General features: G+C 60.9%; 36 protein-coding genes and 10 pseudogenes. 36 read left to right on the plus strand and 10 right to left on the minus strand.

Annotation, left to right across the window (positions count from 1 at the left end; translation table 11 throughout):
- Positions 1–552: 552 nt before the first annotated feature.
- The 3 genes from NKJ94_RS28200 to NKJ94_RS28210 all read right to left on the minus strand — a co-directional run bounded on the left by NKJ94_RS28200 (position 553) and on the right by NKJ94_RS28210 (position 3,867).
- Positions 553–1,770, minus strand: a complete 1,218-nt coding sequence (locus tag NKJ94_RS28200) for an MFS transporter (RefSeq protein WP_352491455.1) — start codon at positions 1,768–1,770, stop codon at positions 553–555.
- Positions 1,771–1,827: 57 nt separating this feature from the next.
- A complete protein-coding gene (rpoN, locus tag NKJ94_RS28205; protein ID WP_352450769.1) occupies positions 1,828–3,264 on the minus strand; it encodes an RNA polymerase factor sigma-54 in 1,437 nt (478 codons plus the stop codon).
- 69 nt (positions 3,265–3,333) lie between these two features.
- Positions 3,334–3,867: a peroxiredoxin gene (locus NKJ94_RS28210; protein WP_352450770.1), complete on the minus strand. Its 534-nt coding sequence runs from the start codon at positions 3,865–3,867 to the stop codon at positions 3,334–3,336.
- A gap of 1,309 nt (positions 3,868–5,176) precedes the next feature.
- Between NKJ94_RS28210 and nifH (NKJ94_RS28215) the strand changes: the two are divergent.
- The 10 genes and pseudogenes from nifH (NKJ94_RS28215) to fni all read left to right on the plus strand — a co-directional run.
- Positions 5,177–5,370: pseudogene (nifH, locus tag NKJ94_RS28215) on the plus strand (nitrogenase reductase); the annotation flags it as partial.
- 152 nt (positions 5,371–5,522) lie between these two features.
- Complete coding sequence (locus tag NKJ94_RS28220; protein WP_352450772.1) at positions 5,523–6,725, plus strand: cytochrome P450; 1,203 nt, start codon at positions 5,523–5,525, stop codon at positions 6,723–6,725.
- 94 nt (positions 6,726–6,819) lie between these two features.
- On the plus strand, positions 6,820–8,109 hold the full coding sequence (locus NKJ94_RS28225) for a cytochrome P450 (protein WP_352529805.1): 1,290 nt from the start codon (positions 6,820–6,822) through the stop codon (positions 8,107–8,109).
- Between the two features lies 1 nt (position 8,110).
- A pseudogene (locus NKJ94_RS28230) lies at positions 8,111–8,236 on the plus strand (ferredoxin); the annotation flags it as partial.
- Positions 8,237–8,404: 168 nt separating this feature from the next.
- The gene (locus tag NKJ94_RS28235) at positions 8,405–9,247 is read left to right on the plus strand and encodes an SDR family oxidoreductase (RefSeq protein WP_352529852.1); all 843 of its coding nucleotides are present in this window, start codon (positions 8,405–8,407) and stop codon (positions 9,245–9,247) included.
- Positions 9,247–10,590, plus strand: a complete 1,344-nt coding sequence (locus NKJ94_RS28240) for a cytochrome P450 (RefSeq protein WP_352529807.1) — start codon at positions 9,247–9,249, stop codon at positions 10,588–10,590. The genes NKJ94_RS28235 and NKJ94_RS28240 overlap by 1 nt, the downstream gene beginning before the upstream one ends.
- A 149-nt stretch (positions 10,591–10,739) precedes the next feature.
- Positions 10,740–11,732: a polyprenyl synthetase family protein gene (locus NKJ94_RS28245; RefSeq protein WP_352529809.1), complete on the plus strand. Its 993-nt coding sequence runs from the start codon at positions 10,740–10,742 to the stop codon at positions 11,730–11,732.
- Positions 11,733–11,878: 146 nt separating this feature from the next.
- Positions 11,879–13,429: a hypothetical protein gene (locus NKJ94_RS28250; RefSeq protein WP_352529811.1), complete on the plus strand. Its 1,551-nt coding sequence runs from the start codon at positions 11,879–11,881 to the stop codon at positions 13,427–13,429.
- Entirely contained in the window at positions 13,426–14,328 is a 903-nt protein-coding gene (locus NKJ94_RS28255) for a terpene synthase family protein (protein WP_352529813.1), read from the plus strand. The genes NKJ94_RS28250 and NKJ94_RS28255 overlap by 4 nt, the downstream gene beginning before the upstream one ends.
- A 28-nt stretch (positions 14,329–14,356) precedes the next feature.
- Positions 14,357–15,463: a type 2 isopentenyl-diphosphate Delta-isomerase gene (gene fni / locus NKJ94_RS28260; RefSeq protein ID WP_502904221.1), complete on the plus strand. Its 1,107-nt coding sequence runs from the start codon at positions 14,357–14,359 to the stop codon at positions 15,461–15,463.
- A gap of 48 nt (positions 15,464–15,511) precedes the next feature.
- Here the strand turns inward: fni and NKJ94_RS28265 are convergent.
- Positions 15,512–16,458, minus strand: a protein-coding gene (locus NKJ94_RS28265) for an IS630 family transposase (RefSeq protein ID WP_352529815.1) whose coding sequence is annotated in 2 segments (ribosomal slippage) — positions 15,512–16,117 and positions 16,120–16,458 — 945 coding nt in all. Because the reading frame shifts where the segments join, the coding sequence is not laid out codon by codon here.
- A gap of 115 nt (positions 16,459–16,573) precedes the next feature.
- Here NKJ94_RS28265 and NKJ94_RS28270 point away from each other — a divergent pair.
- The 20 genes and pseudogenes from NKJ94_RS28270 to NKJ94_RS28365 all read left to right on the plus strand — a co-directional run.
- Positions 16,574–16,778, plus strand: a pseudogene (locus tag NKJ94_RS28270) (ISKra4-like element ISBte2 family transposase); the annotation flags it as partial.
- 198 nt (positions 16,779–16,976) lie between these two features.
- Positions 16,977–17,303 carry a helix-turn-helix domain-containing protein gene (locus tag NKJ94_RS28275; protein WP_352529856.1) on the plus strand — a complete coding sequence of 109 codons (327 nt, stop codon included), beginning with the start codon at positions 16,977–16,979 and terminating at the stop codon, positions 17,301–17,303.
- A pseudogene (locus tag NKJ94_RS28280) lies at positions 17,278–18,535 on the plus strand (type II toxin-antitoxin system HipA family toxin). The gene NKJ94_RS28275 and the pseudogene NKJ94_RS28280 overlap by 26 nt, the downstream one beginning before the upstream one ends.
- A gap of 487 nt (positions 18,536–19,022) precedes the next feature.
- The gene (nifH, locus tag NKJ94_RS28285) at positions 19,023–19,916 is read left to right on the plus strand and encodes a nitrogenase iron protein (RefSeq protein ID WP_023801970.1); all 894 of its coding nucleotides are present in this window, start codon (positions 19,023–19,025) and stop codon (positions 19,914–19,916) included.
- Positions 19,917–20,014: 98 nt separating this feature from the next.
- Positions 20,015–21,517, plus strand: coding sequence for a nitrogenase molybdenum-iron protein alpha chain (gene nifD, locus NKJ94_RS28290; RefSeq protein WP_352529817.1), 1,503 nt, complete (start codon positions 20,015–20,017; stop codon positions 21,515–21,517).
- 127 nt (positions 21,518–21,644) lie between these two features.
- The gene (gene nifK, locus NKJ94_RS28295; protein ID WP_352529818.1) at positions 21,645–23,186 is read left to right on the plus strand and encodes a nitrogenase molybdenum-iron protein subunit beta; all 1,542 of its coding nucleotides are present in this window, start codon (positions 21,645–21,647) and stop codon (positions 23,184–23,186) included.
- A gap of 56 nt (positions 23,187–23,242) precedes the next feature.
- Entirely contained in the window at positions 23,243–24,733 is a 1,491-nt protein-coding gene (gene nifE, locus NKJ94_RS28300) for a nitrogenase iron-molybdenum cofactor biosynthesis protein NifE (RefSeq protein WP_352529820.1), read from the plus strand.
- A gap of 9 nt (positions 24,734–24,742) precedes the next feature.
- Entirely contained in the window at positions 24,743–26,125 is a 1,383-nt protein-coding gene (nifN, locus tag NKJ94_RS28305; RefSeq protein ID WP_352529822.1) for a nitrogenase iron-molybdenum cofactor biosynthesis protein NifN, read from the plus strand.
- Positions 26,091–26,588, plus strand: a complete 498-nt coding sequence (gene nifX, locus NKJ94_RS28310) for a nitrogen fixation protein NifX (RefSeq protein ID WP_352529824.1) — start codon at positions 26,091–26,093, stop codon at positions 26,586–26,588. Before nifN ends, nifX begins: the two co-directional genes overlap by 35 nt.
- 17 nt (positions 26,589–26,605) lie before the next feature.
- On the plus strand, positions 26,606–27,085 hold the full coding sequence (locus NKJ94_RS28315; RefSeq protein WP_352529826.1) for a NifX-associated nitrogen fixation protein: 480 nt from the start codon (positions 26,606–26,608) through the stop codon (positions 27,083–27,085).
- A 27-nt stretch (positions 27,086–27,112) separates the two neighbouring features.
- Entirely contained in the window at positions 27,113–27,898 is a 786-nt protein-coding gene (locus NKJ94_RS28320; RefSeq protein WP_352529828.1) for a response regulator transcription factor, read from the plus strand.
- Between the two features lie 100 nt (positions 27,899–27,998).
- A complete protein-coding gene (locus tag NKJ94_RS28325; RefSeq protein ID WP_352529830.1) occupies positions 27,999–28,886 on the plus strand; it encodes a universal stress protein in 888 nt (295 codons plus the stop codon).
- A 1,128-nt stretch (positions 28,887–30,014) separates the two neighbouring features.
- Positions 30,015–31,184: a TlpA family protein disulfide reductase gene (locus NKJ94_RS28330; protein ID WP_352529832.1), complete on the plus strand. Its 1,170-nt coding sequence runs from the start codon at positions 30,015–30,017 to the stop codon at positions 31,182–31,184.
- Positions 31,185–31,501: 317 nt separating this feature from the next.
- A pseudogene (locus NKJ94_RS28335) lies at positions 31,502–31,979 on the plus strand (NifX-associated nitrogen fixation protein).
- 25 nt (positions 31,980–32,004) lie between these two features.
- Positions 32,005–32,208 (plus strand): CCE_0567 family metalloprotein, encoded by a 204-nt coding sequence (locus tag NKJ94_RS28340; RefSeq protein WP_352450788.1) that lies wholly within the window; start codon positions 32,005–32,007, stop codon positions 32,206–32,208.
- Positions 32,205–32,522 carry a ferredoxin III, nif-specific gene (gene fdxB / locus NKJ94_RS28345; RefSeq protein ID WP_352529834.1) on the plus strand — a complete coding sequence of 106 codons (318 nt, stop codon included), beginning with the start codon at positions 32,205–32,207 and terminating at the stop codon, positions 32,520–32,522. Before NKJ94_RS28340 ends, fdxB begins: the two co-directional genes overlap by 4 nt.
- 29 nt (positions 32,523–32,551) lie before the next feature.
- Complete coding sequence (locus NKJ94_RS28350; RefSeq protein WP_352529836.1) at positions 32,552–32,875, plus strand: exopolysaccharide production repressor protein; 324 nt, start codon at positions 32,552–32,554, stop codon at positions 32,873–32,875.
- Positions 32,876–33,212: 337 nt separating this feature from the next.
- Positions 33,213–34,213: pseudogene (locus NKJ94_RS28355) on the plus strand (1-aminocyclopropane-1-carboxylate deaminase).
- Between the two features lie 326 nt (positions 34,214–34,539).
- The gene (locus tag NKJ94_RS28360; protein ID WP_352529838.1) at positions 34,540–34,902 is read left to right on the plus strand and encodes a hypothetical protein; all 363 of its coding nucleotides are present in this window, start codon (positions 34,540–34,542) and stop codon (positions 34,900–34,902) included.
- Between the two features lie 313 nt (positions 34,903–35,215).
- On the plus strand, positions 35,216–35,407 hold the full coding sequence (locus tag NKJ94_RS28365) for a hypothetical protein (protein ID WP_352529858.1): 192 nt from the start codon (positions 35,216–35,218) through the stop codon (positions 35,405–35,407).
- A gap of 166 nt (positions 35,408–35,573) precedes the next feature.
- Here NKJ94_RS28365 and NKJ94_RS28370 read toward each other — a convergent pair whose 3' ends face one another.
- The gene (locus NKJ94_RS28370) at positions 35,574–35,693 is read right to left on the minus strand and encodes a tunnelling fold family protein (RefSeq protein ID WP_352529859.1); all 120 of its coding nucleotides are present in this window, start codon (positions 35,691–35,693) and stop codon (positions 35,574–35,576) included.
- A 358-nt stretch (positions 35,694–36,051) separates the two neighbouring features.
- On the opposite strand from NKJ94_RS28370, the gene NKJ94_RS28375 reads away from it, so the two are divergent.
- The 4 genes and pseudogenes from NKJ94_RS28375 to NKJ94_RS28390 all read left to right on the plus strand — a co-directional run.
- Positions 36,052–36,312 carry a hypothetical protein gene (locus NKJ94_RS28375; RefSeq protein ID WP_352529840.1) on the plus strand — a complete coding sequence of 87 codons (261 nt, stop codon included), beginning with the start codon at positions 36,052–36,054 and terminating at the stop codon, positions 36,310–36,312.
- Positions 36,309–37,568 (plus strand): diaminobutyrate--2-oxoglutarate transaminase, encoded by a 1,260-nt coding sequence (ectB, locus tag NKJ94_RS28380; RefSeq protein WP_352529842.1) that lies wholly within the window; start codon positions 36,309–36,311, stop codon positions 37,566–37,568. The genes NKJ94_RS28375 and ectB overlap by 4 nt, the downstream gene beginning before the upstream one ends.
- Entirely contained in the window at positions 37,558–38,400 is an 843-nt protein-coding gene (locus NKJ94_RS28385; RefSeq protein ID WP_352529844.1) for a 2OG-Fe(II)-dependent halogenase WelO5 family protein, read from the plus strand. The genes ectB and NKJ94_RS28385 overlap by 11 nt, the downstream gene beginning before the upstream one ends.
- Positions 38,401–38,778: 378 nt before the next feature.
- Positions 38,779–38,970: pseudogene (locus NKJ94_RS28390) on the plus strand (integrase core domain-containing protein); the annotation flags it as partial.
- Between the two features lie 266 nt (positions 38,971–39,236).
- Here the strand turns inward: NKJ94_RS28390 and NKJ94_RS28395 are convergent.
- The 4 genes and pseudogenes from NKJ94_RS28395 to NKJ94_RS28410 form a co-directional block, all read right to left on the minus strand.
- Positions 39,237–40,262: pseudogene (locus NKJ94_RS28395) on the minus strand (IS110 family RNA-guided transposase).
- A gap of 95 nt (positions 40,263–40,357) precedes the next feature.
- Positions 40,358–41,104: a helix-turn-helix transcriptional regulator gene (locus tag NKJ94_RS28400; RefSeq protein ID WP_352529846.1), complete on the minus strand. Its 747-nt coding sequence runs from the start codon at positions 41,102–41,104 to the stop codon at positions 40,358–40,360.
- 1,027 nt (positions 41,105–42,131) lie between these two features.
- A complete protein-coding gene (locus tag NKJ94_RS28405; protein WP_352529848.1) occupies positions 42,132–43,367 on the minus strand; it encodes an NAD(P)/FAD-dependent oxidoreductase in 1,236 nt (411 codons plus the stop codon).
- A 153-nt stretch (positions 43,368–43,520) separates the two neighbouring features.
- Positions 43,521–44,813, minus strand: coding sequence for an ATP-grasp domain-containing protein (locus tag NKJ94_RS28410; RefSeq protein WP_352529860.1), 1,293 nt, complete (start codon positions 44,811–44,813; stop codon positions 43,521–43,523).
- Between the two features lie 358 nt (positions 44,814–45,171).
- Here NKJ94_RS28410 and NKJ94_RS28415 point away from each other — a divergent pair, with 358 nt between their 5' ends.
- A complete protein-coding gene (locus tag NKJ94_RS28415) occupies positions 45,172–45,420 on the plus strand; it encodes a hypothetical protein (RefSeq protein ID WP_352529850.1) in 249 nt (82 codons plus the stop codon).
- Positions 45,421–45,677: 257 nt separating this feature from the next.
- Positions 45,678–45,941: pseudogene (locus tag NKJ94_RS28420) on the plus strand (transposase); the annotation flags it as partial.
- Positions 45,942–46,052: 111 nt separating this feature from the next.
- Here the strand turns inward: NKJ94_RS28420 and NKJ94_RS28425 are convergent.
- A pseudogene (locus tag NKJ94_RS28425) lies at positions 46,053–46,429 on the minus strand (transposase); the annotation flags it as partial.
- Between the last annotated feature and the right edge of the window lie 105 nt (positions 46,430–46,534).

Here is a 46,534-nt window from a genome sequence, read left to right on the forward strand (position 1 = left end):
TTTTGCCGTCTGCTCCCACGTAGGCCCTCCGTCTCTCGCGATCGGGAGGATTCTTCGCACATTCACCTCATGCCCCGCACGAGGGGAGCGGCGTGGCGCTTACCGTATATCACGCCGTAGATTCAATCAGTCTGCTGCGCAGTTCGATGAACACTGCATCGTCCGTCGATTCGGATAGTCTGGCATCCGACAGTATGTTCCTGACGTGGAGCTCAGTGACGCAGACCGCTGATATGGCACTTGTGTCAACGATCAACGCCAAACCGAGAGGCTTTCTTATCGTCTTGCATTTTGGGACATCTCTACCCTTGAGTGTCTCAGATGCGTATGCGCGAGCCTCTAAGGTCGCTGTACGTTGGCTTTAACGGTGCGGCAGATGCCGCGCACCGAGGTGCTTTGTCGACAACCGGTGTCGGTCGCGTGGCCCGGAGGTGAAGCCGGCGAGGCGCTTGCGCTGGTCCATGCGTAATCATGCGGAGGATCGCGCCGCGCCGTGCATGCGATTGCATCTCTCGTCCCGCTGCGCTGCTGAGGCCTCTTCTGTCAGGCGGTCTAGGTTTCCCGCTTCGGGCCGAGCAGGAACACTGTCAGGGCGGCGAGGAACGTGGCAACAGCACTGTAGGCAATGGCACTGGTAATCCCGGCATTGTCCACCAATAGTCCGCCGAAAATCGCGCCGGCTGCGATTGCCACTTGGAACGCTACGACCATCAGCACACCGGCGCTTTCGGCCTGCTCGGGAGCGGCGCGCCGCACCATCCACGTCTGCAATCCCACCGGCACCGCGCCGAAAGCAAAGCCCCACGCGGCAACCGCAATCGCCGAGGCCGAGGCCGATGCTCCCGCCGTCAGCAGCGAAACAGCGGCTATCGCTATGAGCAGCGGTGCAAGGGCAGCGACTGCCTTGAGACTGTACTCGGCCAGAAGCCCGCCGGCCAAATTGCCGAAGAATCCGCCGATGCCAAAAGCAAGCAACACAAGCGAGATCGTTTCGACATCCAGCGCGGGAATCTTCTCGAGGAAGGCGCGGATATAGGTGATTCCGGCGAAGTGGCCGGAAGCGACCAGCAGGATGACCAAAAGCGCAATTTTGACCATCGGAATCTTGGCCACATCCAGCAGGCTGCGGAAGCTAGCCACTCCAATCGGAGGCAGTCTCGGAATAGTTATGAGTTGCACGAGCAGTGTAGCGGCGCCGCCGGCTGCGGCGAGCACGAAGGCGCTTCGCCATCCCCAGATATCGCCGACATAAGCGCCGATTGGAGCTGCGCAGACGGTAGCTACGGAAACGCCGGTGAGGATGATCGACATGGCGCGCGGCAGGAAGTGGCTTGGAACGAGCCGCATCGCCAGTGCTGCCGACATCGACCAGAAGCCTCCGAGCGCTATGCCGAGCACGACGCGTGCAGTCAGGAGAGCCGCCAGCGACCACGCGCCGGCCGCCAGAACGTCCGACAGGATCAGCAGCAGCGTCATGGTCCACATGACGGTCCTGCGGTCCAGGCGCTTTGTGATGATGGCCACCGTCGGCGCCGAGATCGCCCCGACGATAGCTGTTGCCGTCATCGCCTGTCCAGCCGCTCCCTCGCTGATACCGAGATCATGCGCGAGGGGCGTGAGCAGGCTGACAGGCAGAAACTCTGCCGTGACCAGCCCGAAGGTGCCCAAGGAAAGCGAAATGACCGCACCCCATGCGGGACCAGACGGTGGGACGGGCTTTTCTGGGTCGTGCAGAACAGCGTCCATGACGCCTGCTGCGGATTGGGTCATGAACGAAGTCTCCACTTTGATGCAATGCAACGTGATGTTGGCTGCCTTGACCCAAATCTAAAAACACAAGCGCATTTCCCGGCGGCGTTGCACGGAGGAGGGGATGTTCATTGCTTCGCGATATTTTGTGACGGTGCGGCGCGCAACATCGATGCCGGTTTCCTTCAGCCGGACAGCGATGTCCTCATCGGAAAGCACGTCGCCGGGAGATTCTGCGGCAATGATCGCTTTGATCCGATGCCGGACAGCTTCGGCGGAGTGCGCATCGCCGCCTTGGCAGGACGCGATCGCGACGGTGAAAAAATACTTCAGTTCAAAGACTCCGCGCGGGGTAAGCATGTACTTGTTCGAGGTCACCCGGCTTACCGTCGACTCGTGCACGCCGATCGCGTCAGCGACGGTTCTGAGATTGAGAGGCCGCAGGTGGGCGACGCCATGTTCCAAAAAGGCATCCTGCTGACGCACGATTTCAGCCGCAACCTTAACAATGGTCTTGGCGCGCTGATCGAGGCTGCGGATCAGCCAGGTCGCGTTTTGCAAGCATTCGTCGAGAAATGCTTTATCTTTCGAATTTTGGGGAGTTTGACGCGACACTTCGGCATAGTAGCTTTGGTTGATCAGCAGCTTTGGCAGTGTGGCGGGATCAAGTTCGATCTGCCACCCGCCTTGCGGCGAGGGCGTGACCCAGACGTCGGGTATGATTGATTCAGACGCACCGGATTGGAATCGGTTCCCAGGCTTGGGATCGAGCGCCCGAATCTCATGCATCATGTCGAGAAGGTCTTCTTCATCGACGCCGCAATGCTGCTTCAGTGCCTCAAAATCGCGTCGCGCAAGCATTTCAAGATTGGCAACCAAAGCTGCCATTGCCGGGTCGAGCCGATTTCGCTGGCGCAACTGAATCTCGAGGCATTCTCTGAGACTTCGCGCAAAAACTCCCGGTGGATCAAATTGCTGCAAGGTTCCGAGAACCCGTTCCACAACAGCCTCATGGACATTCAGGCTCTCGGCCAGCTCCAAAAGGTTTGCCCGAAGATAGCCAGTGTCTTCCAGATCGGCGGCAAGCTGGCCAGCGATCAGCCGCTCCTGTGGTGTGAACGCAGTGAGGGCGATCTGACGAGCGACATGGTCGTGCAATGTTTCGGCGAGGGTGGCAAACTCGTCGAGGGAAGGGCCATTGCCCGGCGGGTTGTTGGTCGTGTTGCCGAGTGATTTCCATTGCCCGAGCCGTTCAGCCGACCCTGCCCCGGTCGGTCCTTCAACGGCGTTTGCGCCAGGGCCGACAGGCTGATCCGCTCCCGAAATCGAGACGTCGTCAAAAGGCCCGCCATCGCTTGATGCAGATTCCAAAAGCGGGTTCTTCTCGATTTCCCGCTCCACGAACTGATGCAGTTCAGTATGCGCCAGTTGCAGCAGGCGAATCGACTCAATGAGTTGAGGCGATGCGACCATGGATTGCTTCTGGCGCTGAAGCAGGCTTGCTGAGGATTGCATGGTGAGCGCGAAAATCCTGTCGAGGAGCCTCTTGGGGCCGGCAATGGCACCACTGAGACGTATTCTAGGTCATGCGGCGGCTTTCAGCGTTTCGAGAACGTTTTGCGGGGACGAGACGCCATAGGGGTCGGCCTCGCAGTTGTCGGAGAAACCTTCCTCCTCGAACCAATGCTCCACCACGCCATTGTTGATCAGGGCGGCGTAGCGCCAGGAGCGCATCCCGAAGCCGAGATTGTCCTTGGCGACCAGCATGCCCATTTTGCGTGTGAACTCGCCTGAGCCATCGGGGATGAGCTCGACCTGCTTCAGACCCAAGGACTTCCCCCACGCATTCATGACAAAGGCGTCGTTGACTGAGAGGCAGTAAATCGCGTCAATTCCCTCCTTCTCAAACTCATCATAGAGCTCTTCGAACTGGGGCAATTGGTAGGTCGAGCAGGTCGGCGTGAAGGCGCCAGGCAGCGAGAACAGGATGACCCGCTTGCCGGCAAAGTAGTCGTCAGATGTCTTTTCTTGCCAGCGATATGGATTTGTCCCCTGGACTGACTTATCGTGAACACGCGTGAGAAAGGTGACGAAGGGAACTTTCTTTTGAACTGTCATCAAGTTGCTCCTAAAGAAGAAAACTGGCGCTGAATTCTGGCAGAGGCTGGCGCAATACCGAGCAAAGGCTCGTATGCCCGGCACGGAATGAGGACCTCGCGGCTCGCAACCTCCTTTTTCCCTCCCGACGTATAGGAAGGTCTTGGCGGCTGGTCTTGGCCACCCGAACGCAATCGATCTGAGCGAGCTGGACACCGTCGAGCCGCTTGGTTCCCCCGGCTATGGCGCCGGAAGCGGGATCGGTCACTCGCGATCGTGCGTTTGGAAAAGGGATAGCGGCCGGAAGTAGCCAATATCGCAAGCATGTGGGGGCCTGAAATGTCACTTCACGCAGACTGGGGTCACTGGACTGGTTCAGCGTGTTGTCGATATGTGGCAGTGACCCGCCGGCCTTGGCTTGGGTGACCCTTTGACGGGGCTCTTGGGCACTCACATGCTGAACAGAACCGGTAAACGGCATTTGCGCGAGCGGCCCGTGTTGGCGTGCCGGCATCGGACCAGCCATGCGCAAAGCGGCCACCGAGAACGGCCTTCCGGAGGAGACGATGTCCCGATGTTCAGCGGGAACGGGCATCGTCTCCTCAGGCCACTGTCTAGAGCTTCGCGCGTCGGGCATGGTGCAAGTCGCTTTCATCGTGATTTGATGGTGCTCTAACCAGGAGCAGCAAGCGGCGTGCCATTTCAAATAGAGGTGCTGTTGGACCGCCCCCTTCTTCTCGGAGGCCGTGTCTTAGAAGATCGGGCGCGCGCTATACCGCCTCGTCACACAGGCAACAACGATGCTGTAGGGTGCGGATATTCGGCGCTTCAGCCCCGGCTGGGCAAAGAAGAACCGGAAGCGGAGCCGATGCACTACCTGAGGCTGGCGGGCACTCCAGTCATTGCGTAGCGTGTGCCGCTAGCGTTCATGGGTGCGCAGGCCCGGCTATCGCGAACACGCGCCTGTCGCAGCAACATGAGCGCGCGCTCTTGGGCAAGCGCCCTGGCGCCGTGAGGATCGAATTCCCAATCGTGTCTGTTTGCCGCCCTCTTATGTTCGAAACTGGACCAGAATGTCGCAAGCCCGACCTAAAGGTCGCCCGAGGCGTTCTGTCCGACACTGTTCCGTCGCCTTTGTTGGCCCGCGACACCGGCCTATTTCGCCTAGCTCTTCTCTGGCCTCAGGCTAGGCCGCTGAGAAGCTGCCACAATTTTTTTCTGCTGCGGCCAAATTGGCACGAGATTTGAAGCACCTTCGTTGCTGGCCGGGAGCCGCCGACCGACTTTCATTTCGTGGATGACACGAATGGAACGAAGAAAGAAAAGCAAAATGTCAAATCCGCATCAGATAGCATTCTATGGGAAGGGGGCCTCGGCGAAACCGCCCCCTACCAAACAGGCTCGCCGCCCTTGTCGACCCTTGCGCAGGAAATCTTGATGGCCGGCTGCGACTCAAAGGCCCGCCACACTCGCCTTATCCTGAACTCGAAGGCGCAGGATAACGTTCTGCATCTCGCCGCGCGGTATGCCTAGGCAGTTACACGTTGGCCGACCTTGATAATCGAATCGGCTACGCTGCGGAGGACGTCGTCTACATGCCTTCCTAAGCCATTCGCTGCCCGCAGCGCCTGCCGGTCACCTTCCGCCCTTCCATCGCTTAGAGATCAAGTGCCACCATGTCCGAACAACCCTTGCCGACGCTGCCGATGTGGCGCGTCGATCACATCGAGCCCTCGCCCGAGATGTTGGCGCAACGCGCCAACGGTCCGATCCACCGCGTGCGCTTCCCGTCCGGGCACGAAGGCTGGTGGGTGACAGGCTACGATGAAGCCAAGGCGGTGCTGTCCGACGCGGCGTTCCGGCCCTCGGGAATGCCGCCGGCGGCATTCACCCCGGATTCGGTGATTCTCGGATCACCGGGGTGGTTGGTCTCGCACGAGGGGGGCGAGCATGCCCGGTTACGCACGATCGTGGCGCCGGCCTTCAGCAACCGCAGGGTGAAGCTGCTCGAGCAGCAGGTCGAGGCGATCGCCGCGCAGTTGTTCGAGACACTGGCGGCCCAGCCCCAGCCCGCCGACCTGCGGCGCCACCTCTCCTTTCCACTTCCGGCCATGGTCATCAGCGCGCTGATGGGCGTGCTCTACGAGGATCACGCCTTTTTCGCCGGGCTGTCCGACGAGGTGATGACGCACCAGCATGAAAGCGGCCCGCGCAGCGCGTCGCGCTTGGCCTGGGAAGAACTGCGCGCCTACATTCGCGGCAAGATGCGGGACAAGCGCCAGGATCCTGGCGACAACCTGCTGACGGATCTGCTCGCGGCGGTCGACCAGGGCAAGGCGACCGAGGAAGAGGCGATCGGCTTGGCGGCGGGCATGCTGGTGGCGGGGCACGAGAGCACCGTCGCGCAGATCGAATTCGGCCTGCTGGCCATGTTCCGCCATCCGCAACAGCGCGAACGCCTGGTCGGCGATCCATCCCTGGTGGACAAGGCGGTGGAGGAAATCCTGCGCATGTACCCGCCGGGCGCGGGCTGGGACGGCATCATGCGCTATCCGAGTACCGACGTGACTATCGCGGGCGTGGAAATTCCTGCGGAGAGCAAGGTGCTTGTCGGCCTGCCGGCGACGTCGTTCGATGCGCGCCATTTCGACGACCCGGAAAACTTCGACATCGGACGCGACGAAAACCCGCACCTGGCGTTCTCCCATGGGCCGCACTACTGCATCGGCGCGGCGCTGGCCAGGCTGGAACTCAAGGTGGTGTTCGGTTCGATCTTCCAGCGCTTTCCCGCGCTGCGCCTGGCCGTGGCGCCCGAAGAACTGAAGTTGCGCAAGGAGATCATCACTGGCGGGTTCGAGGAGTTCCCGGTGCTCTGGTGATGGGCGGACGCCGCCGGGAATCGCGATCTTCTCCGCAATTTGCCGTCGCGCCTGGCGCGCGCCGGTCAGATCAGCCAGCCAACAGGTAACCAATATGGACTTGCAAGAAACCACGGCAGCATGCCGGGACGCCTTCGCCGAACTGGCGTCGCCAGCGTGCATCCACGACCCGTATCCGTTCATGCGGTGGTTGCGCGAGCACGATCCGGTGCATCGCGCGGCGTCGGGCCTCTTTCTGTTGAGCCGCCACGCCGACATCTACTGGGCGCTCAAGGCCACGGGCGATGCTTTTCGGGGGCCGGCGCCAGGCGAACTGGCGCGCTATTTCCCGCGTGCGGCGACCAGCCTGTCGCTAAGTTTGCTGGCGTCCACTTTAGCGATGAAGGAACCTCCGACGCATACGCGTCTGCGCCGGCTGATCTCGCGCGATTTCACCATCGGCCAGATCGACAACCTGAGGCCGACCATCGCTCGCATTGTCGCAGCGCGCCTGGACGGCATGGCGCCCGCACTGGAGCGCGGGGAGGCAGTGGACCTGCATCGGGAATTCGCGCTGGCCTTGCCCATGCTGGTTTTCGGCGAACTGTTCGGCATGCCCCGGGACGACATTCTCGGGCTCGTCGCCGGCATCAGCGCCATTCTGGAAGGCCTGAGCCCGCACGCCAGCGATCCCCAACTCGCTTCGGGGGACGCGGCCAGCGCCAGGGTGCAGGCCTACTTCGGCGACCTCATACAGCGCAAGCGCACCGATTCCCGCCACGACATCGTGTCAATGCTGGTCGGCGCACACGACGACGATGCCGAGATGCTGTCGGATGCGGAATTGATCAGCATGCTGTGGGGCATGCTGCTGGGCGGCTTCGCCACCACTGCCGCGGCCATCGGCCATGCGGTCCTGGCGATGCTGGCGCATCCCGAACAGCGGCACTGGCTGAGGGGAGATGCCGTGGGGGTGAAGGCATTCGTCGAAGAAGCCCTGCGCTACGACGCGCCCGCCATGTTCAGCTCCATTCCGCGTATCGCCCAGCGCGACATCGAACTGGGCGGCGTGGTGATCCCGAAGAACGCGGACGTGCGCGTGCTGATCGCGGCCGGCAATCGCGACCCGGACGCCTTCGCCGATCCCGACCGCTTCGATCCCGTGCGGTTCTACGGCACCAGTCCTGGCATGTCGATCGACGGGAAGATCATGCTGACCTTCGGCCACGGCATCCACTTCTGCCTTGGTGCGCAACTGGCCCGGGTGCAGTTAGCCGAGAGCCTGCCGCGGATCCAGGCGCGCTTCCCCACGCTGGCATTGGCCGAGCAGCCGACCCGGGAGCCCTCCGCGTTCCTTAGGACCTTCCGCGCGCTGCCGGTGCGGCTGCATGGGCAGGAGGGCTGAGATGCGCGTCCTGGTCGATCAGGATCTGTGCGGAACTACCGGGCAGTGCGTGCTGACGCTGCCGGGCACCTTTCGCCAGCGCGAACCGGACGGCGTGGCCGAAGTGTGCGTGGCGACGGTCCCGCAGGCGCTGCACGCCGCCGTGCGGCTTGCGGCCAACCAGTGCCCGGTCGCCGCCATTCGGGTCATCGAAAGCGACGCTGGCCATGACCAGCGCGCCAGCGCCGACCCTGCGCCTTCTCCGGCGCAGGCCCAGCGGCATGCTGCGAAAGACCAATGCAATCCAGGAGACACGATGGGACGGTTTGAAGGCAAGGTGGCCGTGGTGACCGGCGCCGGCGCCGGCATCGGCAAGGCATGCGCTCTCGCCATCGCGCGCGGGGGCGGCAGAGTGGTGGTGGCCGACATTGATGGCTCGGCGGCCATCGCCTGCACCGCGCAGATCGGGGCCGAAGCAGGCCACGCGCTGCCCCTAGCCATGGATATCGCCGATGCGCAGGCGGTGGCAGCGCTGTTCGAGACGGCGGAGCGGCACTTCGGTGGGGTCGACCTCCTAGTGAACAATGCGAGCGCCATGCATCTGACCTCACGCGACCGCGCGATCCTCGACCTGGACCTGGCGGTCTGGGATCAGACCATGGCGACCAATCTGCGCGGCACGCTGCTCTGCTGCCGGCAGGCCATCCCACGGATGATCGCCCGCGGCGGTGGCGCGATCGTCAACATGTCGTCGTGCCAGGGGCTCAGCGGTGACACGGCGCAGACGTCCTACGCCGCGTCGAAGGCGGCGATGAATATGCTCTCGGCTTCGCTCGCCACCCAATACGGTCATGCGCAGATCCGCTGCAACGCCGTTGCGCCGGGTCTCGTCATGACCGAGCGTCTCCTCGCCAAGCTGGACGAGTGCATGCAACGGCATCTGCGCCGGCACCAGCTCCTGCAGCGCGTCGGCCGCCCCGAGGACGTGGCCGCGCTCGTGGCGTTCCTGCTCTCCGACGATGCTGCGTTTATCACAGGCCAGGTCGTGTGCATCGATGGCGGCATGCTGGCGCATGTGCCGACATACGCCGACGGTGGCAACAGCTGCGCCGCGCGCCCTGCCGGCGACACCGAATCGGCGGCGGCGGCGCGCTGCTGATGGACATGCTGCTCAACCCACTCAACCGTCGGCACCGGCTGCGATGCGACATCCCGGTCATGCCTGGCGCTTTCCCCCTGGTCGGGCATCTTCCCGCCATTGTCTGCGACCTGCCGCGCCTGCTGCAGCGCGCAGAACGGACGCTGGGCAGCCACTTCTGGCTGGATTTCGGCCCTGCCGGACACCTGATGACCTGCGTGGATCCGGAAGCGTTCGCACTGCTCCGGCACAAGGACGTGTCCTCGGCGCTGATCGAAGAGATCGCGCCCGAATTGCTTGGCGGAACGTTGGTTGCCCAGGACGGCGGCGCGCACCGGCAGGCGCGCGATGCGATCAAGGCGGCGTTCCTGCCCAAGGGGCTGACCCAGGCCGGCATCGGCGACCTGTTCGCGCCCGTCATCCGGGCGCGGGTGCAGGCGTGGCGCGACCGCGGCGAGGCAACCATCCTGCGCGAAACCGGCGACCTGATGCTCAAGCTCATCTTCAGCCTCATGGGAACCCCCGCGCAGGACCTGCCGGGATGGCATCGCAAGTACCGGCAACTGCTGCAGCTGATCGTCGCGCCCCCGGTCGACCTGCCCGGACTGCCCTTGCGGCGCGGCCGCGCCGCCCGCGACTGGATCGACGCGCAGTTGCGCCAGTTCGTTCGCGACGCGCGCGCGCATGCTGCGCGCACCGGGTTGATCAACGACATGGTGAGCGTCTTCGACCGCAGCGACGATAGGCTCTCCGATGACGTCCTGGTCGCCAATATCCGCTTGCTGCTGCTTGCCGGTCACGACACCACTGCCTCGACGATGGCCTGGATGGTGATCGAGCTGGCGCGGCAGCCTGTGCTGTGGGACGCCCTCGTCGAGGAGGCTCAACGCGTGGGCGCGGTGCCGACCCGGCACGCGGATCTGGCGCAGTGTCCGGTCGCCGAGGCGCTGTTCCGCGAGACACTGCGTCTGCATCCGGCGACCACGCTCCTGCCGCGTCGCGCGCTGCAGGAATTGCAACTCGGCCAACGGCGCATTCCCGCGGGCACCCATCTGTGCATCCCGCTGCTGCATTTCTCGACCTCGGCGCTGCTGCACGAGGCGCCTGATCAGTTCCGTCTGGCGCGGTGGCTGCAACGCGCGGAGCCGATCCGGCCGGTGGACATGCTGCAGTTCGGTACCGGCCCACACGTCTGCATCGGCTACCACCTGGTATGGCTGGAAATGGTGCAGTTCTGCATCGCCTTGGCGCTGACCATGCACCAGGCCGGGGTGCGGCCGCGGTTGCTGAGCGGCGTCGAAAAAGGCCGGCGCTATTACCCGACCGCACATCCGTCCATGAAAATCCGAATCGGATTCTCATGAGCTGGCATCGTATGCCCCGTGTGGCGAGGCAGCGGCGCCGGCGACGCGCGGCATTGCTGCACTCGGCGCGCGCGCTCGGTGCGACGCCGGCAACACCGCGGCGGCTCGGCGCTCGCCGTGGCCATGTCAGGTACAAGGACATAAACAACATGCAGACCGGTTCCACGCTACACGACGACCGAACTGGCGTTCCCGCGCTCGGCGGATTGGGCGCGCAGGCGCGCGCCGCATCCGGCAGGCTGCTGCCGGAGATCTGGATGCAGGACGGCGCAAAGCGGGTCGAACAGGCGCTGGCGCGTCTTCTCTGCGCCGAAGACGACGGTGAGACCGAGCTGATGGCGGCGATGCGCTACGCCACCTTGCATGGCGGGAAGCGCACCCGCGCCTTGCTCTGTCTGGCGGCCGGCGCACTGGCCGACACGCCGGCGCACATGCTCGACGACGTCGGCGCCGCCATCGAGATGATGCACGCCTGTACCCTGGCCCACGACGACCTGCCCGCGATGGACGACGACGTGCTTCGCCGCGGCCTTCCGACCGTGCACGTAAAGTTCGGCGAAGCCACTGCGATCCTGGTCGGCGATGCGCTGCAGGCGCACGCCTTCCTGACCCTGGCGAGCCTGGATGCGCCGGGCGACAACCGAATCGCGCTCGTGCGCGAAATGGCGCAGGCGGTTTCCGCCGAGGGTGCCGCAGGCGGGCAGGCCATGGATCTGTCGCTGGTCGGAAAGCACGCCGAGCTGGACAGGATCGTGGCGATGCACCGGAAGAAGAGCGGAGCGCTAGTGCGCGCGTCCGTTCGCATGGGCGCGCTATGCGCCATCGCGGACGATGCCGCGCACGCTGCGCTGTACTGTGCGCTCGATCGCTATACCGCCTGTTTCGGCCTGGCGTTGCAGGTGATCGACGACATTCTCGACGCGACAGCGGATACCGCGACGCTGGGTAAGACCCCCGGCAAGGACGCGGCGGCGCAGAAGCCGACCTGCGCGTCGATCATGGGGCTGCAGGCAGCGCGCCAGTTCGCGCTGGATTTGTTGCGCGACGCCGGGGAGGCCATCGCCCCCCTGGGGCCGCGTGCGGAACGGTTGGCGCAGATGCTGCAGCGGGCCAACGTGTATCTGTCCGCGCCATACGCATGAGCGCCCGTCCGCATGGACTCGCCCCTGTGCCGGTGCGATCGGCCGGCGCCAGCGGTGCATGCTGCACTGTGCCCAAGTCCGCGGCGATGTGCGCGGCGTCTGCCGATCCTGGTTCTCGTCAACCGTCTGCAGAAGGAACATCCCGCGTGAACGCGCTGTCCGAACAGATCCTTTCCGAATTGCGCCACCTGCTGAGCGAGATGAGCGACGGCGGCAGCGTCGGTCCGTCCGTCTACGACACGGCGCGAGCTCTGCAGTTCCACGGCAACGTCACCGGTCGGCAGGACGCATACGAGTGGCTCATCGCGCAGCAACAGGCCGATGGCGGGTGGGGAAGCGCGGACTTCCCGCTGTTCCGCCATGCGTCCACGTGGGCGGCGTTGCTGGCATTGCGGCGTGCCGATCTTCTTCCCGGCACCGCCCACGCAGTCCAGGCTGCAACCCGGTTCCTCGAGCGCCAGCCCGATCCCTACGCGCATGCGGTGCCGGAAGACGCGCCGATCGGCGCGGAGCTGATCCTGCCGCAGTTGTGCGGCGAGGCCGCATCCTTGCTGGGCGACGTGGCGTTTCCGCGCCACCCGGCGCTGTTGCCGTTGCGGCAAGCGTGCCTGGTCAAGCTGGGGGCGGTGGCGACGTTGCCGAGCGGCCATCCGTTGCTGCACTCCTGGGAAGCCTGGGGAACGTCGCCGACCACCGCATGCCCGGATGACGACGGCAGCATCGGCATCAGTCCGGCGGCCACCGCCGCGTGGCGTGCGCACGCCGTGACACAGGGGAGCACGCCGCAGGTCGGGCGCGCCGACGCGTATCTGCAGGCGGCATCGCGGGCGACGCGCAGCGGCATCGAAGGTGTCTTTCCCAACGTCTGGCCGATCAATGTATTCGAGCCATGCTGGTCGCTGTACACCCTGCATCTGGCCGGTCTGTTCGCGCATCCCGCGCTCGCCGAGGCGGTGCAAGTGATCGTCGCGCAGCTCGACGCCCGCCTGGGCGTGCGCGGTCTGGGCCCGGCCTTGCACTTCGCGGCCGATGCGGACGATACCGCCGTTGCGATGTGCGTCCTGCGCCTTGCAGGCCGCGACCCGGCGGTCCATGCGTTGCGCCATTTCGAAATCGGCGAGCTGTTCGTCACCTTCCCCGGCGAGCGCAATGCCTCGGTGTCGACCAACATCCATGCCCTGCATGCGTTGCGGATGTTGGGAAAGCCCGCGGCCGGCACCAGCGCCTACGTCGAGGCCAATCGCAACCCGGACGGTCTATGGGACAACGAAAAATGGCACGTTTCCTGGCTGTATCCCACCGCGCATGCGGTCGCTGCGCTGGCGCAAGGCAAGCCTCAGTGGCGCGACGAGCGCGCGCTGGCGGCGCTCATGCAGGCGCAGCGCGACGACGGCGGCTGGGGCGCCGGTCGCGCGTCCACATTCGAGGAAACCGCCTACGCGCTGTTCGCGTTGCACGTGATGGACGGGAGCGAACAGCCGACAGGGCGCCGGCGCATCGCGCAGGCGGTGGCGCGTGCGCTGGAGTGGATGCTCGCCCGCCATGCGGCGCATGCATGGCCGCAGACGCCGCTGTGGATCGGCAAGGAACTGTATTGCCCCACCCGGGTGGTGCGCGTGGCCGAACTCGCCGGGTTGTGGCTGGCGCTTCGTTGGGGGCGGCGCGTCCTGGGCGAGGGAGCAGGAGCGGCGCCATGATCCAGACCGAACGCGCGCTGCAGCAGGTGCTGGAGTGGGGGCGTTCCCTGACCGGGTTCGTCGACGAGCATGCCGTGGAAGCAGTCAGGGGCGGCCAGTACATCCTGGAGCGCATTCACCCGAGCCTGCGCGACACCAGCGCCCGCACCGGCCGCGATCCGCAGGACGAAACGCTGATCGTGGCGTTCTATCGCGAACTGGCGCTGCTGTTCTGGCTCGACGATTGCAACGACCTTGGCCTGATCGCGCCGGAGCAGCTCGCCGCGGTGGAGCAGGCGCTGGGGCAGGGCGTGCCGTGCGCGCTCCCCGGATTCGAGGGCTGCGCTGTGCTGCGCGCTTCGCTGGCCGCGCTCGCCTACGATCGTCGCGACTATGCTCAGCTACTCGACGATACCCGATGCTACTGCGCGGCGCTGCGCGCCGGACACGCGCAGGCGGCAGGGGCGGAACGCTGGTCCTACGCCGAGTACCTGCACAACGGCATCGATTCGATCGCCTACACGAACGTGTTCTGTTGCCTGTCGTTGCTGTGGGGGCTGGACATGGCGACCTTGCGCGCGCGTCCGGCGTTTCGCCAAGTCCTGCGGCTCATCTCCGCGATAGGGCGCTTGCAGAACGATCTGCATGGACGCGAAAAGGATAGGTCGGCCGGCGAGGGAGACAACGCGGCGATCCTGCTGCTGCAGCGCTATCCGGCTATGCCTGTGGTGGAGTTCCTCAAGGACGAGCTGGCCGGCCATATGCGCATGCTGCACGGGGTGATGGCGCAACAACGCTTTCCCCCGCCGTGGGCACCGTTGATCGAGGCCATGGCGGCCATCCGCGCGCAGTACTACCAGACCTCGACCAGCCGCTACCGCAGCGACGCTGCGGGCGGAGGCCAGCGTGCGCCGGCCTGAACGCGCGGGAAACGGCGGCGTGCGCGCGCTGCCGTCGGTCCGATCCGACGCAACGCCGTCGCCCGATGCGGCGGATGGAGCGAGCATCAGCGACACCAACCTGAGCCGGCGCAAGGACGACCACCTGGACATCGTGCTGGATCGGCGAACAGCGCGGGCCAAGGCCTCCGCCGGCTGGGAGTACATTCGTTTCGAACACTGTGCATTGCCCGAGTTGGACCTGACGCAGATCGACCTGAGCGCCTCGCTGCTTGGCAAGACCATGCGCGCGCCCCTGCTGATCAGCTCCATGACCGGCGGCATGCCACGCGCCGAGGCCATCAACCGGCATCTGGGCGAGGCAGCGCAAGCCTTGGGGATAGCCATGTGCGTCGGTTCCCAGCGCGTGAGCCTGCAATCCCGCAACTCCCAAGGGCTGACGCGCGCGCTGCGCCGCCTGGCGCCAGACATTCCATTGCTTGCCAATATCGGCGCCGCGCAACTGCGCGAGGCCGACGGCCTGGACCTGGCGCGCCGGGCGGTGGATGCGCTGGAGGCCGATGGACTCATCGTCCATCTCAATCCGCTGCAGGAAGCGGTACAGCTGGAGGGCGACCGCGACTGGCGCGGCGTCCTGGCGCAGATCGCTCGCGCCGCGCGCAGCGTGGGCGTGCCGATCGTGGCCAAGGAAGTGGGGTCGGGCCTGTCGGCCTCGGTGGCCTGTGCGCTCGTCGAGGCGGGCGTGGCGGTGATCGATGTCGCCGGTGCCGGCGGCACCAGTTGGGCCGCGGTGGAGGGCGAGCGCGCCCGCGATGCCGCCGACCGTGCAGTGGCGATGGCGTTCGCCGATTGGGGGATTCCGACCCCGGCCAGCGTGCAGGCGGTACGTCGGGCGCTGCCAAGGGTGAAGCTGATCGCGTCGGGCGGGATCCGCGACGGCGTCGACGTGGCCAAGGCCATCCGCCTGGGCGCGGACATCGCCGGGCAGGCGGCCGGCGTGCTGCGCGCGGCTACGGTATCCACCGAGGCGGTTGTCGCGCATTTCGAGATCGTCATCCGCCAGTTGGCCGTCGCCTGCTTCTGCACCGGCTCGGCTGATCTGGCGGCGTTGCGTCAGGCGCGCTTGTTGCCCTCGGCGCATCTGCCCGTCGGTTGATGCCGGCGTCGCCCGCACGTGGCGGCGGGCGCCTAGAGCGGGATGAATTTAGGTTGGGGCATATCCGGCCTCAGTGAAGTAATTTCTGCATTCAGTTGAAGTGACGGTGCCGAGGATTTGGCCGATGGCGTCACAGACGGTCTCAACTGTTCGGCTTGCGGCCTTGCGCAGCCAATGCTTGAGCTTGGCGAAGAGCTTCTCGATGGGGTTCAGGTCGGGCGAGTATTTGGGCAGCAAGAACAGTCTGGCGCCGGCCGAGCGGATGGCGCGGCGCACGGCCTTGCCCTTGTGCGAGCCGAGATTGTCCATGATGACGATGTCGCCGGGCTTGAGGATTGGGACAAGAACCTCATCGACATAGAGCTGGAAGCGTTCGGCGTTGATCGGTCCGTCGATCAGCCATGGTGCTTCGACACGGTCGTGGCGCAGCGCTGCCAGGAAGGTCATGGTCTTCCAATGGCCATGCGGTACCTTGGCTTTGATCCTCTCGCCGCGTGGCGCCCATCCCCTGAGCGGGGCCATGTTGGTTTTGGTCCAGGTCTCGTCGATGAACACCAGACGAGAAGCATCGATGCGATCCTGATACTTTGCCCACTGTGCCCGCCGGCGTGCTACATCCGGGCGATCCTGCTCGGCCGCGATCAGCGTCTTTTTTTGTGGCTGAGCTTCTCGGCGTGGACGAACTCCCACACCGAACGGTAATCGACCTTCAGGCCGCGATCGCCAAGTTCGGCCACAAGACCGCGTAGCGTGAAGTCCGCAGCCCGGTAGCGCAGCAGCAGCCACTCCCGATGCTCTCCGGCAATCTTCTTCGGTCTGTGCCCACCCATCTTGCCGGGCGCAAGACTGCTCGTCTCGCGCAACCGGCTTACCCATCTGATGACGGTGCTGATCCCAACCTCAAAGCGTATTGCCGCCTGCCGCCGCGACAGGCCACCCTGCTCAACTGACGCAACAACCCGTTCGCGAAGATCCATCGAATAAGGCTTGCCCATCCATGCTGGCCTCCTGACCCAGCCAGCAGGTTGAATCAGATTTGCAAGCCTAAGGGAATCCCCGCCGATTCAGCCTCAATTCATTCCGCTCTAGTCTTAATGAGTCAGAAAGGATGGAAAGCGCTACCGGGCTGGGCTTCGCCGTCGCCACCACTCTCGCCGAGTCGGCGGTGAACTCAGTCGTCGGGAAACGTATGGTCAAGAAGCAGCAGATGCGCTGGTCACTTCACGGTGCGCATATGCTCGTGCAGCTCCGGGCGGCGGAGATCAAGGGCGAACTTCGCAACCGGCTTCGGGCGCCTTCCGACAGCCAGAACTGAACGGGCCGCCAATAGCCTACGCGCTTTACTGTCTATCTCAGCTGCGCTGTCGATTATGTCCGCAGCCAGGGCATCGATATTCCCGCCGAGTTGCTCTCCCAGGTCGCACCGGTTCCTTCGGCTCATATCGCACTCACCGGAGCAATGAGATACCTTTGCGTATCATCGCGCATTGGAATAGATCGTATAGGTATCATGATGGCATCTGAATTGGAAATTCTGCGCGAAATCGGTCGGCTTTTCAGGCAGGCGAGGCTGGCCGCTGCCATGACGCAGGAGCAGGTCGCTGATTTGGCGGGTATATCCCGTCCCCGCTATCGCGACATCGAAAAGGGAGCCGCAGCGGCGCGTGCGACGACGCTCATGAATATCGCTCGCGCACTCGGTCTGGAAATGATGATGGTTCCGCAAGTCATGGTGCCGGCTGTCCAGGCTCTATTGCGTCCGAATGATGATGACGATCGACCCGCTTTTGTTCCTCAACCTGACGATGACGATCATGGCTCCAGTTTTTCGCGCACCTAAGACGATCCCGTCGCTGGACGTGCTCTTGAACGCACTGAAGGTCGGCACAATCGTTAGGACGCCGGGCGATTTCAATGCCTTCAACTTCGATGAGGCCTACCGCGCGACGGGCGGCTTTCCGGTTTTCAGCCTGTCGTTCCGGGCAGCGACGGGAGGATTGCGGAAAGATCCGAAGCCTCTGGCGGGCGCCTTGCCCGCTTTCTTCGCGAACCTCCTGCCGGAGGAGAAATTGCGCGAGGCGATGGAAAAGCACCACGAAGGCAATGTGCGGCCAGGCAATGATTTCGATCTTTTAGCGGCGCTGGGCGCCGATCTGCCGGGAGCCGTACGGGCGTTGCCCAGTGACGGCGCAATAGCGGTTTCGCAGGATGCTTCAAAGGATAAGCCCAAGGCACGGTTCTCACTTGCCGGCGTGCAGATGACAGCTGTCGGTCATGAAGAACACTGGAAAAGACAGCGGCCTGACCTTGCCGAGGGACGACGAGCAGGGCCGGTACATCGCCAAGTTCCCTTCGACGGCGGTTCCGGGCGTTTCCGAGAACGAATTCGCCAATCTGGCGCTGGCTGCAGCAATCGGCATGGAGGTTCCTGAATGCGAACTGGTCGAGAAGTCCGATTTTGAGGGCGTTCCCGAAGAATTCAGCACACTGTCGGAGGGCAAGGTCCTTCTCGTCAAACGCTTCGATCGCGGCGCCGATGGCGAGAGGATACACATCGAGGATTTCGCTCAGGTCTTCGGTGTCTATCCCTCGCGCAAATATGAGGGCGCCGCTTATCACGACATAGCCTGGGCCCTTGGCGTGGCCGTCTCACCTACGGCGGCTCTCGAATTCGTCCGCCGCCTGGCGCTGACGGTCATCACTGGCAATGGTGACATGCACCTGAAGAACTGGTCTTTGATTTATCCCGGTAACGGCGACAAGCCGGTGCTTGCACCAATCTACGACGTTCTGTCGACCGTGCCATATATTCCCGCCGACGCCATGGGGCTTTCGCTTGGAGGGGAGCGCTCGTTCAAGGCGCTAGCAGCACCACGATGGAAAGCATTTGCGAACCGTGCAAGGCTTCCGGAGCCGGCAGTCCTGAAGGCAGTGGTCGAGACCGTCGAACTCGTCAACGAGCACTGGTGGCATCTGCCTGAGCGCGACGTTGTAGCAGCGAAAGTGCTCGAGCGGATCGATGAACATGTGAAGGCGATGACGCCGATACTGAACTCCTGCGCCGATAAGTGAGCCGAGTCCCCTTGGGTCGGTGATATGGCGGAATTATCCGCCCGTGGCCCCAGATGGATGGCCGTGGATCGATGGTATGGCAGCGTGGCGCGCAAGACTCCGCGCAGTGTCGACGAGGACACGCGTGAGCAAGCACGTCAGCTCGCCGGAACAGAAGACTTCGCAGCATCCCGCAATTAACGCAAGAGGGTCGAGATGTTGTTCGCCCACCTCAACACAACGATGCGGTTCGAACGAATGCGGTGACTGAGGATCGCTATCCGACGCTTTGTGTCGCGATTGTCGGGTCCGCTACACGGTTTGTTCCGACGATCCTTTCTTTGGCCTCAAGCTAAATCCCTGAAAAGCAACCATGAAATTATTCTTCGGTTGGATCAGCCAAATTGGCACGAGTCTTGAGATCCTTGGGTGCGAGGCGGCGACAGCTGCCCGACCGGCATTCATGTCGCGGCAGCCGCGATGAATGGAACGAAGGAAGGAAAGCTACATGTCAGGTTTGCGTCAGATCGCCTTTTACGGCAAGGGCGGCATCGGCAAGTCCACCACCTCCCAAAATACGCTCGCCGCCCTTGTCGACCTCGGGCAGAGAATCCTCATCGTCGGCTGCGACCCCAAAGCCGACTCCACCCGCCTGATCCTGAACGCGAAGGCGCAGGATACGGTCCTGCACCTCGCGGCAGAGGAAGGTTCGGTGGAAGACCTGGAACTCGCGGACGTGCTCAAGGTCGGCTACAAAGGCATCAAATGCGTGGAGTCGGGCGGCCCTGAGCCGGGTGTCGGCTGCGCCGGCCGCGGCGTGATCACCTCGATCAACTTCCTCGAGGAGAACGGTGCCTACGACGATGTCGACTATGTCTCCTACGACGTGCTCGGGGATGTGGTGTGCGGCGGTTTCGCGATGCCGATCCGCGAGAACAAGGCCCAGGAAATCTATATCGTCATGTCCGGCGAGATGATGGCGCTCTATGCCGCCAACAACATCGCCAAGGGGATCCTGAAATACGCCCATTCGGGCGGCGTTCGACTCGGCGGCCTGATCTGCAACGAGCGCCAAACCGACCGCGAGCTCGACCTCGCCGAAGCGCTGGCTTCCAGGCTCAATTCCAAGCTCATCCACTTCGTGCCGCGCGACAACATCGTCCAGCACGCCGAACTCAGGAAGATGTCTGTCATCCAGTATGCGCCGGACTCCAAGCAGGCCGGGGAATACCGGGCGCTGGCCGAGAAGATCCATGCCAATTCGGGCCAGGGCACCATCCCCACCCCGATCACCATGGAGGAGCTCGAGGACATGCTGCTCGACTTCGGCATCATGAAGACTGACGAGCAGATGCTTGCCGAGCTTCAGGTCAAGGAAGCGGCCAAGGCGGCCGCACAGTAACGACCGCTGCCGAACGAGGCGCGGCCTTGACCTGGCGCGCCTTTCAAAGAACGGCGCCTCGTTGGTGAGGCGTCACCCTGAACCTTGAAAGGGGTCCCATGAGCCTGGAATACGAGAATGACGGCGCCCTCCATGCGAAGCTTATCGAGGAGGTGCTGTCGCAATATCCTGACAAGGCGGCGAAGCGCCGCAAAAAGCACCTGAGCGTCGCAAAGAGCGGCGACGAGGCTGGCGAGGAAAGCGAGGTCCTTTCCGAATGCGAGGTCAAATCGAACATCAAGTCCATCCCCGGAGTGATGACGATTCGCGGCTGCGCCTATGCCGGCTCGAAAGGCGTGGTGTGGGGTCCAGTCAAGGATATGGTCCATATCTCGCACGGCCCGGTCGGCTGCGGGCAATATTCCTGGTCTCAACGCCGCAACTACTACGTCGGAACAACGGGCATCGACACGTTCGTCACGATGCAGTTCACGTCCGATTTCCAGGAGAAGGATATTGTTTTCGGCGGCGACAAGAAGCTGGAACGGATCATCGACGAGATCGAGGAACTGTTTCCGCTGAACAAGGGCATGACCGTGCAATCCGAATGTCCGATCGGCCTGATTGGCGACGACACCGAAGCGGTGTCCCGCAACAAGGCCAAGGAGCACGAAAAGACGATCGTGCCGGTGCGCTGCGAGGGCTTCCGCGGCGTCTCGCAATCACTCGGCCACCACATCGCCAACGACGCGATCCGCGACTGGGTGTTCGACAAGAAGGACGTCGAGTTCGAGGCCAGCCCGTACGATGTCAATGTGATCGGCGACTACAATATCGGCGGCGACGCCTGGGCTTCGCGCATCCTGCTCGAGGAGATGGGCCTGCGCGTGGTCGGCAACTGGTCGGGCGACGCTACGCTGGCCGAAATAGAGCGAGCGCCGAAGGCCAAGCTCAATCTCATCCATTGCTACAGATCGATGAACTACATCTGCCGGCACATGGAGGAAAAGTATGGCATCGACTGGATGGAGTATAATTTCTTCGGCCCCTCCCAGACCGAAGCCTCTCTGCGCAAGATAGCCAAGCATTTCGGGCCGGAAATCGAGGCCAAGGCCGAGGCGGTCATCGCCAAATACCGGCCGTTGGTCGATGCCGTCATCGCCAAGTACCGGCCGCGCCTCGAAGGCAGGACGGTGATGCTCTATGTCGGCGGGCTGCGCCCCCGTCACGTCGTCACGGCATATGAGGATCTAGGCATGGTGATCGTCGGCACTGGCTATGAATTTGGCCATAACGACGACTATCAGCGTACCGGCCATTACGTGAAGAAGGGCACGCTGATCTATGACGACGTGACTGGTTACGAGCTGGAGAAGTTCATCGAGGGGATCCGTCCTGATCTCGTTGGCTCCGGCATCAAAGAAAAGTACCCCGTCCAGAAGATGGGCATACCGTTCCGTCAAATGCATTCCTGGGATTATTCCGGCCCGTATCACGGCTACGACGGCTTCGCCATCTTCGCCCGCGACATGGATCTGGCCATCAACAACCCGGTCTGGAACCTCTACGACGCCCCCTGGAAGAAAAAAGCCGAGCCGTCGGCGGCGATCGCAGCCGAATGAAACCCGGCCTCCCGGAAGCCGGGAGGCCGTTGAACGCCTGTGGCCCTTTGTCCGCGGGAGACCTGAAACGTTTCGACGTCCCTGTGCCGCCGTATGGCGCGGCCAGATGGAGAAGAGGTAACCATCCATGCCGCAGTCGGCTGAAAAAGTTCTCGACCACGCGCCCCTGTTCCGCGAGCCGGAATACAGGCAGATGCTCGCCGAGAAGAGGCTGAATTTCGAATGTCCTCACCCGGACCAGGTCGTTACCGACCAACGCGAATTCACCAAGACGTGGGAATACCGCGAAAAGAACCTCGCTCGCGAAGCGCTTGTCGTGAACCCCGCCAAGGCCTGCCAGCCGCTCGGCGCGGTGTTCGCGGCTGCTGGCTTCGAGCGAACCATGTCCTTCGTTCATGGCAGCCAGGGCTGCGTAGCTTATTACCGATCGCACCTGTCGCGCCATTTCAAGGAGCCTGCTTCGGCAGTTTCCTCCTCGATGACCGAGGACGCGGCAGTGTTCGGTGGCCTGAAGAACATGGTCGACGGGCTCGCCAACACGTACCAACTCTACGACCCGAAAATGATCGCCGTCTCGACCACTTGTATGGCGGAGGTCATTGGCGACGACCTGCACAGCTTCATCGAGAACGCCAAGGACGAAGGCTCGGTCCCGCGCGACTTCGACGTGCCCTTCGCCCACACGCCGGCCTTCGTCGGCAGCCATGTCGACGGCTATGACGTTACGATCAAGGGCATTTTGGAGCACTTCTGGAAAAGCAAGGAGCGAACGGAAGCCGAGGGAACCATCAACATCATTCCGGGTTTCGACGGCTTTTGCGTGGGCAACAACCGGGAACTCAAGCGCCTGCTCGATCTGCTGGGCGTGTCCTATACCTTAATCCAAGACGCCTCTGACCAGTTCGACACGCCGTCGGACGGCGAATACCGCATGTACGACGGCGGCACCGAGATCGAAGACGTGAGGAAGGCACTCAACGCCGAGGCGACACTTTCACTACAACATTACAACACCCGAAAAACACTCGAGTATTGCGAGGGGGTAGGGCAGGCGACTGCCTCGTTCCATTACCCGCTCGGAGTCCAGGCGACCGACGACTTCCTGATGGAGGTCTCCGCGATTTCCGGCAAGCAAATCCCCGAGACAATCCGCCTGGAGCGCGGCCGACTTGTTGACGCCATGGCGGACAGCCAATCCTGGCTGCACGGTAAGAAATACGCCATCTACGGCGATCCGGACTTTGTCTACGCCATGGCCCGCTTCATCATGGAGACGGGCGGCGAGCCGACCCATTGCCTCGCCACCAATGGCACCTCGGCATGGGAAGCGGAGTTGAAGGAACTGCTTGCATCATCGCCCTTCGGCAAGGATGCTCAAGTCTGGGCGGGCAAGGACCTCTGGGCGATGCGCTCGCTGCTCTTCACCGAGCCGGTGGACCTGCTGATCGGCAACTCCTATGGCAAGTATCTGGAGCGCGACACCGGCACGCCGCTGATCCGGCTGGCGTTTCCGATCTTCGACCGCCACCATCACCATCGGTTTGCGCTCATGGGCTACCAAGGCGGGTTGCGCGTCCTGACGACGATCCTCGACAAGATCTTCGACAAGCTCGATCGCGACACAAGCGAGACGGGCGTGACGGACTATTCGTATGACCTCACCCGCTAAGCGTGACGGTCGGCTTTGGCCGGCCGTCTTCCCGAGGGACTTTGGAGACCAACGCAATGTCCTTGCTCAGAGCCAAAATCCAGGATGTCTTCAACGAGCCCGCCTGCGAGCAGAACCGCGGCAAGGATGCCAAGGCGCGCAAAAAGGGCTGTTCGAAGCCACTGACCCCCGGGGTGGCGGCCGGCGGCTGTGCCTTCGATGGCGCCAAGATCGTGCTGCAGCCGATCACCGACGTTGCGCATTTGATCCATGCGCCGCTCGCCTGCGAGGGCAATTCCTGGGACAACCGCGGTGCGGCTTCGTCCGGGCCAACGCTGTGGCGCACAAGCTTCACCACCGATCTCACCGAACTCGATGTTGTGATGGGGCAGGGCGAGCGGAAGCTCTTCAAAGCGATCCGCGAGATCAAGGAAGCGTATGGGCCGCCGGCTATCTTCGTCTATCCGACCTGCGTCACGGCGCTGATCGGCGACGACATCGAGGCAGTCTGCAAGCGCGCTGCGGAAAAGTTCGGCCTACCGGTGGTGCCGGTCAATGCGCCGGGCTTCGTCGGCTCCAAGAATCTCGGCAACAAGCTTGCCGGCGAGGCGTTGCTCAAGCATGTCATCGGCACGGTGGAGCCCGACGATGCCGGCCCTTACGACATCAACATTCTTGGCGAATTCAACCTCTCGGGCGAATTTTGGCTGGTGAAGCCGCTGCTGGATCGGCTCGGGATCCGGGTGCGCGCCTGCATTCCGGGTGACGCGCGTTACTTCGACATTGCCTGCGCGCACCGCGCCCGGGCGGCTATGATGGTGTGCTCGACCGCGCTCATCAATCTCGCGCGCAAGATGGAGCAGCGCTGGGACATCCCGTTTTTCGAGGGCTCCTTCTACGGCATCACCGACACCTCTGAAGCGCTCCGACAGATATCTCAGCTGCTCGTGAAGAAGGGTGCCGATCCGGAGATCCTCGGCCGCACCGAGGCATTGATTGCAGAGGAGGAGGCGATTGCGTGGAAGAAGCTCGCGGCCTACCGGCCGAGGCTCGAAGGCAAGCGCGTGCTGCTCAACACCGGCGGTGTGAAGTCCTGGTCGGTCGTCCATGCGCTGATGGAGATCGGCATCGAGATCGTCGGCACCTCTGTCAAGAAGTCGACCGTCGAAGACAAGGAGCGCATCAAGCAGATCCTCAAGGACGACAACCACATGTTCGAGCAGATGGCGCCGCGCGAGCTTTACGCCATGCTCTCAGAACACAAGGCCGATATCATGCTGTCGGGCGGGCGCACGCAATTAATCGCGCTGAAGGCCAAGACACCCTGGCTCGATATCAACCAGGAGCGCCAACATCCTTACGCCGGCTATGACGGCCTGGTGGAACTCGTACGCCAGATCGACCTCGCCATTCATAACCCGATCTGGCGCCAGGTGCGGGAGCCGGCACCATGGGATTGCCAGCCTGCGGTGAGGGAGGAACTGCCGCGCACGAAAAGCGAGACCGCGACCTTGCGTGCTGTCCAGGAATTCGCCGGCACGACGGCCGGTAATTTCGGCGAGTGTTGAGGAGAGCCGATGGTCCGCATCCTTCCCAAGACCAAAGCGGCGGCGGTCAATCCGCTGAAGTCATCGCAGCCATTGGGTGCCGCATTGGCCTTTCTTGGCGTCGACGGCGCGATGCCGTTGTTCCACGGCAGCCAAGGCTGCACCAGCTTCGCCCTCGTGCTCTTCGTGCGGCATTTCAAGGAAGCCATCCCCCTGCAGACAACGGCGATGGACGAGGTGGCGACGATCCTCGGCGGGGCAGAGCATCTGGAAGAGGCGATCCTCAACCTCAAGGCCCGCACAAAGCCAACGCTGATCGGGGTCTGCACGACGGCGCTGGTGGAAACCCGGGGCGAAGACTGCGCAGGAGATATCGCCGATATCAGGCTGAAGCGCACGGAAGAACTCGCGGGTACCGAGGTGGTGCTAGCCAACACACCGGATTTCGACGGCGCGATCGAAGAGGGCTGGGCCAAGGCTGTCACCGCGATGATCGAAAGGATTACACGGCCCGGCGAGCAGGCGCGGCAGTCGAAGAAGATCGTGATCCTGCCTGGCTGGAACCTCACTGTGGCTGATATCGAGCATTTGCGTGAGATGGTTGAAAGCTTTGGACTGAAGCCCGTGATTCTGCCGGACGTCTCCGGCTCGCTCGACGGTACGGTGCCCGACCGCTGGGTCACGACCACCTATGGCGGCACCAGTGTCGAGGATATCCGTGAGCTTGGCACGGCGGAGCAATGCATCGTCATCGGTGAGCATATGCGCCGCCCGGCCGAGCTGCTGCAGAGGTTGACGGGCGTGCCTTACGTGCTGTTCCGGTCGCTGACTGGACTGAAGGACGCCGACCGGTTCGTCTCGCTGCTGTCCACGGTTTCGGGCGCGGTGGCGGCGGCTGGGGTGCGTCGTCGCCGGGCGCAGTTGCAGGACGCGTTGCTCGACGGACATTTCCACTTTGGAGGCAAGAAAATTGCGATCGCTGCTGAACCAGACCAACTCTACCAACTCGCGAGCTTCTTCATCGGAATGGGCTCCGAAATCGCGGCGGCGGTCACCACGACCGACATGTCGAAAATTTTGGAGGAAGTACCGACGCAGTCGGTTCAGATCGGCGATCTCGGCGATTTGGAAGCTCTTGGCGCCGGCGCTGATCTTCTCGTCACCCATTCCCATGGCCGCCAGGCGGCGCAGCGCCTCGGCATTCCGCTCATGCGGGTCGGCTTCCCGATCTTCGACCGGCTCGGCAGCCAGCACAAGCTCACAATCCTCTACCAGGGGACCCGCGACCTGATCTTCGAGGTCGCCAACACTTTTGAAGCCAACCGGCACGCGCCGACGCCCGAGGCGCTTCATCCACTCCGTAAGCGAGAAATGCCAGATGAGCTCCGTTCGTCGCCTCTCGCTCGTCACTGACGAGGTTCACGCACCGACGCCGGAACGCCAAGCCGGCGCATTGCGCGTGGCGATCGCCACGCAGGACATGAAGAACCTCAACGCCCATTTCGGTTCAGCCAGGCGCTTTGCTGTCTACGACGTGACGCGCGAGGAGTGGAAGCTCGTCGAGGCCGTGGCCTTCGATGACGTTTCGGACGAGAGCGGCAAGCACCCAACTGAGGGCGATGACCGCATCACCCCGAAGGTGGAGGCGCTGAAGGGATGTCATCTCCTGTTTTGTCTGGCGATCGGCGGACCTTCGGCAGCCAAGGTTGTTTCTGCAAAGATCCATCCGATCAAAGTGCCGCAGCCCCAGACCATCCAAGAGGTGCTGTTGCGCACGCAGATGATGCTCAGGACGTGTCCTCCCCCTTGGCTGCGCAAGGTGCTGGCGCAGGCAGGTGTCGCCGAACACAAACCGTCCTTCGAGGACGAAGACTGAAGTGAGGAGTGGGCGAAATGTCTGACGCTGTGGTTAGCCCTGCTGTCGCCGAAGACGAGGCGGCCCTTGCCACCCCGTTCGTCAAATGCCTCGTGCGGCTGGTCCGGGCTCATGATTCGCACGGGTCTTGGGAAGGCAAATCGGACGCCGAGCTGCTGGGCGACTTCATCAACACCAGGGAACAGCGCCGTGCGATCCCGATCATCGGCGATCCCGATCCGGACGTGCTGTGGAGGCTTGAGATGTTTTACACCGCCGTCGGGCTTGCGATCCAGGAGCGCTCCGGCCTGATGGCATCGCCGATGATGGAGATGAGCCATGAGGGCTTCGGGCGCGTGCTTCTCACGGCCGGGCGGTTGGTCGTTCTGTCGAAGACCCTGCGCGACGTCCACCGGTTCGGCTTCGAGACGTTCTGGAAACTCGCTGCGGCCGGTACCAAACTGGCCAGCGATGCCACCGCAGCCATTGAGGCTCATCCCGAGGTGGCGCGGGCATGATGGAACCGATTTTCGATCAAGGGGATCATGTCAGGCCTTGAGGACATGCGATGGCCAGCCCTCTCAATCGAGGCGGTCGAGGCCGATGTGGTTCTTGGGGTAGCGCTGATGAAGCCACTGGTCCTGATCTGTTCGCAAGATGCTGAGTTGTATCTGTTCCTCAGCCACATTCTGGGGGTGGACGGCTTCACGAGTGAGCCGGCGGGTGGCGTGGACGAAGCTCTCGAATTGGCCGATGAACGGGAGATCCAGGCGGTCGTGCTGGACTGCGGGCCGGCAACCGCGACAGGCTCCACAATCTGCGCCCGGTTCAAGGGGGAGCCCCGGACCGGCGGCCTGCCTGTAATTGCGCTGATCGCGCCCGGCGCCGAGAACCAGCACCTCAATCTCTTGAAGGCTGGTATTGACGAGAGCTTTGTGCGGCCCTTCGCGCCGGCCAAGCTGCTTGACTGTCTACGGATGAAGCTGGCGCTGCCAAAGCCGGGTTCCAACGGGATTGAAAACGGCGGCTGGATCTCGTGTGGCGACCTTGAGATAAGGCTCGATGCCCACCGGGTTCGGGGTAATGGCCACGAAGTCCACCTTGGGCCGATCGAGTTCAACCTGCTGCGGCTTTTGCTTGAGACTCCCGGCAAGGTCTTCACCAGAGACGAGCTGATCAGCGCGGCCTGGCCGGCCAATATTCATGTCGGTGTACGCACCGTGGATGTCCATATCAGCCGGCTCAGAAGGGCGCTGAAGGCGGCCTCCCCCTCCAGCGTCATTCGTACCGTCAGGTCTGCCGGCTACTCGCTCGAGTGGCCGGACGGGTGAATAGATAACCGATGTGGTGCCACTTCCGCCCTGCTGAGGGCAAGTCTTGCGGCTTCGAAACGCGCCGGCAGGTACGACATATTCAGAAAGAAGCAGTCAAATGGCTTTCAGAAGCGTACTCAGTGTGACGGGAGCTGACCACTCCAATCAGGATGTCAGAACAGCTGCCAGCTTGTGTGCCGAAGTCGGCGCGTATCTTTCCGTACTGGTGATGTCGCCTCCGCCGCTCATTATGCCGTCTCCGCTGCTCGGCGATGGCATCCCCGAGTGGCCTGGACAACGCGCACAGGCCATCGCCAGACTGGACAAACGGTTTAGGCAGATCGAAAGATTTTCACACGACATGGTCAGACTGGAAACGACATTCAGGGAAATTCACAAGCTGCTGAGAGCCAGGTGGCGGTGCTATGATGTCGATATTGCCAACTGCGATCAGGCCAGCGTCGGTGACGCGGTGCGACAGCGGGCGCTCTGCAACGACCTGACAATCGTCGGCCCCGCACTTCTCAACGACATTAACCTCGGACCCCTTGTTATCAACGGCAGCCTGTTCGATACCGGGAAGCCGTTGCTTGTCGTGCCGGAGGGCGCTGAGGCGACTCTGTCGCCACAGCGCGTGCTGGTCGGCTGGGATTCGCGGGCCGAGGCGTCCCGCGCGGTTCGGGAAGCGCTGGATCTGCTATCCGCCGCTGAGGAAGTTCGTGTCGCCCTCGTCGATCCTGTGCCGACCTGGACCGGAAGCGGCGCCGAGCCGGGAGCCAACGTCGCTGCCTATCTCACTCGGCACGGTGCTCGGGTGTCGGTTGACCTGCTGCCGAGTGCCGGCAAACCGGTGGCCACGGTGCTCGCGCAGCACGCAATCGACACGTCTGCCGACATGATAGTCATGGGCGCTTACGGCAGCCGCCGGCTGCGCGAGTGGCTCTTCGGTGGCGTGACGAGATGGATAGTTGGGAAGCCGCCATTGCCGCTGTTTTTGGCTCGCTGACGGGTTCCGAAGCAGCACCGACGCTGTTCGAAGCTCTACTCACTGGGTCACTATCCTGAGGCCAAGTCGGAGAAAGATCGTGGCAAACCTGCAAGCTTCGCGAAGCTTCTCGGAGCCAATCTGCACCCGCCGCCCGAGAACATCCGCGCGCGCCTCTAGACTAACGCGCGCGCGGGATGGTTCTGCTCGCCCGAGGTTGGTCCGTGATGCTGAGACCAACGGCCGGGCAGAGGTATGGGCAGTCCTCACTGCAGCCACGATCACGGCGCAGGTCGGCGTCAGGTCAAAAGAGGGTCGTTCAGCGCGACCGAGTTCGGACCCGTAGCGGCATCCTATGCGCGCTATCGTGGCGACCGAGTGGTCTTTGGCCGGTCAATTCCGACAACGCTCACATTTACACCAGGCGGTCACTGTAGGGCTTGTGCACAGGGACACAGAACGACAAAAGCAGGTTCACCGGGCCGGCGCATGCCGGCACTCATCCTGGCCCTCTTCGTCACGATCCTCATCGTCAATCTGGTGATGACGGTACTCGCGACCCGCAGCCGGACATGACCGGCTTCGAAGAACTCCGGTGTCGCGAGCCAGGAATTCAATCGCAAAGCGGAAGAGGTAGGGCAGAGGCGATGCTCGGGTGGAGCGGCCCCTGCAATCGCAATGGCGTTCCGCTACCAGCTGAGCGACCGAAACGGCAAGAAGCTCAAGCAAGGCTTGAGGCGGACGATGATCACGAGCCTGACGGTAGCCAACGCAGTCATAATGTCCATCACGTCCCTCAGCCGAATACCCTGTTGAGTCGTCCGTGGCCACGCTTCTCGGGCGACGCGAAGCGCGTGGTGCGTGTTCAAGACCTGACAGTGGCAGAAAACATGTCGCGTCCAATACAACCGGCTATCTTGGGCACCCCGGAAGTTTTTTAAGGTGTAATCAAGCGTTTACTGCGCGCTGAGCGCGTTGGCACGCCCTTTGCGAATTGAGAGTCAGCAACACTGAGTGAAGGCTGACTGCACGCAGATGCGCAAGACGAGCGATGCTCTACCTTCCTTGAACCCTCGTTCCCCGTCTCAAAGGGGGAACAAGCCTGCGCATAAGGTCACGCAACCTTTGGCAACAGCTTTGGAGAGCAAAATGGTGTTGCGGATGGGGTCACCGGCTCCTTCGATCAAAGTGGAGGACTGGCTGCGTGGCGAGCCTCTTGCGAACTTCCAGCCCGGCAAAGTCTATATCGTCGAATTTTGGGCAACTTGGTGCCGACCAGGTGTGGCGGAGATGCTCCATTTGATGCGGCTGCAGGAGAAATACAGGGACAGCGGACTTGAGGTCGTCGCAGTCGCGGCTGATGAAGCCGCTCCAACGGCCGTTGAGGCTCGCACCAAGTTAAACGCTTGGTTGACCGAAAAGTGCTCGCATCTGAACTATCGGATCGCGTTCGACTACCCAGGCGAAATGAACAAGCTTTGGAGGGAACCCAGCTTTTCTGTTGGGATTCCGACCTCGTTCGTGGTCGACCGAGACGGTCACATCGCCTTTATCGGTCATCCTAGCCAACTCGATGAGGTTTTGCCAAAAGTGCTCAACGGCAGCTGGCGCATCAGCGATAAAGCTAAAGCCGCCGATACGGAGCGGATCGCCACAAGCGAACCCATGGCGCGCGAACAAGCGTTGAAGCAGCCGATCGATGACAGATTCTGGGCGGCGGTGAAGTTAGAAGACTGGAAGACGGCGCTCTGGGCGATCGAAGAGGGCATCGCCTTGATGCCCGACGACATCAATTTCCGCCTGGCTCATGCACACCTGTTGCTTCACAAAATACAAGACATGTGGACCGGCTTGCCCGTGATGCGCGAATTCGTGCGCGACGCGATCGACAAGAACTCCCAGGATTGGATGGTTTTGGCGCTAGACCAGCTTTTCCATCCGGCCAATGACCATTCGCGCCTTCCCCCCGCTGAGCGCTTCGCGATGGGCAAGGAGCTGTCCGAACACATTCTGGCACTGAATCCCCCGCAAGGCGACAGCCCTAAGTTCCGGTCTTATCCCGCGGTCGCCCGGTACTATTACGAGAACGGCAACAACGATCGCGCGATCGAGTTGGTCGAACTGGCACTGCAGTCGCTGGACGGTCCGGAGCCTGTCCCGGACGAATTGAAAGAGCACCTTCTACCGGATTTGCTGCAGGCCCTCGCCACCTACAGGGGTGTGAAGGTTTGTGACGGCGCTCTCTGTGCGGCTCCGCAAAACAATTTCCCGAACGTGCCAAAGCGCGGTCGGCCGAGGAGAAAAAACAAAAAGGGTTGATTGGTCGAAATGGATTACTGGCCAATTCGTCCATTTCCCTGGTGTGGCCGCAGCAAGGAGGGTCCATGCAGCACTTGGTCGATTGTTTGCAGCAGGATCGAGCCTCGAATCTTTATGACCTGTGGCCGCATTGCGGCGGAAATAATGTTCGACGCGAGTTCGCGTGGAAGACCTCGCAGTCGAGGAGGTGTTCAAGGTCGGCCACGGGGACATCAATTGCGTGGAATGGGCCGCCCCGAGCCGGGCGTCGGCTGCGCAAGGGTGCCCGAAGTAGGCGTCCCGAAAACAGGCAGCGTGCTTCGAGGAAGAGGACTGAAATTGAGGAGAAGGCGAAATGTCTGATACCGCGATCTGCCGAGAACGAGGCGGCGCTTGCCACGCCTTTTGTCAGATGCCTCGTGCGGCTGATCCGTGCTCAAGACACCTACGGCTCGTGGGAAGGCAAATCGGACGCCACGTTGCTGGCCGACTTCATCGTCACCAGAAAACAGCGTCCTGGGATGCCTGTCATCGATGATCCCGATCCTGACGTGCTGTGGAGGCTCGACATGTTCTAAACCGCCGTCGGGCTCGCGATCGAGGAGCGCTCCGGCCTGATGACATCGGCAATGATGGAGATGAAATTCACGAGGACTTGGGGCCGCATGCTTTCCACGGCCGGGCAGTTGGTCGTTCTGGCAAGACGTTCATCGGTTCGGCTTCGAGATGCTCCGGAAACTGGCTGAGGCCGGTGCGAAACTGATCGACGATGCGACCGCAGCCACTGAAGCCGGTCCCGGTGTGGCGCCGTCGTGATGAAACCGATTTCAAGGAAGGGTTTATGTCAAAGCTAGATGAAATGGGGAAGAAAGTCCGAAAGCTTCAGCTGCGCGCAGCAGTCGCCAAGATGAAATTGCGCGACCTTGCAGAGGATCTCCCGGGAAAATGGACGGAGATAGAGGACGTTGCCAAGGAAACGTCCGCCGTTTTTGCCGAGTTGGATGGTGCCAAGAGAGAGCTCGCTGCAATGAAGAATTTACGATGAGGAGCACATTCACCACCCGCGACGGCTCCGGATGGATGCCGGAATATCTCACCGCAATAGACGGCACGAGCTGCATCGGCTGCGGCCGCTGTTTCAAAGTCTGCTCGCGCGAGGTCATGCATCTTTACGGCGTCGATGACGCGGGTGAAACCCTCGGCGCCTGCGACGACGAGGATGACGATTTCGATGGCGAGCTCAATCGCATGATCATGGTCGTCGATCATGCCGGCCGCTGCATTGGCTGCGGAGCCTGCGCCCGCGTCTGCCCGAAGAACTGCCAGACCCATGTTGCGGCCGACCAGGTCGCAGCATGATCTGAGGAGACAAAACCAGGAGAACGGCGTTGCCCTTTAGAATCTTTTGTCGCGTCCTGGGGCTGGTGCTGTGCAGCACCGCACTGACTGTCTACTTCGCTTCTCATTCCATCGGCACAGTAGTCGTCACGACGCTGACTTGTTCGCTGCTCCTTCATCTCGCGTATTTCGCAAGCGTGCTCTTTCTGATCTGGCGGTCTGGCTTCGATAGCCGAGCTGGCCAAAGGGCTGAGCATTTCGGCAGTTGCAAGGAAGTCGGATCCGAGCCGCCAGACCTTGATGAGGTGACGAATGAATCCGCAGATTTGCTCCGGCGCGATCAAATGCTGGCCATATCGCTGCTGCTGCCTTGACGCCTCATGACAAGGTCAGTGCTCAAGATAGCGCCACTTTGGACCAACCATCAACATTGAGCAGATATTAGAAGGAATACTGTGCTTGAGAAGTCCATGGTGACCGCAATCCGGTCATTCTGGTTAATCCAGGAGATGCATTCTTGAATACCATACGCATTGGTAGCCTCTCGCAGTATGCCGGCGTGCGGTTGCAACTCTCAATGACGAACGAGGCGCTGGAATTAGTAATGGGACTCTTCGGCGTCCGATAACGCAGACGACCTCAAATCAAAGACGCCTCTAGAATGACTCGTGCATGGCTAATTCAGCTCCATCGCGTGTTGCCGGAGAGAAAATGCTGGGAAAGTTCGAACGCTATCCGCTCACCATTGGGCCCAGGCCCATCGAGAAGCTCGACCGCCTCTCCAAGCACCTGGGAGGAAAGGTGGAATCTACGCCAAACGCGAAGACTGCAACTCCGGTCTCGCGTTTGGCGGAAACAAGCTCCGCAAGCTCGAATACATCATCCCCGACGCGATCGCGTCAAATGCCGATACGCTTGTCTCCATCGGCGGCGTGCAGTCCAACCACACGCGGATTGGTCGCCGCGGTCGCCGCCAAGATCGGCATGAAATGTCTCCTGGTTCAGGAGAGCTGGGCACCACATGAGGACGCCGTCTACGAGCGGGTCGGCGACGTTCTCTTGAGGCGGATCATGGGAGCAGAAGTGCGCCTTGTCGACAAGGGCTTCGATATCGGCATCCGCCGCAGTTGGGAACAGCCGCTCGATGAAGTCAAGTCAAGGGGCGGCAGGCCCTACGCAATACCGGCCGGGGCCTCAGTTCACAAATATGGCGGGCTTGGGTACGTCGGGCTCGCGGAGGAGGTGCGCGCCCAGGAGAAACAGCTTGGGTTTGGATTCGACTACATCGTCGTTTGCACGGTCACGGGCTCGACGCATACCGCCATGCTCGTCGGATTCGCCAAGGACGGTCGACAGCGCAACGTGCTCGGTATCGATGCCTCCGCCACCCCCGCCCAAACCAAGGCGCAGGTGCTAAGTATTGCCCGGGATACTGCAAGCTCGTCAAGCTTGGCATGGAAATCGTCGAGGATGACGTGGTGCTGCTCGAGGGGTACGCGTCTCCCGGCTACGGCCTTCCGTCCGAGGCAACGAAGCAGGCCATCCGCCTGTATGCGCGGCTTGAGGGATCATTGCCCGTCTACGAGGGCAAATCCATGCAAGAGATGATCGACCGTCCAGAAAGGCTTCTTTCCAGAGGGATCGGGGTGCTCTATGCGCATCTCGGCGGGCCGGCCATCAACGGGTACAGCTACACCTTCCGTAACGGCTGACGCTCGACAGATTGCGATTTCGCCGTCCTGGCGTGCCGGCGAAGCGCCCAAAGTAGGTGCGAGGGCCGCCCAGCAAACCGAGGGAGCCGGCGGTTGATTGCCGCCCAACGCGAAGTTGACTGAGTTCATTTGGAAAATTTTGATCGAAGGATATTTGCTGAAGAATCGAAAATCCGCTGAGAGTGTTATTATTGAAATATTAGAATACTAGTTGATAGACCGGTACATAAGAGACATAATTCGATATTTCTGGCAAGCTAACCAAAGTTCCATAAGATTAAAAATTCAGGATTGGCCAAGAGCGCCAGAAAAGTGGAGGCATATCGATGATCTTACAGGAATTGGGCTCTGCCATCCCGGGCGGCAGGGTTTTGGAAATAACGACAACCACCGGCTGCATCGTCGGATGTTCTTATTGTCCGCAGGACAAGTTCGCCCATCGGCAAAGAGCGGTCTCTCATGTAAAGCATCTTCGTCTTGAAGATTTCAAGCGATGTCTGGCGCGCGTTCCAACTTCCGTCGACATTAGTTTCGCCGGGTACTCCGAGCCTTGGCTCAATCCGGATTGCACCGAAATGGTCGAGCACGCTTACGCCAGGGGCCATGGCATCCGGATTTTCACGACGCTTGTAGGAATAAGGGGCTGGATCTACACCGCTTGCAAGCGCTGCGCTCAAGGGTATTCGTGATCCATGTTCTCGATGAGGCGCATACATGAATAGCCGTCTCGTCGGAGACAATTATCTCGCTTTGATTCGTCAAGTGGTCGACACAGACATTGCCTCAATTCGGTTTGTAGTCCTGGGCGAGGTCCATCCCGATATCGTCGAGATAATCCCCGCCGACGCGCTAGTTCGCGCGCGGCCTCTGAGCAGCAGGGGTGGAAGCGTCGATCCGAAGATCGTCGAACCACGGCAGCCAGTCGTCGGAGCGCTGACGTGTGTTGACGGACGGCAGTATCGGAATGTTCTTCTCCCAAACGGTGACGTTACGCTCTGCTGCATGGATTTTGAACGGCGCCACGTATTGGGCAATCTTCTGCGCGACAAATACGAAGATCTCTTTGAAGGGTCAGTCTTTTGTCGAAATCGTCGACCGCATGAATGGGACGGATGGTTTTCTGCTTTGCAGGATGTGCGAATATGCCCATGCAAAGGCGTCCGCATGCTGATTGGGGGCCGGCGAACCGCCTGAAAGCGGGGCCGGAGCGAATGTCGATCCTCTCGACGCTGCATAAGGCGGGCCGCCTCCATCTGCCTCGCGTGAACCCGGTCGATGCAGTCTAGCCCCCTACTTTTACGCGGCTTCGACCGATCCTGTGGTCGCATCTCCCAGCACGAAGCTGTCTGGTAAACTTTTATTAACCTAAAAGGGGGAGAACCGGCTTAGTCTGGCCCCACATACACATTGTAATATTCTCCGCAGTCGGCTTTTCGAGACCCTGATCCTCATTCAGGCAGAATTGGTCGAGACGCTTCAGAAGCGGTCCGAAAGCAGCCCCGACATCGAAGAACGCCGATCATCGCCGCTACGCCGCTCGCTCGCTACAGCGCTGTTGAGGGCGCGCTCGCGAGCGGCTTCACTACCGCCGAGGTACACCACCAGCCGGGGCGATGGTTCGTGTTGCTGCCGAAGCGGCCTGCAACACCTTAGCATGCTGCTGCATGGCAGAAGCGCCTATCACCCACGAGCCGGTGCTAGCGCTGACTTTGATAGGATTGGCACTGCGTTTCGCCGGGTACAAGCAGGTGCGTCAACTACCAAATGCCGTAGTATCGACGCCCCCCGGAAAACTCTAGAACTGAGTTCGTTCCAACGCATAGACGAGAGATATCGCCGTGCAGAGCAACGTGACTACGGTAGAGATTCCGAAGTGCGTCAGTGCAGCAGTTGAGCTGCCGCGCGAGTCCGGTCTCCCGGACCTTTTTGAGGAGCGTGTCGGCATTACGACCACATTCCTGGGAAGTCACGACCGTCCAAAGTTCCGCCCGGACCGTTCCGATCTTCAAGTGAAAATTGAAAACAACCGCAACAAACCAAACGCATTTAATCACTTGCTCGTTGAAGGCGGCGCGACACGCAGAGGGACCCTGAAATGAACACCGACGTTTTTACGACTTATGAGTCTAACGTTCGTCGCTACGCGCGGTCGTTTCCCACAGTCTTTACGAAAGCCCTTGGGGCGACAATCTGGGACGAGGCCGGCAACCCATATATCGATTTCCTCGTAGGGTCCGGCGCCCTCAATTACGGACACAACAACCCGAATATTATTGCACCAGCTATCGAATACCTGGTTGGCAAGAACATTCTTCTATCGCTCGACATGTATACGGTGGCAAAGCGTGAATTCATTGAAGTGTTTGTGGATTCGATCCTGAAGCCTAGAGGCCTTTCCTACAAAATACAGTTTCCTGGGCCGACCGGCACAAACGCTAACGAAGCGGCACTGGCCCTGGCGCGAAAATATACCGGCCGCTCAAGCGTCATGGCCTTCACAAATGCGTTCCACGGCATGTCGCTCGGCTCCCTGGCGGTGTCGGGTTCGGCGTCAACCAGGGAACTGGGCGGCGTTGCTCGCCACGATGTGATCCGTGTCCCCTACGACGGCTACCCCACGCAAGCTTTCGATTCCGCTAGCTACATCGACTATGTTTTAGGGGACCCGGGGAGCGGCATAGAAAAGCCAGCCGCAATCATTCTGGAGACTATCCAGGCAGAAGGCGGCCTGAACACTGCATCTGCAGCATGGCTCACAGAAATTCAGCGCATTTGCCATGCGCACGGCATCCTCTTGATCGTCGACGACATTCAGGCAGGTGCGGGACGAACGGGCGATTTCTTCTCATTCGAGTTCGCGAAGATCGACCCCGACATTGTATGCCTTTCGAAGTCCCTAAGCGGTTCAGGTAGTCCGTTCTCCATTGTTCTGATTCGCCCCGACTTGGACATTTGGAATCCCGGAGAACATAGCGGGACCTTCAGAGGCAACAATCTCGCCTTCGTGACTGCAAGGGCCATGTGCAAAATGTGGTCCGGTAGGCAGTTTACTGCAGGCGTCGAGCGGACAGCCGTAAAACTGCAAAGACACCTTGATCGCCTCGTTGCCAAATTTCCCAAGTGCATCGAACAAAAGCGCGGCCGCGGTCTGATGGCCGGCCTCAAGTGCCGTTCGCAGGCCGTTGTCGGCCGTGTGCACGATGTCGCATTCAAAAATGGCCTGCTGATCGAATCTTCAGGACCAAATCGCGACGTCATCAAAGTCCTCCCACCGATAACCATCACCGATGACGAACTCGATCATGGCATCGCCATCCTTGATCACGCACTAAAGGAGCAAGCCAATGGAGACTAATCAAGTATCCAAAGCCCCAGCCATCTCGCCTGTCGAGATCAGAGAACGAACCGGCTCGATCAGCACTGCGGAGATCATCTCAGTCCTGAAAGGTGAGATCACCGCTCTGCACGTCAAGCAAGCTTTCAGTACGGAAATAGCGGAAGAAATCACTGCGAACTTTGTTGACAATCCCGGTCGCAGGGAGCGTAAAGATGGGGTGCCCGGACAATATGTCGGCGCATCCCACTACAGGAACGATGCAGCCAGCTATTTCGCAGAGGCGGAAACTGCGCGACCGTACGTCGATGCCCTTTTTGAGAATTTGGTTGATCCAGTCCGCGCATTGTTCGACGCCTTGAAGCGCAAGCTGCACAAACAGGGCATTGAATTGCGGCTGGCCCGTTCGGAGCACGGTCAGGCTAATGTTTGTCGCGCTCTCAGTTGGTCTGGCAGCGGCACATTCTCCTTAGACCCCCACGACGATGTCGCTCAAGTCCTATGTGCTGGGAACGATTACGAGCTTTCTGCGGTGGCGCACAACACCGTCGCAGCACTCAACTTCTATCCCAGCATGCCCGAGGAAGGTGGCAATCTGCGGCTCTGGAGCCATAAGCCGACAGTCATCGACCGAAAGTCTCAAGGTGTGGAGACTACGGGATATCCCTATTCGGCAGCCTATCTCGAGGGCGTTCCTTGTCGCGACTTCCAGCTCAGGGCGGGGGATATCGGCCTGATCGATGGCGGTTTCGTTCACGGGGTCACCGGTCAATCAGGCAACGGCAAGCGTCGCCTTGTGTTGAACAGCTTTTTCGGGTTTGCGCGGCCGGATCTTGTTCTCTGGTGGACCTGACGTCGGATGTCGTAGCGACTGAGCGGCTTCCGCCGGCAGGGCAGTTAGGGCCTCGGCATCCGTCGTAACGGGTGATTGCCGGGACTAATTTTCTCCGCGACGATTCCCGTTGCAAAGGAGACAAAGCATGAAGCAGGGGTCAATCTTGTCACCGCCAATTGAATCTCTTCGAGCGCAACCCCCCCCGCTGATCGAGGCGAATGGTTGCTGGTTCGATCTCCGTGGGTTCCCTGTTCGGTGAGAGTGGGATCATCATACGGTTCCCGTTCAGAAGCGGGGCAGTCTTCCCCCATCAATGGCGGACCCGCAGTCGCGCCCGCAGGCATGAAGGAAAGGATGCGCTCGCCTTCTGCTGTGCGCCGATGAGCCAGCTCCGAATGGATGGACGACTACAACATCGCGAGGCCTCACTCCTCGCTCGGCTACCAGACCCCGGCGGCTTTCGCCGAGATCCTCAACGCAACCGGCTCCGACGCTGCGCTCATTGCAGGCTTCGCGTCCGCGCCGGTTGCTCAACCCGCGCCATACGGCGTAACAGAAGCGGCCGAGGCTCTAATCGCCACTGGATGAAACTTCAGTGGCATGTATGGACGGCCTCCGCGTGGCAAGGGCTTTCTGACATTGATGACAGGTCGGTCGGGTGCAGGCATGTATTCGGCCTTTGAGTGCGGCGTGTTCATGCCGCTGGCCCTGATGAAGTCCGCGGATCGGATCCCAGACAGGTCAATGCGCTTTTTGAGCGGCACCCACTGAGCGGGTTTGTCCGATCCCGGTTCGACCGTCCACCTTCAAACCATCAGCACCTCACCAATTTCTGCGTATCCTCTGCGACTACGTCACGCTGCCGGCGAAGTTGCGAAGCGCTTGCCCGTAGTCATCAGCGCCCAGACGATCCGCGCCATCGTCTTCGCAAGAGCAACGGCGACGACATTATAGGGCTTCTTCCTCAGAAGCTCGGCAGCCCAGCGGGTAGGCGCTGCTTTGCCCTTGCGGCTGAACCTGAGGACGGCATGTGCGCCAACTACAAGCAGTCGACGGATATAGGGATCGCCCTGCTTGCTGATCCGGCCGAGCCTATCCTTTCCTCCGGACGAGTTCTGTCGCGGCACGAGGCCAAGCCACGCCGCGAGTTGCCGGCCGGATTTGAACAGGGAGGCGTCTGTGACGGTTGCAACGATCGCGCTGGCGGTGATTGGACCGATGCCGGGGATCGTTTCCAGTCGCCGGCTCAGTTCATTCGAGCGGTGCCAGTCTTGAATCTGATGATCGAGCTCACGGACCTTCTAGTGCGCCGCCCGTAGCTGTTCGACCAAGGGAACAAGCGCATCCCGGGCAAGCGGGGGGATAAGCTCGTTATTCTCGTCTTCGGCGAGCCCGATCAGCATCCCGACGCCGGCAATGCCCTGGCGCGTCACAATCCCGAACTCGGCCAGATGGCCGCGCAGCGCGTTCACCAGCATGGTCCGCTGTCGGACCAGAAGCTCACGAACTCGATGCAACATCAGCACACTTTGCTGTTCCTCGCTCTTCACCGGAACGAAGCGCATCGACGGCCGCGTCACCGCCTCGCAGATCGCCTCCGCGTCCGTCGTGTCATTCTTCTGTCGTTTGACATATGGCTTCACATAGGAGGCTGGCATCAGCCGGACCTTATGACCCAGCCCCATGAGAACGCGGGCCCAGTGATGGCTCGTTGCGCAGGCTTCAATGCCGATCAGGCATGCCGGCAAAGACGCAAAGAATGGGACGACATCGTCACGACGCAACTTCCGGCGCACAACCACCGCGCCCTCCGCGTCCACGCCGTGCACCTGAAAGACGTGCTTGGTGACATCCAGACCAATTGTGCTAACCTTCTCCATGGACGGTTCTCCCTCATGTGACTTTCGACAACCACACTTTGGCAATTGCGATGCCGGGAGCGGAGGCCGTCCACCACATCAGGTCAGCCGCTTCTTTACAATTCGATGATTCCGAAGTTTATGGCTTTTACAGCAGCGACCGTTCTGCTAGAAGTGTCCAATTTCCGCATTAAGTTTTTTATATGGAAATTTACAGTATTGTCAGATATTCCTAAAATCTGTCCTATTTCCCACGAGGACTTACCTCTCGCTGTCCACAGGATGCACTCTTTTTCTCTTGGAGAAAGATTTATGCCGCGAGATTTAGCGTAGTTCGTGACTCTGATGTGGAAATGCAACGCCGCAAGTTGCAAGTACGCAATTCTTCTATTTTGAAATTCACCATCTCGGGCCTGAGCAAAGCTCATGATCGCAAAGCTGTTCCCAGGACCGTGCAATGGAACGGTAATGCCTGACCTTAAGCCGAAAGTCGCAGCCTCGTCGAAAACGCGCCGTTCGTCTTCAGTCGTACTTGCGTCGCGGTACACCTCGCTCCATCGGAAGGTGCCTCCTCGCGCTCTACTCGCTTTGATGATCGGATCTATCCTATCATATCCCATTTCGAAATAGCGCTTCTGCCATTCATCAGGGAAATTCAGTATGGCCGCCGGATCGCGTTGGACTGACTTTAAACGTTTTTGGGGAGCAAGAACCTCATAGGCGATCCACGGGCAATCAAAATTCACAGCAAAAGCAGATAACAGATCGAACAACCGCTCGTATTGGGCAACGCCATCAGTCTGGTCGAGAAATCGGCCGAATTCGATGGCGAACGCCTCCTTGGCAGCCTCAGGGAAATGCATCGCTAGGACCAAAGAAATCGGATACTCTGGTTGGCGCCCTGAAGTTGATAGACAGCAGTCATCCGATGGCGTCCCATGGTCTCTGCTCCGCAGCACGTTTGCACTGGATGTTGTGGCTGGCGGGCAAAGCTGCAGGTTTGTAACGCTACGCTCGGCACGCCGTCCTCAGCAGCCCGGCATCGACACAGCTCTACCATCTCTTTGCGACTGGGATAGGTTATTTAACTTAAAGTTGTGCGTACATAATGTTACACAACATCGTGCTCCATAGCATCTACGCAGTGGCACGCGACCCATTCGAAGTATTTTTTCTATTGCATCTAAGTACCATCTGGAGGGTCCAAAATGGCTTTTGCGCGCGGCATCGTTTAGTCGCCGCGTGAACGCTCTATTAGGAAGGAGGTCGGAACCCGACGACCTCACCATAGTGTGTCAAGCTAAAGGTGTCGGGCAATTTGTCTGGCCCTCATCACATCCAGCAGCCTTGAACAACTTCTGCATTCGGTTGGCTTGACCAGATGCCAGATGCCGCCGAGAGCGCGTGGGGCTTCTGGCCGCGTTTCTATCGCAACAGCGCCTTCAGTTTGAATATTCCATCTCCATCGGATTGAGATCGGGCAGGTATGGCGGTAGGAACAGGAGGCCGGCGCGCCCGCTGGCGGGCCAACTCGGCTGCACGCTCGGTTTTGAGGAAGCCGACCCTGTCGAGGATGATGATATTTCCTGGCGCCAGCTCGGGAGCGAGTTGATGGGTGCATTGATCATCCACGGCGCGAAAAAGCCCAAGACATCGCAATCTGGCGATCTAGTCGCAGCCCAACCGGCACGTTTGTAGGCAGCTTGATATTGGTTGGTCGACGTCTCAGCCGCGTCAAAGCCTTATTGAAAAAGTGCTTGCGCCTGTTGCTGCCTGCTCAATCGCTTGGCGCTCAGTCATAAGAACTCTACAGGCCAGTGAACAGCCATTAGCGGGGCACGCTTATCCCTCGGCCCTCCAGTCCCGGTGTACAAGGCGATTTGGTCCCCGTCAGTAGCGCCAGGGCCGATAAGGGAAGGGATCGATCGTCGGCGACTCATTGTTCATCAGTTCGGCGATCAAACGGCCGGTCGTTGGTCCCAATGTAAAGCCCTGATGGCCATGTCCGAAGTGCAGCCACAGGCCGCGGTGCCGCGGTGCCGCGCCTATAACGGGCAGCATATCGGGCATACAAGGCCTTGTGCCGAGCCCGGGCTCCGGCTCGACCGGCCGGCCGAGGTCTAGCAGTTTGCACGCGGCTTGCTCTGCGTACGCAAGCTGCGTGAGGTCTGGTTTGCCGCCGGGCGCCGCAAACTCAGCGCCGGTCGTGATGCGCGTGCCCTTGGCCATCGGCGCCAACACATAGCCATTCATCGCATCACACAGCGGCAGGTCGAGCCCACTGCCGCCCACATAATGCCGATGATAGCCGCGCTTGCGCACCATGGGAAATCGGTAACCGAAGCGCTTCAACAAATCTGGCGACCATGGCCCGAGGGCAATAACCGCTGCTCCCGCCTCCATGCGACCATTTTCGGTAATAACCGACCAGCCGGCATTGCCACTTCGAGACAGGCTTTTCGCGTCGCCGCGGACAATGTTTCCGCCTAAACGGGTGAAGAGATTGGCGTATGCCGAGACCAGTGCACCAGGGTCGGATACCGTCCACGGCTCCAGCCAATGTAGACTGCCAACGCCGCCCTCGGCGAGCGCCGGTTCGGCTTGCTTCAGATCCCACGATGTCATGACGCTGAACTTCACACCATAGGCATGGCGCAAGACTTCAGCCGCTGCGATTGCCGCCTCGAGAGCCGGCCGGTCGCGATATAGCATTCGAAATCCGTCGCGGCGGATAAGATTGCCGGCGTCGGCATGCTGGATAAAAGCCTCGTGCTCGCGGACTGCGCAGCCAATAATCTGCGCGTATGCCGCCGAGGCGTCCGCATGACGCGCAGGAAATGAATGCCACCAGTAGCACAACAGGGGACCAAGATGATACGGCAGCGCTGCAATGCGATAGCGTACGTCATTGGTACGACCGATCGCGATTTTCGCGAGCTCGCGCCAATCATGCGACATCGGATACGGCCGCAACGCTTCCCTCTGGATAATGCCTGCATTGCCGTGGCTTGTCTCGCGGCCTGGTTCCTTGCGGTCGAGGAGCACAACTGACCAGCCTCGTTGTTGCAGGTGCACGGCTGTCGCCACGCCGACCATGCCAGCGCCTAGAATGATCGCACTTTTCATGGGCTTTGCTTGGCCTGTTGCACGACGGCAATCGCCGCGTGTGACTCCGGTATTCTGCTGTCGAGCTTAGCGCTGAGGCGCGATTGGCCGCTTACCCGCTCAAAAAGCCCATCGCAAGCGGCGCCAGCTGGTGCAAAGGCTTTTTTGACCTCTTTAGTCATAGGCGATAGTATTCGGGCTATGCGAGACGTTCGGGGCCGATGATTGTTCGTCTGAGGTGGTCGGAAATGGGGTGATCGACCATTCGATCAAGTCGACGGCCCGCTGAAGCATAGCCTCGGTCCGAGCACGGCTCGGCGAAGCGGCGATGACATGTCCGATACAATCTCGGTAATCGCCTTTCCTGATGAACGGGGTCTTGGGTCGAACATAAAACTTCACCTCGGCGACACCTGATACAGCAGCCGCTCGATCGTCGCCCTCAATCCAATCGAGGATGCCATCGCGATCGGGCGTTAGTTTCCGCGCGGTGGCAACGTGCGAATGCCTTCTGCGCAAATCCCATTCCTCACCAATCACGAGCTTGACGTGCTCAGTGATGAGATCGACACCGTAAGCCAGTTGAACCAGTTGAGGATCGGGCGGCCCCGAAAGACGCGGATTGACTTCAATGACGACTGGGCCAAGGTTCGTCCAACGGAATTCAATGTCCGTAGGCCCCCAGCCAAGGCCGAGAGCTCTCAAGCATCTCAGCGAGACTTCGGCGATGAGTTTATATTCGGCGTCAGTCAGCACGGCCGGACAAGTGGCCTCACGAAAGACAAAATGCGGTGGCGGGGTAAATTCAGCAGCGGAAATCCCAATGACCTCATTTCCCATTATTCCGGCGCTATAATACGGGCCTTGTGCGAATTCTTCGACCATTATCCGGGGCGAAGACTGCCATATGTGCTCCCCGCCCAGCAGATAGTTCGTATGTTCGACTAACTCATCGGCATTGCGGCACAAACGGACTCCGCTGCTACCGCTGCCTGCGACTGGCTTAACAACGACCGGCAGTCCTATCTCCGCAGCAGAGCTTTCAACCTCCGACGCATTCGCCGCCAGGCGATAAGCCGGTATTGGAACGCCGGCCTCCGCGAGGAGTTGACGCTGAACGAATTTGTCGCAGCATCGTTCAATCGATGCGGAGTTCGGTCCTGGTAGGTGGAAATGACTACAGAGCTTTCCGATTCTCGCATAGATCGACTCGTCGAGGCCCGCAAAGCCAGTAACGCCGACAATATCATACGTCGCACGTAGCCGGGAGCATTCGCGGATCAACGCATCGAGATTGTCTGTATCGACACGGATTGCTTCAAGCTGTTCCTCCGCAAGATAGTCGTAGCAAGCAGGATCAGCCGCCAGGGTAATTGGATGAAGACCAAGACGCTGGGCGGCTTGGACGTATAGCAGACCATTACCTCTTGCATGACCTTCAACCAGGATGAGCGCTCTTCTTGCCATCGGCCGGTAACCCCAATCGTTGCGTGCTGTGCGGCGGCCGCCATAGACAGGCGTCAACTTTTATTCGTGCCTGACCTCAGACACATACCACGGTCAGCAGTGTGCGGTTGCGAAGGTTCTGCGAATTCGTTTGAAGGTTTTATTGCGAGGGCTGACTTGGGCCTACTTTGTAATGTCGCTTGTGATCGATCCACAGTTGTGTAGGCGGTAAGCGCGGCTGCAGCGACCGGTTTCTCACCGCCTATCCCGGACTGGGCGTGCGTCTTTCGTTCGCACCCCGGCACTCCAGAAGACATGGTAAAGTCGGGCATATCCATCCGCCTTACGAAGCAAGCTACTATTCCATTCGAGAATAAATATGAACGAGAAAGGATTCTTGCGTTGTCCAGATTTTATGAAATCACATGTCGGAATTTACGACGGATTAATAAAGGTTTTTAAACAACATACCATCGGACGGTGCGTTCTTGGCGCATTGTTGGCGACGGCGGTAGCGGGCCTTTGGAATCAGTGGCATGAGACCAAAGTTTACCTGAAAACCGCCGGGCTTTTGCCCGCGAAAACATACGATTTACCGCACAAAATCAAACTTGCGGTTGGCGAGTAGCGGAGACGCTTGCGCGCCTCCGCTCTCTCAGAACCGTGCGGTGCCGGCTCACTCTGACGGAGACCTCATCCTTGGTCTTGGCAGTTCGGCCTGGTCTTCGCCAAATTCCGCGAGCTTCACAGTGCGCTGAGGAGATCGCCGCGACGCTGAACGCGGAAGGCTTTGTCGCAGCACGCGGCGGCGCCTTCAAAGAGGAGAATGTCTGTGACGTCACCCCTTTGGCTTAATCCGGTTTGAAGTTGGCTCTGGCCCAACGAATGAAGCGCAGCCGTTTCAGTGAAGAGCAGATCATCGGGATTTTGAAGGAGCACGAGCCCGGCGTTTCGGTGGCCGATCTGTGCCGCAAGCACGGGGTCAGCGACGCCAGCAGCTACAAATGGAAGGCGAAGTATGGCGGCATGGACGTGTCGGAAGCGAAGCGGCTGAAGACGCTGGAGCATGAGAACGCTCGTCTGAAGCGGCTCCTGGCGGACGCCATGCTCGACAATGCGGCTTTGAAAGATCTTCTCGGAAAAAATGTATGGTCCGCCCCGTCCGTGCAAGGGTTCGCGACATCGCAAATGACGATTCCAGTTGCATAAATGTATCCGGCCTATCGCGAGTGGACTGCGGTTGCAGCCAAGCCATGATGAGATCCGCGCACGCCGTTCCCAATAAATGACAACGGCCTTGTTCGGCTGCATCCGGCTCTGAAGACCATCAAGCCAGCTTCCCAACCGATCCCACGTTCGATACAGATGACGGAAGCACGATCGTGCTCCATGAACTAGGAGCTTGCGGACGTAGCGGTTCCCCCGCTTGCTGATACCGAGGAGCTTCTGCTTGCCCCCGGTGGAGTATTCCAAGGGACCCGGCCCAGCCATGCGGCCAGATCACGGGTCTTCTGGAATTGGCGTCCGCTGCCAACGGCCGCCAGAAGTGCCGTGACCCCCAATGCGTCGATCCCTGGAATCGTCATCAGCCGACGTGCGACATCTTGTCGATCTGGAATCGCCTCGATCTCCTTCGATGGTAAGCGCCACGCCGCTCCCCTCGTGCGGGGCATGAGGTGAATGTGCGAAGAATCCCCCCGATCGCGAGAGACGGAGGGCCTACGTGGGAGCAGACGGCAAAA

Origin of the sequence: Mesorhizobium sp. M0060, assembly GCF_040323155.1 — a bacterium.
Lineage (GTDB): Bacteria > Pseudomonadota > Alphaproteobacteria > Rhizobiales > Rhizobiaceae > Mesorhizobium.

Bases quoted from the DNA above. Each gene is read 5' to 3' on its own strand.
- NKJ94_RS28200 (WP_352491455.1), bottom strand. From the start codon at position 1,770: ATGACCCAATCCGCAGCAGGCGTCATGGACGCTGTTCTGCACGACCCA.
- rpoN (WP_352450769.1), bottom strand. From the start codon at position 3,264: ATGCAATCCTCAGCAAGCCTGCTTCAGCGCCAGAAGCAATCCATGGTC.
- NKJ94_RS28210 (WP_352450770.1), bottom strand. From the start codon at position 3,867: ATGACAGTTCAAAAGAAAGTTCCCTTCGTCACCTTTCTCACGCGTGTT.
- NKJ94_RS28220 (WP_352450772.1), top strand. From the start codon at position 5,523: ATGTCCGAACAACCCTTGCCGACGCTGCCGATGTGGCGCGTCGATCAC.
- NKJ94_RS28225 (WP_352529805.1), top strand. From the start codon at position 6,820: ATGGACTTGCAAGAAACCACGGCAGCATGCCGGGACGCCTTCGCCGAA.
- NKJ94_RS28235 (WP_352529852.1), top strand. From the start codon at position 8,405: ATGGGACGGTTTGAAGGCAAGGTGGCCGTGGTGACCGGCGCCGGCGCC.
- NKJ94_RS28240 (WP_352529807.1), top strand. From the start codon at position 9,247: ATGGACATGCTGCTCAACCCACTCAACCGTCGGCACCGGCTGCGATGC.
- NKJ94_RS28245 (WP_352529809.1), top strand. From the start codon at position 10,740: ATGCAGACCGGTTCCACGCTACACGACGACCGAACTGGCGTTCCCGCG.
- NKJ94_RS28255 (WP_352529813.1), top strand. From the start codon at position 13,426: ATGATCCAGACCGAACGCGCGCTGCAGCAGGTGCTGGAGTGGGGGCGT.
- NKJ94_RS28275 (WP_352529856.1), top strand. From the start codon at position 16,977: ATGGCATCTGAATTGGAAATTCTGCGCGAAATCGGTCGGCTTTTCAGG.
- nifH (WP_023801970.1), top strand. From the start codon at position 19,023: ATGTCAGGTTTGCGTCAGATCGCCTTTTACGGCAAGGGCGGCATCGGC.
- nifD (WP_352529817.1), top strand. From the start codon at position 20,015: ATGAGCCTGGAATACGAGAATGACGGCGCCCTCCATGCGAAGCTTATC.
- nifK (WP_352529818.1), top strand. From the start codon at position 21,645: ATGCCGCAGTCGGCTGAAAAAGTTCTCGACCACGCGCCCCTGTTCCGC.
- nifE (WP_352529820.1), top strand. From the start codon at position 23,243: ATGTCCTTGCTCAGAGCCAAAATCCAGGATGTCTTCAACGAGCCCGCC.
- nifN (WP_352529822.1), top strand. From the start codon at position 24,743: ATGGTCCGCATCCTTCCCAAGACCAAAGCGGCGGCGGTCAATCCGCTG.
- nifX (WP_352529824.1), top strand. From the start codon at position 26,091: ATGAGCTCCGTTCGTCGCCTCTCGCTCGTCACTGACGAGGTTCACGCA.
- NKJ94_RS28315 (WP_352529826.1), top strand. From the start codon at position 26,606: ATGTCTGACGCTGTGGTTAGCCCTGCTGTCGCCGAAGACGAGGCGGCC.
- NKJ94_RS28320 (WP_352529828.1), top strand. From the start codon at position 27,113: ATGTCAGGCCTTGAGGACATGCGATGGCCAGCCCTCTCAATCGAGGCG.
- NKJ94_RS28325 (WP_352529830.1), top strand. From the start codon at position 27,999: ATGGCTTTCAGAAGCGTACTCAGTGTGACGGGAGCTGACCACTCCAAT.
- NKJ94_RS28330 (WP_352529832.1), top strand. From the start codon at position 30,015: ATGGTGTTGCGGATGGGGTCACCGGCTCCTTCGATCAAAGTGGAGGAC.
- NKJ94_RS28340 (WP_352450788.1), top strand. From the start codon at position 32,005: ATGTCAAAGCTAGATGAAATGGGGAAGAAAGTCCGAAAGCTTCAGCTG.
- fdxB (WP_352529834.1), top strand. From the start codon at position 32,205: ATGAGGAGCACATTCACCACCCGCGACGGCTCCGGATGGATGCCGGAA.
- NKJ94_RS28360 (WP_352529838.1), top strand. From the start codon at position 34,540: ATGATCTTACAGGAATTGGGCTCTGCCATCCCGGGCGGCAGGGTTTTG.
- NKJ94_RS28365 (WP_352529858.1), top strand. From the start codon at position 35,216: ATGGATTTTGAACGGCGCCACGTATTGGGCAATCTTCTGCGCGACAAA.
- ectB (WP_352529842.1), top strand. From the start codon at position 36,309: ATGAACACCGACGTTTTTACGACTTATGAGTCTAACGTTCGTCGCTAC.
- NKJ94_RS28385 (WP_352529844.1), top strand. From the start codon at position 37,558: ATGGAGACTAATCAAGTATCCAAAGCCCCAGCCATCTCGCCTGTCGAG.
- NKJ94_RS28400 (WP_352529846.1), bottom strand. From the start codon at position 41,104: ATGCATTTCCCTGAGGCTGCCAAGGAGGCGTTCGCCATCGAATTCGGC.
- NKJ94_RS28405 (WP_352529848.1), bottom strand. From the start codon at position 43,367: ATGAAAAGTGCGATCATTCTAGGCGCTGGCATGGTCGGCGTGGCGACA.
- NKJ94_RS28410 (WP_352529860.1), bottom strand. From the start codon at position 44,813: ATGGCAAGAAGAGCGCTCATCCTGGTTGAAGGTCATGCAAGAGGTAAT.
- NKJ94_RS28415 (WP_352529850.1), top strand. From the start codon at position 45,172: ATGAACGAGAAAGGATTCTTGCGTTGTCCAGATTTTATGAAATCACAT.